53 protein-coding genes (1 of these 53 running past the window's edge) are annotated in these 55,181 nt (G+C 65.0%); 26 read left to right on the top strand and 27 right to left on the bottom strand.

What is annotated here, in order from left to right; all coding sequences use genetic code 11:
- Positions 1–200, bottom strand: the start of a protein-coding gene (gene era / locus ACN0SE_RS14200; protein WP_417525188.1) for a GTPase Era. 709 nt of this gene lie to the left of the window's left edge; only the first 200 of its 909 coding nucleotides appear in the window; it begins with the start codon at positions 198–200; its stop codon lies beyond the left edge, outside the window.
- A gap of 238 nt (positions 201–438) precedes the next feature.
- Here era and ACN0SE_RS14195 point away from each other — a divergent pair, with 238 nt between their 5' ends.
- On the top strand, positions 439–1,092 hold the full coding sequence (locus ACN0SE_RS14195) for a hypothetical protein (protein ID WP_417525187.1): 654 nt from the start codon (positions 439–441) through the stop codon (positions 1,090–1,092).
- A gap of 41 nt (positions 1,093–1,133) precedes the next feature.
- Here ACN0SE_RS14195 and rnc read toward each other — a convergent pair whose 3' ends face one another.
- Both rnc and lepB read right to left on the bottom strand, forming a co-directional pair.
- Positions 1,134–1,817, bottom strand: coding sequence for a ribonuclease III (gene rnc, locus ACN0SE_RS14190; RefSeq protein WP_417525186.1), 684 nt, complete (start codon positions 1,815–1,817; stop codon positions 1,134–1,136).
- Positions 1,814–2,647: a signal peptidase I gene (gene lepB, locus ACN0SE_RS14185; protein WP_417525240.1), complete on the bottom strand. Its 834-nt coding sequence runs from the start codon at positions 2,645–2,647 to the stop codon at positions 1,814–1,816. The genes rnc and lepB overlap by 4 nt, the downstream gene beginning before the upstream one ends.
- Before the next feature lie 128 nt (positions 2,648–2,775).
- Between lepB and betC the strand changes: the two genes are divergently transcribed.
- Positions 2,776–4,287, top strand: coding sequence for a choline-sulfatase (gene betC, locus ACN0SE_RS14180; RefSeq protein ID WP_417525185.1), 1,512 nt, complete (start codon positions 2,776–2,778; stop codon positions 4,285–4,287).
- Between the two features lie 296 nt (positions 4,288–4,583).
- Here betC and acpS read toward each other — a convergent pair whose 3' ends face one another.
- The 6 genes from acpS to folK form a co-directional block, all read right to left on the bottom strand.
- Positions 4,584–4,985 carry a holo-ACP synthase gene (acpS, locus tag ACN0SE_RS14175; RefSeq protein ID WP_417525184.1) on the bottom strand — a complete coding sequence of 134 codons (402 nt, stop codon included), beginning with the start codon at positions 4,983–4,985 and terminating at the stop codon, positions 4,584–4,586.
- Complete coding sequence (locus ACN0SE_RS14170; protein ID WP_417525183.1) at positions 4,982–5,728, bottom strand: pyridoxine 5'-phosphate synthase; 747 nt, start codon at positions 5,726–5,728, stop codon at positions 4,982–4,984. Before ACN0SE_RS14170 ends, acpS begins: the two co-directional genes overlap by 4 nt.
- Positions 5,729–5,789: 61 nt before the next feature.
- The gene (locus tag ACN0SE_RS14165; RefSeq protein ID WP_417525182.1) at positions 5,790–6,488 is read right to left on the bottom strand and encodes a DUF2062 domain-containing protein; all 699 of its coding nucleotides are present in this window, start codon (positions 6,486–6,488) and stop codon (positions 5,790–5,792) included.
- Between the two features lie 14 nt (positions 6,489–6,502).
- Complete coding sequence (locus ACN0SE_RS14160; protein WP_417525181.1) at positions 6,503–8,641, bottom strand: RelA/SpoT family protein; 2,139 nt, start codon at positions 8,639–8,641, stop codon at positions 6,503–6,505.
- Positions 8,642–8,669: 28 nt separating this feature from the next.
- Complete coding sequence (gene rpoZ, locus ACN0SE_RS14155) at positions 8,670–9,023, bottom strand: DNA-directed RNA polymerase subunit omega (RefSeq protein ID WP_417525180.1); 354 nt, start codon at positions 9,021–9,023, stop codon at positions 8,670–8,672.
- A gap of 105 nt (positions 9,024–9,128) precedes the next feature.
- Positions 9,129–9,710 (bottom strand): 2-amino-4-hydroxy-6-hydroxymethyldihydropteridine diphosphokinase, encoded by a 582-nt coding sequence (gene folK / locus ACN0SE_RS14150; protein WP_417525179.1) that lies wholly within the window; start codon positions 9,708–9,710, stop codon positions 9,129–9,131.
- 115 nt (positions 9,711–9,825) lie between these two features.
- Here folK and ACN0SE_RS14145 point away from each other — a divergent pair, with 115 nt between their 5' ends.
- A complete protein-coding gene (locus ACN0SE_RS14145) occupies positions 9,826–10,395 on the top strand; it encodes an NYN domain-containing protein (protein WP_048533233.1) in 570 nt (189 codons plus the stop codon).
- Positions 10,396–10,410: 15 nt separating this feature from the next.
- On the top strand, positions 10,411–10,842 hold the full coding sequence (locus ACN0SE_RS14140; protein WP_417525178.1) for a YqaA family protein: 432 nt from the start codon (positions 10,411–10,413) through the stop codon (positions 10,840–10,842).
- A gap of 3 nt (positions 10,843–10,845) precedes the next feature.
- Here ACN0SE_RS14140 and ACN0SE_RS14135 read toward each other — a convergent pair whose 3' ends face one another.
- Positions 10,846–11,319 carry a c-type cytochrome gene (locus ACN0SE_RS14135; RefSeq protein WP_417525177.1) on the bottom strand — a complete coding sequence of 158 codons (474 nt, stop codon included), beginning with the start codon at positions 11,317–11,319 and terminating at the stop codon, positions 10,846–10,848.
- 137 nt (positions 11,320–11,456) lie between these two features.
- Here ACN0SE_RS14135 and ispH point away from each other — a divergent pair, with 137 nt between their 5' ends.
- Both ispH and rnhA read left to right on the top strand, forming a co-directional pair.
- A complete protein-coding gene (gene ispH, locus ACN0SE_RS14130) occupies positions 11,457–12,410 on the top strand; it encodes a 4-hydroxy-3-methylbut-2-enyl diphosphate reductase (RefSeq protein ID WP_417525176.1) in 954 nt (317 codons plus the stop codon).
- Between the two features lie 148 nt (positions 12,411–12,558).
- Positions 12,559–13,011: a ribonuclease HI gene (gene rnhA, locus ACN0SE_RS14125; RefSeq protein WP_417525175.1), complete on the top strand. Its 453-nt coding sequence runs from the start codon at positions 12,559–12,561 to the stop codon at positions 13,009–13,011.
- 405 nt (positions 13,012–13,416) lie between these two features.
- Here rnhA and ACN0SE_RS14120 read toward each other — a convergent pair whose 3' ends face one another.
- Positions 13,417–15,483, bottom strand: a complete 2,067-nt coding sequence (locus ACN0SE_RS14120) for a peroxidase family protein (protein WP_417525174.1) — start codon at positions 15,481–15,483, stop codon at positions 13,417–13,419.
- 97 nt (positions 15,484–15,580) lie between these two features.
- Between ACN0SE_RS14120 and ACN0SE_RS14115 the strand changes: the two genes are divergently transcribed.
- Together ACN0SE_RS14115 and ACN0SE_RS14110 are read left to right on the top strand one after the other, a co-directional pair.
- Entirely contained in the window at positions 15,581–16,966 is a 1,386-nt protein-coding gene (locus tag ACN0SE_RS14115) for a hypothetical protein (RefSeq protein ID WP_417525173.1), read from the top strand.
- Complete coding sequence (locus ACN0SE_RS14110; protein ID WP_417525172.1) at positions 16,963–17,964, top strand: hypothetical protein; 1,002 nt, start codon at positions 16,963–16,965, stop codon at positions 17,962–17,964. Before ACN0SE_RS14115 ends, ACN0SE_RS14110 begins: the two co-directional genes overlap by 4 nt.
- 3 nt (positions 17,965–17,967) lie before the next feature.
- Here the strand turns inward: ACN0SE_RS14110 and mtgA are convergent, their stop codons facing one another.
- The 3 genes from mtgA to ACN0SE_RS14095 all read right to left on the bottom strand — a co-directional run bounded on the left by mtgA (position 17,968) and on the right by ACN0SE_RS14095 (position 24,964).
- A complete protein-coding gene (gene mtgA, locus ACN0SE_RS14105) occupies positions 17,968–18,687 on the bottom strand; it encodes a monofunctional biosynthetic peptidoglycan transglycosylase (protein WP_417525171.1) in 720 nt (239 codons plus the stop codon).
- Positions 18,688–18,887: 200 nt separating this feature from the next.
- On the bottom strand, positions 18,888–23,426 hold the full coding sequence (gene gltB, locus ACN0SE_RS14100; RefSeq protein WP_417525170.1) for a glutamate synthase large subunit: 4,539 nt from the start codon (positions 23,424–23,426) through the stop codon (positions 18,888–18,890).
- A gap of 95 nt (positions 23,427–23,521) precedes the next feature.
- Positions 23,522–24,964: an NAD(P)-dependent oxidoreductase gene (locus ACN0SE_RS14095; protein WP_417525169.1), complete on the bottom strand. Its 1,443-nt coding sequence runs from the start codon at positions 24,962–24,964 to the stop codon at positions 23,522–23,524.
- A 225-nt stretch (positions 24,965–25,189) separates the two neighbouring features.
- Here ACN0SE_RS14095 and ACN0SE_RS14090 point away from each other — a divergent pair, with 225 nt between their 5' ends.
- The 3 genes from ACN0SE_RS14090 (at position 25,190) to ACN0SE_RS14080 (ending at position 27,495) form a co-directional block, all read left to right on the top strand.
- Positions 25,190–25,996, top strand: coding sequence for an undecaprenyl-diphosphate phosphatase (locus ACN0SE_RS14090; RefSeq protein WP_417525168.1), 807 nt, complete (start codon positions 25,190–25,192; stop codon positions 25,994–25,996).
- Positions 25,997–26,137: 141 nt separating this feature from the next.
- Positions 26,138–26,665 carry a DUF992 domain-containing protein gene (locus tag ACN0SE_RS14085; RefSeq protein ID WP_417525167.1) on the top strand — a complete coding sequence of 176 codons (528 nt, stop codon included), beginning with the start codon at positions 26,138–26,140 and terminating at the stop codon, positions 26,663–26,665.
- 65 nt (positions 26,666–26,730) lie between these two features.
- Positions 26,731–27,495: a MipA/OmpV family protein gene (locus tag ACN0SE_RS14080; protein ID WP_417525166.1), complete on the top strand. Its 765-nt coding sequence runs from the start codon at positions 26,731–26,733 to the stop codon at positions 27,493–27,495.
- A gap of 129 nt (positions 27,496–27,624) precedes the next feature.
- Here the strand turns inward: ACN0SE_RS14080 and ACN0SE_RS14075 are convergent, their stop codons facing one another.
- Complete coding sequence (locus ACN0SE_RS14075) at positions 27,625–30,036, bottom strand: hypothetical protein (protein ID WP_417525165.1); 2,412 nt, start codon at positions 30,034–30,036, stop codon at positions 27,625–27,627.
- A gap of 270 nt (positions 30,037–30,306) precedes the next feature.
- A complete protein-coding gene (gene carB / locus ACN0SE_RS14070) occupies positions 30,307–33,639 on the bottom strand; it encodes a carbamoyl-phosphate synthase large subunit (RefSeq protein WP_417525164.1) in 3,333 nt (1,110 codons plus the stop codon).
- A 206-nt stretch (positions 33,640–33,845) separates the two neighbouring features.
- Between carB and ACN0SE_RS14065 the strand changes: the two genes are divergently transcribed.
- The 4 genes from ACN0SE_RS14065 (at position 33,846) to aspS (ending at position 36,880) form a co-directional block, all read left to right on the top strand.
- On the top strand, positions 33,846–34,172 hold the full coding sequence (locus tag ACN0SE_RS14065) for an ArsR/SmtB family transcription factor (protein ID WP_417525163.1): 327 nt from the start codon (positions 33,846–33,848) through the stop codon (positions 34,170–34,172).
- The gene (locus ACN0SE_RS14060) at positions 34,169–34,618 is read left to right on the top strand and encodes an SRPBCC family protein (protein WP_417525162.1); all 450 of its coding nucleotides are present in this window, start codon (positions 34,169–34,171) and stop codon (positions 34,616–34,618) included. Before ACN0SE_RS14065 ends, ACN0SE_RS14060 begins: the two co-directional genes overlap by 4 nt.
- A 31-nt stretch (positions 34,619–34,649) precedes the next feature.
- The gene (locus ACN0SE_RS14055; RefSeq protein ID WP_417525161.1) at positions 34,650–34,964 is read left to right on the top strand and encodes a hypothetical protein; all 315 of its coding nucleotides are present in this window, start codon (positions 34,650–34,652) and stop codon (positions 34,962–34,964) included.
- A 140-nt stretch (positions 34,965–35,104) separates the two neighbouring features.
- Positions 35,105–36,880, top strand: a complete 1,776-nt coding sequence (gene aspS, locus ACN0SE_RS14050; protein ID WP_417525160.1) for an aspartate--tRNA ligase — start codon at positions 35,105–35,107, stop codon at positions 36,878–36,880.
- A gap of 168 nt (positions 36,881–37,048) precedes the next feature.
- Here aspS and ACN0SE_RS14045 read toward each other — a convergent pair whose 3' ends face one another.
- Positions 37,049–37,525: a hemerythrin domain-containing protein gene (locus ACN0SE_RS14045; protein WP_417525159.1), complete on the bottom strand. Its 477-nt coding sequence runs from the start codon at positions 37,523–37,525 to the stop codon at positions 37,049–37,051.
- A 131-nt stretch (positions 37,526–37,656) separates the two neighbouring features.
- Between ACN0SE_RS14045 and ACN0SE_RS14040 the strand changes: the two genes are divergently transcribed.
- Positions 37,657–38,370 (top strand): GNAT family N-acetyltransferase, encoded by a 714-nt coding sequence (locus tag ACN0SE_RS14040; protein ID WP_417525158.1) that lies wholly within the window; start codon positions 37,657–37,659, stop codon positions 38,368–38,370.
- Between the two features lie 49 nt (positions 38,371–38,419).
- Here the strand turns inward: ACN0SE_RS14040 and ACN0SE_RS14035 are convergent, their stop codons facing one another.
- Positions 38,420–39,136: a response regulator gene (locus ACN0SE_RS14035; RefSeq protein WP_417525157.1), complete on the bottom strand. Its 717-nt coding sequence runs from the start codon at positions 39,134–39,136 to the stop codon at positions 38,420–38,422.
- 139 nt (positions 39,137–39,275) lie between these two features.
- Between ACN0SE_RS14035 and mce the strand changes: the two genes are divergently transcribed.
- The gene (gene mce / locus ACN0SE_RS14030; RefSeq protein WP_417525156.1) at positions 39,276–39,680 is read left to right on the top strand and encodes a methylmalonyl-CoA epimerase; all 405 of its coding nucleotides are present in this window, start codon (positions 39,276–39,278) and stop codon (positions 39,678–39,680) included.
- 33 nt (positions 39,681–39,713) lie between these two features.
- Positions 39,714–40,001: a DUF1467 family protein gene (locus ACN0SE_RS14025; RefSeq protein ID WP_417525155.1), complete on the top strand. Its 288-nt coding sequence runs from the start codon at positions 39,714–39,716 to the stop codon at positions 39,999–40,001.
- A 345-nt stretch (positions 40,002–40,346) separates the two neighbouring features.
- Here the strand turns inward: ACN0SE_RS14025 and ACN0SE_RS14020 are convergent, their stop codons facing one another.
- Entirely contained in the window at positions 40,347–40,604 is a 258-nt protein-coding gene (locus ACN0SE_RS14020; protein WP_417525154.1) for a DUF6455 family protein, read from the bottom strand.
- Positions 40,605–40,773: 169 nt separating this feature from the next.
- Between ACN0SE_RS14020 and ACN0SE_RS14015 the strand changes: the two genes are divergently transcribed.
- Positions 40,774–42,678, top strand: a complete 1,905-nt coding sequence (locus tag ACN0SE_RS14015) for an OmpA family protein (protein WP_417525153.1) — start codon at positions 40,774–40,776, stop codon at positions 42,676–42,678.
- Between the two features lie 85 nt (positions 42,679–42,763).
- Here ACN0SE_RS14015 and ACN0SE_RS14010 read toward each other — a convergent pair whose 3' ends face one another.
- Positions 42,764–43,492 carry a M48 family metallopeptidase gene (locus tag ACN0SE_RS14010; RefSeq protein ID WP_417525152.1) on the bottom strand — a complete coding sequence of 243 codons (729 nt, stop codon included), beginning with the start codon at positions 43,490–43,492 and terminating at the stop codon, positions 42,764–42,766.
- A gap of 123 nt (positions 43,493–43,615) precedes the next feature.
- Here ACN0SE_RS14010 and ACN0SE_RS14005 point away from each other — a divergent pair, with 123 nt between their 5' ends.
- On the top strand, positions 43,616–43,855 hold the full coding sequence (locus tag ACN0SE_RS14005; RefSeq protein ID WP_417525151.1) for a hypothetical protein: 240 nt from the start codon (positions 43,616–43,618) through the stop codon (positions 43,853–43,855).
- 5 nt (positions 43,856–43,860) lie between these two features.
- Here the strand turns inward: ACN0SE_RS14005 and ACN0SE_RS14000 are convergent, their stop codons facing one another.
- Both ACN0SE_RS14000 and ACN0SE_RS13995 read right to left on the bottom strand, forming a co-directional pair.
- Positions 43,861–44,088, bottom strand: a complete 228-nt coding sequence (locus ACN0SE_RS14000; protein WP_417525150.1) for a hypothetical protein — start codon at positions 44,086–44,088, stop codon at positions 43,861–43,863.
- A gap of 3 nt (positions 44,089–44,091) precedes the next feature.
- Complete coding sequence (locus tag ACN0SE_RS13995) at positions 44,092–45,135, bottom strand: hypothetical protein (RefSeq protein WP_417525149.1); 1,044 nt, start codon at positions 45,133–45,135, stop codon at positions 44,092–44,094.
- Positions 45,136–45,328: 193 nt separating this feature from the next.
- Here ACN0SE_RS13995 and ACN0SE_RS13990 point away from each other — a divergent pair, with 193 nt between their 5' ends.
- Both ACN0SE_RS13990 and ACN0SE_RS13985 read left to right on the top strand, forming a co-directional pair.
- Positions 45,329–45,907 carry a nitroreductase family protein gene (locus ACN0SE_RS13990; protein ID WP_417525148.1) on the top strand — a complete coding sequence of 193 codons (579 nt, stop codon included), beginning with the start codon at positions 45,329–45,331 and terminating at the stop codon, positions 45,905–45,907.
- A complete protein-coding gene (locus ACN0SE_RS13985) occupies positions 45,904–46,593 on the top strand; it encodes an EI24 domain-containing protein (RefSeq protein ID WP_417525147.1) in 690 nt (229 codons plus the stop codon). The genes ACN0SE_RS13990 and ACN0SE_RS13985 overlap by 4 nt, the downstream gene beginning before the upstream one ends.
- 12 nt (positions 46,594–46,605) lie before the next feature.
- On the opposite strand, the gene ACN0SE_RS13980 is transcribed toward ACN0SE_RS13985, so the two are convergent.
- The 4 genes from ACN0SE_RS13980 to ACN0SE_RS13965 all read right to left on the bottom strand — a co-directional run bounded on the left by ACN0SE_RS13980 (position 46,606) and on the right by ACN0SE_RS13965 (position 49,482).
- The gene (locus ACN0SE_RS13980; protein WP_417525146.1) at positions 46,606–47,037 is read right to left on the bottom strand and encodes a DUF1330 domain-containing protein; all 432 of its coding nucleotides are present in this window, start codon (positions 47,035–47,037) and stop codon (positions 46,606–46,608) included.
- 49 nt (positions 47,038–47,086) lie between these two features.
- Positions 47,087–47,635, bottom strand: a complete 549-nt coding sequence (locus tag ACN0SE_RS13975) for an NADPH-dependent FMN reductase (RefSeq protein WP_417525145.1) — start codon at positions 47,633–47,635, stop codon at positions 47,087–47,089.
- A 137-nt stretch (positions 47,636–47,772) separates the two neighbouring features.
- Complete coding sequence (locus ACN0SE_RS13970) at positions 47,773–48,429, bottom strand: OmpA family protein (protein WP_417525144.1); 657 nt, start codon at positions 48,427–48,429, stop codon at positions 47,773–47,775.
- 192 nt (positions 48,430–48,621) lie between these two features.
- The gene (locus ACN0SE_RS13965) at positions 48,622–49,482 is read right to left on the bottom strand and encodes a methylated-DNA--[protein]-cysteine S-methyltransferase (protein WP_417525143.1); all 861 of its coding nucleotides are present in this window, start codon (positions 49,480–49,482) and stop codon (positions 48,622–48,624) included.
- A 91-nt stretch (positions 49,483–49,573) separates the two neighbouring features.
- Between ACN0SE_RS13965 and nth the strand changes: the two genes are divergently transcribed.
- Together nth and ACN0SE_RS13955 are read left to right on the top strand one after the other, a co-directional pair.
- Entirely contained in the window at positions 49,574–50,218 is a 645-nt protein-coding gene (nth, locus tag ACN0SE_RS13960) for an endonuclease III (RefSeq protein WP_417525142.1), read from the top strand.
- Entirely contained in the window at positions 50,215–51,207 is a 993-nt protein-coding gene (locus ACN0SE_RS13955; protein WP_417525141.1) for an adenosine kinase, read from the top strand. The genes nth and ACN0SE_RS13955 overlap by 4 nt, the downstream gene beginning before the upstream one ends.
- A gap of 523 nt (positions 51,208–51,730) precedes the next feature.
- Here ACN0SE_RS13955 and ACN0SE_RS13950 read toward each other — a convergent pair.
- Positions 51,731–52,549, bottom strand: a complete 819-nt coding sequence (locus ACN0SE_RS13950) for a sulfotransferase family protein (protein ID WP_417525140.1) — start codon at positions 52,547–52,549, stop codon at positions 51,731–51,733.
- Positions 52,550–52,690: 141 nt separating this feature from the next.
- Here ACN0SE_RS13950 and ACN0SE_RS13945 point away from each other — a divergent pair, with 141 nt between their 5' ends.
- Positions 52,691–54,268, top strand: a complete 1,578-nt coding sequence (locus tag ACN0SE_RS13945) for a DUF5928 domain-containing protein (protein ID WP_417525139.1) — start codon at positions 52,691–52,693, stop codon at positions 54,266–54,268.
- Between the two features lie 9 nt (positions 54,269–54,277).
- Positions 54,278–54,655, top strand: a complete 378-nt coding sequence (locus tag ACN0SE_RS13940) for an HIT domain-containing protein (RefSeq protein ID WP_417525138.1) — start codon at positions 54,278–54,280, stop codon at positions 54,653–54,655.
- Positions 54,656–55,181 lie beyond the last annotated feature (526 nt).

Below are 55,181 nucleotides of genomic sequence, written 5' to 3'. Positions count from 1 at the left end.
CGCGGTGTGAAGAGGCCCGGCGTGTCGACAAAGACGATCTGGCTGTCGCCCTCGATCGCCACGCCGCGGATGCGGGCGCGGGTGGTCTGCACCTTGTGGGTCACGATCGACACCTTGGCCCCCACCATGCGGTTGGTGAGGGTCGATTTGCCCGCGTTGGGCTCTCCGATCAGGGCGACGAATCCGGCGCGTGTGGTCATGGGGTCAGGTTTCCTGTCAACAATCCACTGCGAGTAACGCAGATCCGCCCTTAAAACCAGAGGTGAAACCGCCCCCCGGCCAGACTGCCCCGGGGGTCGCGACACGGGCCTGCCGAAAAATCATTGTTCACGATCTGACGCGCACTATGGCGAAATTGCCCACAACTTTCGCAACAATCAGGCGCTCTTGCTATAATTGGCCCGAATTTGGGCCCGAATCGCTGCCTAGGTTCGCCGAATGATCACTCACATCGAAACAATCCCGAAGTCACAACAGGCGCTGGTCTCACGCACCGCGCGGCTGCGCCTGCCTGTCGGGGCGGACAAACGTCCCGACCTCACCGAAGCCCGGATGCGGATGGATATCGAAAGGTTCTGCCGTCCGGGCACGCCCCCCTCTGCGGTGACGCTCGAGGCCACCGGCCGGGGTAGAACGCGCAGTTTTGCGCTCACGGTCACGGCCGCCGACGCCGAGACGGCTGAGCTGGAACTGGCGCGGCTGACACAGGCGCTGGTGGCGCGCCATCCGGTGGCCGAGATCGCCTGGCTCGATGCCGGCACCGTGCTCGACCGGATCACCTTTCTCGATGCGCTGGCCCGTCCGCCGGCGCGGCCCGGCCAGCCCGGTTCGGCCACGCGCAGCGACCTCCAGCGCCGCGCCCGCAGGACCGGCACGGCGCGGCTGACCGGCGCCGATGCGCAATGGCGGCACGAGACACTGGTGCGGCGGCTGATGTGCGAACCGATCCCGCAGGAGGAGACCCGCAACCTGCGCCGCGAGCTCGGCCAGCTGGAACCGCGGCAGAAGATTGCCACCGCGGCGCTGGCCTTCAGCCTGACGCTGGCGGTCAATACCTCGGGGGCGATCGCCCACGTGCTGTCCTTTTTCTAGAGCGCACCCGGATCGTCGGGGCCTGCCAGCGCAGGCCCCGGTCAGCCCTCAGTCAGGCTGTCGAGCAGCGCCTTGGCGGCGGCATGTTCGGCCTGGCGCTTCGAGCCGGCCTCGGCGCGCGCGTTCTGGCCACTGTCGAGCCGCACCTCGATGACAAAGACCGGCGCATGGTCCGGCCCAGAGCGGCTGATCTGGTCGTAGACCGGCGGCTTCTGGCCACGGGCCTGGGCCCATTCCTGCAGGCTGGTCTTGGCGTCGCGGGCGTCATCCTCGACCTTGTCGATGCGCTTGCCCCAGAGCCGCAGCACCAGCGCCTTGGCCGCGTCGAAGCCGCCATCGAGGTAGACGGCAGCGATCACGGCCTCCATCGCATCCCCCAGCAGCGCCATCTTGCGCCGGCCGCCAGAGAGCATCTCCGACCGGCCGAGCTTCATCGCCGCGCCCAGATCGATCTGGCGGGCCACGTCGGCGCAGGTCTCCTTGCGCACCAGTGCATTGAAGCGCGGCGCCAGCTGACCCTCGGTGGCGCGGGTGTCTGCGGCCAGCAGCGCTTCGGCCATCACGAGGCCCAGCACCCGATCGCCGAGGAATTCGAGCCGCTGGTTGTCGCTGCGCGTCGGCGTCGACATCGAGGCATGGGTCACCGCGCGCACCAGATGACGCGGGTCGGAGAATTCATACCCCACCCGCGCCTGCAGCGCCTTCAGTTCCGCCGAGAGCTTCACTCGATCCTCTTGAAGAAGCGATCACCCCGCCAGGTCCAGAAGTACAGCATCGAGCTGCCACCGGAGGAGAACATCACCCGATCTGCCCGGCCGACGAGGTTTTCGAAGGGCACCATGCCGACGCCGCCGACCTGCTGCGGAAAGCGCGAGTCGGTGGAATTGTCGCGGTTGTCGCCCATCATGAAGTAATGCCCCTCGGGCACGGTAAAGACCGGCGTGTTGTCCGACGACTGCCGGCCGATATCGAGGATCGAATGGCGGGTGCCTTCGGGCAGGGTTTCGATGTACTTCTGCTTCTGGCACATCGCGCCTTCGCCCACCGGCGCGTTCGAGCAGCGCGGGCTGAGCCGCTGCGGCCCCTGCGGACCGGCGACCTCTTCGAACAGGCCATCCTCTTCCAGCTCGACCGGGGTGCCGTTGATGTGCAGCACGCCCGCCTTGACCTGGATCTTCTCACCCGGCAGGCCCACCACGCGCTTGATGAAGTCGCGGCCGGTCACCGGATGCCGGAACACCGCGACATCGCCGCGCTCGGGCTCTGAGCCAAACAGCCGGTCATTGTCGCCATCCGCCCAGCCGCAGAAATCCGTGGCATCCAGATCGATGCCGAAACGCGGCACGATGATCGACGGGCAGGAGGCATAGGAATAGCCGTAGGCCATCTTGTTCACGAAGAGGAAGTCGCCGATCAGCAGCGTGTCCTTCATCGAGCCCGAGGGGATCCAGAACGGCTGAAAGAACAGCGTGCGGAAGACACCCGCAATCAGCAATGCATAGACAATGGTCTTGACCGTCTCGACGATCGCATTGCCTTTCTTTTCCTCGGCCATGGACATGGGGCTCCCCGGGTTGTCTGTCGCAGGCTACATGCGGTCCCCTGCCGAAGGTGTCAAGCGATGGGGGCTTTACGCGGGGCCATGCGCCCTGCCAAGCTGCGGCCAAATCACGAGGAATTTCCATGTCGGACGCGCCAAACATCCTGATCTTCATGGTCGATCAACTCAACGGCACCTTCTTTCCCGATGGTCCTGCCGACTGGCTGCACACCCCGAACCTGCGGAAGCTGGCGCTGCGCTCGACCTGTTTTGCCAACGCCTATACTGCCTCGCCGCTCTGTGCGCCGGGGCGTGCGGGCTTCATGTCGGGGCAGCTGCCGTCGGGCACCGGGGTCTATGACAATGCCGCCGAGTTCGCCTCGTCGATCCCGACCTATGCCCATCACCTGCGCCGCGCCGGCTATCACACCTGCCTGTCAGGCAAGATGCATTTTGTCGGGCCTGACCAGCTGCACGGCTTCGAGGAGCGGCTGACCACCGACATCTACCCGGCCGATTTCGGCTGGACCCCGGACTACCGCAAGCCCGGCGAGCGCATCGACTGGTGGTATCACAACATGGGCAGCGTCACCGGGGCGGGCGTGGCCAAGATCACCAACCAGATGGAGTACGACGACGAGGTGGCCTATCACGCCACCCGCAAGGTCTATGACATGGCGCGCGGCCATGATGCGCGGCCCTGGTGCCTGACCGTGAGCTTCACCCACCCGCATGATCCGTATGTGGCGCGGCGCAAGTACTGGGATCTCTATGCCGATTGCGAACACCTGCTGCCCGAGATGCCGGCGCTGGACTATGCCGATCACGACCCGCATTCGCAGCGCATCTTCGACGCCAACGACTGGCGCGGTTTCGACATCAGCCGCGATGACATCCGCCGGGCGCGGCGGGCCTATTTCGCCAATATCTCCTATCTCGACGACAAGATCGGCGAGGTGATGGAAGCGCTCGAGGCGACGCGGCAGGAGGCGATCATCCTGTTTGTCTCGGACCACGGCGACATGCTGGGCGAGCGGGGACTGTGGTTCAAGATGTCCTTCCTCGAAGGTTCGGCCCGGGTGCCGCTGATGATCTCGGCGCCGCAGATGGCGCCCGGGCTCGTCGAGGCGCCGGTGAGCACCATCGAGGTCTGCCCGACGCTCTGTGACCTGGCCGGAGTCAGCATGGACGAGGTGCTGCCCTGGACCAGCGGCGAGAGCCTGGTGCCGCTGGGCAACGGCGCGGTGCGGCTGAGCCCGGTGGCGATGGAATATGCCGCCGAGGCCTCCTATTCGCCGCTGGTAGCGCTGCGGGCGGGGCGGTGGAAATACACCAATTGCGCGCTCGATCCCGAGCAGCTGTTCAACCTGGAGGACGACCCTCAGGAGATGACCAACCTGGCCGAGCGGTCCGATCACGCCGAGGTGCTGGAGCGGTTCCGGGTGGAGGCGGCGGCGCGCTGGGACCTCGAGCAGTTCGACGCCGAGGTCCGCAAGAGCCAGGCGCGGCGACATGTGGTCTACGAGGCCCTGCGCAACGGTGCCTATTATCCCTGGGATCACCAGCCGCTGCAGAAGGCCTCCGAGCGCTACATGCGCAACCACATGGACCTGAACGTGGTCGAGGAGAACCAGCGATTTCCGCGCGGGGAGTAGCGAGGTGCTTGCGCGCCGAGCCGCGCATCGTCGGGCCGCGGTGCGGCGATCTCCGCTTGGATCGGCAGCGCTTTATCCCTGCCAAATCCGGAAAAGATCAGAGCAACGCGCCCAGACCAACCAAATCGCCGCGCCGGTGGGCGGCCCGGCGATGCGCGGCGGCCTTCGGCCGCTGTTAACGCGCTCGGGGCTATGCTCGGAGGACGGCGCAGAGCTGCGTGTCGTCGGGCCGCGGCCCGGCGATGCGCGGCGGCTTGCAGCCGCTGTTAACGCGCTGGGCAAGGCTCCAACGCCCCCTACCCCAGCGGCCGCGCCTCGATCAGCACCGTTGCCTGCGCCCAGGGGTGGTCGTCGGTCAGGGTCACATGCAGGATCGCCTCATGCCCCGGAGGCGTCATCTCGTCGAGCCGACGTTTCGCCCAGCCGGTCACATGCATCACCGGCTGGCCGGTCCGCAGGTTGGTCACCGACATGTCGCGCCAGGCGATGCCCATGCGCAGGCCGGTGCCCAGCGCCTTGGAGCAGGCCTCCTTGGCCGCCCAGCGCTTGGCATAGGTCGCCGCCTCATGCGGGCGGCGGGCGGCGCGGGCCTGTTCACGCTCGGTATAGACCCGGTTGCGGAAACGGTCGCCAAAGCGGGCGAGGATGGCCTCGATCCGCTCGATGTTGCACAGGTCGGTGCCGATGCCGAGGATCATGCCGGCGCGCGGGCCGCGTCCATCCGGGCGCGCATCTCGGTGATCGCCGCTTCGAGCCCGACAAAGATCGCCTCGCCGATCAGGAAATGCCCGATGTTGAGCTCGACCACCTGCGGCAGCGCCGCCACCGGCGCGACGGTCTCGTAGGTCAGCCCGTGCCCGGCATGCACTTCGAGTCCCAACGACGCCGCATGGTCGGCCATGTCGCGGATTGCCGCCATCTCGCGGTCGCGATCGTCGAAACGGCCGTCGGCATGGGCGTCGCAATAGGCACCGGTGTGCAACTCGATCACCTGGGCGCCGATCCGGTGCGCCGCCTCGATCTGGCGGCGGTCGGCGGCGATGAAGATCGACACCCGGCAGCCCGCCTCGCGCAGGGGCGCGATGAAATGCGCCAGCCTGTTCTCCTCGCGCGCCACCTCGAGCCCGCCCTCGGTGGTGCGTTCCTCGCGCTTTTCCGGCACGATGCAGACCGCATGCGGCTTGTGACGCAGGGCGATGGCCTGCATCTCCTCGGTGGCCGCCATCTCGAAGTTGAGCGGCACCGTCAGCACCTCCATCAGCCCGTCGATATCGGCGTCCGAGATGTGCCGGCGGTCTTCGCGCAGATGCGCGGTGATGCCGTCGGCGCCGGCCTCCTGCGCCAGTTTCGCGGCGCGCAGAGGGTCGGGAAAGGCCCCGCCGCGGGCATTGCGGACGGTGGCCACGTGGTCGATGTTCACGCCAAGCCTGAGTTTGTGCATGGGGTCCCCCGGATGATTTGCGCACAGGCTAACTCCGCCGACGGGCGGGGGAAACCGCAAATCAGTCGGCTTTTTCCCGGACCTCTTCGCGGGCCGCCTCTCTGGCGGCCTCCCTGGCGGCGGCGGCCTTCTTGGCGGCGGCCTTGGCGCGGATCGCCTCGAGCCGCTTCTTCAGCGCGCCTTTGCGCCGGGCCTGGTAGGCGCGGATCAGCGGCTCGGCGACGATATAGGCCACCGTGGCGGCGATGATGCCGGGAATGATTCCGCCGATCATGTAGGGATAGAAGACGTCGTCCCAGAACACCTCGAGCCCGTGCCAGTCCTGCGGCTTGTCCTTGACCCAGGCCCAGAAGTTCCGCGTCAGATCCTCGCCGGCGTCGACGAACTTGCCCATCAGCGTGCGCTCGATATGCGGCGAGAAATCATGGCCGAGCAGGAAATACCCGGTCTGCAGCGAGATCACCGCAATCGGCACATAGGTCAGCGGGTTGCCGAAAAAGGTGCCGAGCAGCGCAGCAAAGATGTTGCCGCGCATGACAAAGGCCAGAAAGGCCGCGACGACAAAATGCATCGCGTAGAACGGCGTGAAGGTGGTGAAGACCCCGGCCCAGATGCCGCGTGCGATCTTTTCCGGCGGATCGGGCAGCCGGCGCAGCCGGTGTTTCACATAGCGCGCCGCCCGGCCCCAGCCGCCGCGTGGCCAGAAGAACTCCCACAAGGCGCGCAGGGTCGGCTTTCTGTCGCGGCGCTTGAAAACCACGGAGGGTGTTCCTTTCAGTTCGCCTCGGCGCGTGCGGCGATCGGGGTGACTTCGCGCATCCGGGCCACCGCGGCGACATCGCTCTCGGCTTCGAGCGCGGTGATCAGCGAATGCAGATGTTCGGCATCACGCAGGTCGACGTTGAGATGCAGCCGGTAGAAATCCGGCTTCCGGTCGATGAATTCGAGATCCGAGATATTGGCCTTGTGCCGCCCGATCAACGTGCAGACCCGTCCCAGCACGCCGGCGTCGTTGCTCATCGTGACCTCGAGCGTCACCGCATAGGCCGCCGGGTGCTTGCCCTCGGACCAATGCAGGTCGAGCCAGCGTTCGGGCTGATCCTCGTAATCGGCGAGCTTTTCACAATCGATGGTATGCACCACCACGCCCTGGCCGCGATAGGTGATGCCGATGATGCGTTCGCCGGGCAGCGGCTGGCAACAGGGCGCACGGCGGAAGCTCTGGCCCTTCTCGAGGCCGATGACCGCGCGTTTGCGGTCGATTTCCTCGCCCTCTTCGGTCACCAGGTCGGGATAGACCGCCTCGACCACCGCGCGGGTGGTCAGCTCGGCCGAGCCCAGCCGCGCCAGCAGGGTCTCGGCGCCGTCGAGCCGCAGGTTGCGGGCGGCGGTTTCCAGCACCTTGTCCTTGGCCTTGCGCCCGACATGCTCAAACGCCGCGCGGGCCAGCTCGCGGCCCAGCCGCACAAAGCGCTCGCGGTCCTGCTCGCGCAGGGCGCGGCGGATCGAGGTCTTGGCCTTGCCGGTGATCGCGATGTCGAGCCAGGTGGCCTGCGGCGTCTGGCCGTCGGCGGTGATGATGTCGACCGACTGGCCGTTCTTGAGCCGGGTCCAGAGCGGCACACGTAGCCCGTCGACCTTGGCACCGACGCAGGCATGGCCGATGCGGGTGTGGATCGCATAGGCGAAATCCAGCGGCGTGCCGCCGCGCGGCAGTTTGATGACATCACCCTTCGGCGTGAAGCAGAACACCTGGTCGGAATACATCTCGAGCTTGACCGCCTCGAGAAAATCCTCGTGATCCTCGTCGTCCTGGAACTGCTCGGTGAGCGAAGAAATCCATTTGGCCGGATCGACGGCAAAGGGGTTTTCCGAGCGAACACCATCGCGGTACGACCAATGCGCCGCCACGCCGGTCTCGGCCACGTCGTGCATCTGCCGGGTGCGGATCTGCACCTCGACGCGCTTGCCGTCGCGGCCCGACACCGTGGTGTGAATCGAACGATAGCCGTTCGACTTGGGCTGGCTGATGTAATCCTTGAACCGTCCCGGCACCGCGCGCCAGCGCTGGTGGATCACCCCCAGCACGCCGTAGCAATCGGCCTCGGTGTCGGTGATGATGCGGAAACCGTAGATGTCGGAGAGGCGGGAAAAGCCCATCTCCTTTTCCTGCATCTTGCGCCAGATCGAATAGGGTTTCTTGGCGCGGCCAAAGACCTCGGCCTCGATCCCGGCCTTGTCGAGTTCCAGCCGCATGTCGCCGGTGATCTTCTGGATCACGTCGCCGGTTTCGCGCTGCAGCGTGATGAAACGGCGGATGATCGAGGCGCGGCCATCGGGGTTGAGCACCCTAAACGCCAGGTCCTCGAGCTCGTCGCGCATCCATTGCATGCCCATGCGGCCGGCCAGCGGCGCATAGATGTCCATGGTCTCGCGCGCCTTCTGCACCTGCTTTTCCGCCCGCATCGCCTTGATCGTGCGCATGTTGTGCAAACGGTCGGCCAGCTTGACCAGGATCACCCGCAGGTCGCGGGACATCGCCATAAAGAGCTTGCGGAAGTTCTCGGCCTGCTTGGTCTCGGTCGAATTGAGCTGCAGGTTGGTCAGCTTGGTGACACCGTCGACCAGCACCGCGATCTCGTCGCCGAAACGCTCCGAGATCTGGCTGTAGGTGCTCTTGGTGTCCTCGATCGTGTCGTGCAGCAGCGCGGTGACGATCGTGGCGTCGTCAAGCCGTTGCTCGGTCAGGATGGCGGCAACGGCGACGGGATGGGTGAAATAGGGCTCGCCGGAGCGGCGGAACTGTCCTTCGTGCATCTCGCGGCCATAGTCATAGGCCGCGTGAATCAAGGCTTCGTTGGTCTTGGGGTTGTAGTTGCGAACAAGCGCGATGAGGTCGTCGGCAGAAATCATCGCAAACCCTTGTGACCGCGAGCCAGAGTTACCCCTGGCCCTGTGCCTCCATGAGCGCGCGGAGCAGCTTTTCCTCGGACATGTCATCGTCCTGCGGCTTGTCGGGCTCGGCCCCCATCAGAAGCGCCATGGCGTCTTCTTCCGGTTCGTCGACCTCGATCTGGGTCTGGTTGCTCTCGATCATCCGCTCGCGCAGCTCGTCGGCGCTCTGGGTTTCTTCGGCGATCTCGCGCAGCGAGACAACGGGGTTCTTGTCGTTGTCACGATCCACGGTGATCGCGGCACCAGCCGAGATCTCGCGCGCCCGATGGGCGGCCAGCATCACCAGCTCGAACCGGTTGGGGACTTTGTCAACGCAATCTTCGACCGTCACGCGGGCCATGGGGAATCTCCGTCTGGCGAGTTCTGTCAGAAAGGATAGGTCTTAGAGCGGATCAAAACTCTTGACAAGCAGGTTTTTTGGCGCATCGCCGCGTCACCGTCCCGCTCACAAGGCTTTGACCTCGGCCTTCTCTGCCGCGCCCAGCGCCGCGCACATCTGTGCCACGCTCAGCCCGGTCACCGGATGCACCCAATCCGCCGCGACATCCATCAGCGGCACCAGCACGAAGGCCCGATCCTCAAGCCGCGGATGCGGCAGGATCAGCCGGTCCGGCGCGGCGCGCATCTGTTCGTCGAGCGGCAGACCCCGCCAGGCGGCCCAGGTCTCGCGATCCGGCAGCACTGCCTCGTCCAGCGCGATCAGGTCGAGGTCCAGCGTCCGCATCCCCCAACGCACCTCTCTGGTGCGCGAAAACTCGGCCTCGACCTCGTGCAGCATTGCCAGCAGCGCCTCCGGCGCGCCGCCCCAGTCCGCGACCAGGGCCGCATTGACATAGTCGGGCCCCGCCCCTTGCGGAAAACAGGGAGTCTCATAAAATCTAGAGACGAAACGAATCACCAGACCACGTTGCTGCAAACGGAAAATCGCCGCCTGAAGCGTTTCGATGGGCGTTTTTTCGGGAAGCGGCAGGTTCGCACCCAACGCAATCAACGCATCTTTCCCGCTTTGGTTGTGCTTGATAGCCATTTTTCCTAGAAGTAAGCCTTGCGGGGCGGGACTTTTCCACTACCCTATTATCAGGCTCACCCGCAAATTTTCACTCACGGAGCGGACCTGAGCCGACTTATTGGAAGGGCAATTAATGTTTTACAAGGACGAACGGCTTGCGCTGTTCATCGATGGATCCAACCTGTATGCGGCGGCAAAGGCGCTGGGGTTTGACATCGACTACAAGCTTCTTCGACAGGAGTTCGTGAGACGCGGCAAACTTTTGCGCGCGTTCTATTACACGGCCCTGCTCGAGAACGAAGAATACTCACCGATCCGACCGCTTGTCGACTGGCTTCACTACAACGGCTTCACCATGGTGACCAAGCCGGCCAAGGAATATACCGACAGCCAGGGCCGCCGCAAAGTCAAAGGCAACATGGACATCGAGCTCACCGTTGATGCCATGGAGCTTGCGCCGCGGGTGGATCACATCGTCCTGTTTTCCGGAGATGGGGATTTCCGGCCGCTGGTGGAAAGCCTCCAGCGTCAGGGCGTGCGGGTCTCGGTGGTATCGACCATTCGCAGCCAGCCACCGATGATCGCCGATGAATTGCGCCGCCAGGCCGACAATTTCATCGAGCTTGACGGTCTGCGCGAGGTCATTGGCCGACCCCCTCGCGAACATCAGGAAGACCGCACGGCCTCGGCCGCCGCCGGCTGATCCGGGCGCTCTGTCTTGGGCGAACTCACGGCACTGATCACGCTGTTCGCGGCGTCCTTCGGGGCGGCAACACTCCTGCCGTTCCAATCCGAGGTCGTGTTCGTCGGCATGCAATTGCGCGGCTCGGCGCCGCTGCCGCTGCTCCTGTTCTGGGCCAGCGTCGGCAATGTGCTGGGCTCCTGCCTGAACTATGCCATCGGGCGCTTTGCGGCGGAATACGAAGACCGCCGCTGGTTCCCCGTGCCCAAGCACACGATGGAGCGCGCCGAGCGCTGGTATGCCAAGTGGGGCTACTGGACCCTGCTGTTCAGCTGGGCGCCTTTCGGCGATGGCGTCACCGTCATCGCCGGGGTGCTGCGCACGCGCTTCCTGCTGTTTCTGGCGCTGGTCACCGTGGCCAAGACCGGCCGCTATCTCGTGGTGGCCTGGGCCACGGCGCAGCTCTGAGCCTCAGTTCTGCTGTTCCTCGAAGCGGCGGTTCAGCTCGTTGTGCCGGGCAATGATCTCTTCCGGCCATTGCGCCTTGATATAGGCCAGCACGGCGAGGATCTCCTCGTCGCTCAAAAGCTCGCCAAAGCCCTGCATGTCCGACACCACCGCGCCGCCGGTCACCACCTCGGTGCCATGCTTGGTGATCGCGAAGAGCTGCGCATCGGCATGGTGCCAGGTGTGGCCGGTCTCGTCATGCGGCGGCGCGCGAAAGCCGCCGTCGTCGCGCCGCCCGCGCCAGTCCGCCTCGCCCTCGAGTGCCGCACCATGGCAGGCGGCGCAGTTCTCGGCGTAAAGCGCCGCACCCTGTTCCACGGCGGCGTCATCCCAATAGGGAAACAGCCCCGCCGCATCCTCGGGCCGGTCGCCTGCGGCGGCCAGCGGTCCGGCGCCCAGCGCCAAAGCCAGTGCAAGGGGAATGCCCTGTTTCATCATGCCTGTCTCTCCATTTGTTTTGCCCCGCCTCGGGGCTTCCTGCGCCGGAAGGTCAAATCACCGCCGCGTGATCGGCGCCCCCACTGGACGCAGCCGCCCGGAAGCATTACCTCGGCCACAGGAAACCGGAGAGTGCCATGACCGACCTGCCTCAGCTTACGCTCTATCTCGCCGCGCCGCGCGGCTTTTGCGCGGGTGTGGATCGGGCGATCAAGATCGTCGAGATGGCGCTGGCGAAATGGGGCGCGCCGGTCTACGTGCGCCACGAGATCGTTCACAACAAATTCGTGGTCGATGATCTCAAGGCCAAGGGCGCGATCTTCGTCGAAGAGCTGGCCGAATGCCCCGACGACCGCCCGGTGATCTTCTCGGCCCATGGCGTGCCGAAATCGGTGCCAGAGGCCGCCCAGGCCCGCGAGATGGTCTTTGTCGACGCCACCTGCCCGCTGGTCTCCAAGGTGCATATCGAGGCGCAGCGCCACGCCGAGAACGGCTTGCAGATGATCATGATCGGCCACGTCGGCCACCCCGAGACGGTGGGCACCATGGGCCAGCTGCCCGAGGGCGAGGTGCTGCTGGTCGAGACCGTCGCCGATGTGGCACATGTCGCGGTGCGCGATCCCGAACGCCTGGCCTTCGTCACCCAGACCACCCTCTCGGTCGATGACACGGCGGAAATCGTCGCCGCGCTTCAGGCGCGCTTCCCGGCCATCGTCGGCCCGCACAAGGAAGACATCTGCTACGCCACCACCAACCGCCAGGAAGCGGTCAAGGCAATGGCCGCGCAATGCGACGCCATGCTGGTGGTGGGCGCGCCCAATTCCTCGAACTCGCGCCGCCTGGTCGAGGTCGGCCGCCGCGCCGGCTGCGCCTATTCGCAGCTGGTCCAGCGCGCCACCGACATCGATTGGCGCGCCCTCGAAGGCATCGCCTCGGTCGGCGTCACCGCCGGCGCCTCCGCCCCCGAGGTTCTGGTCAACGAGGTGATCGACGCCTTCCGCGCCCGCTACGACGTCACCGTCGAACAGGTCGAAACCGCCCGCGAAAACGTCGAATTCAAGGTCCCCCGCGTCCTCCGCCAACCCGCCTGACGCCCGATCCCGCGGGCACCCCCTCCCCCCTTCCTCTTGCTGCAAATACCCTCGGGGAGCGCGAGGGGCTGGCCCCTCGCTCCGCCGCGCGCCACACGGCGCTCCCGCCAAAAATCCAGACGACAACAGCCCCCAAGGAGACCCCCCGATGCCCGAGCTCTACGCCTATACCGACGGCGCCTGTTCCGGCAATCCCGGCCCCGGCGGCTGGGGTGCGCTGATGCAGGCCAAGGAGGGCGACACCGTCGTCAAGGAACGCGAGCTCAAAGGCGGCGAGGCCCGGACCACCAACAACCGCATGGAGCTCCTGGCGGCGATCCACGCGCTCGAGGCTCTGGAACGGGCGTCCAGGATCACCGTGGTGACCGACAGCGCCTATGTGAAGAACGGCGTCACCGGCTGGATCCACGGCTGGAAGCGCAACGGTTGGAAGACCGCCGCCAAGAAACCGGTCAAGAACGTCGAACTCTGGCAAAGGCTCGACGAGGCCCAGGCGCGCCACGACGTGACCTGGGAATGGGTCAAGGGCCACGCCGGCCACCCCGAGAATGAACGCGCCGACGAACTGGCCCGCGCCGGCATGGCGCCGTTCAAGAGCTGATCCGCCGCGAAAGACCCACCCCGGCACAACCGGGCCTTCGCGGCATCATCAGGCAGCACTGTGTCGCGCACCGTGCTCCCTTCGAAGCGAAGGGCGTGACCCGTCCCAAGCACAAGCCGTGCATTGACGGGCCGCGGTGCGGCGAACCTCGAACAGGTCGGCAGCGCTTTATCTCTGCCAAATCCGAAGAAGACCGGAGCGACGCGCTCACGCCAGCCAAATCGCCGTGCCGAGGGGCGGCGTCATGCCAAAGGCATGCCTTCGGCATGACGATGCGCGGCGGCTTGCAGCCGCTGTTAACGCGCTTGGACTTCGATCAAATGACAGTGTCAGAACGCGTTTTCGCGGACTTTGGCCCAAAACAAGGGCTGCGCTGATCCGCGCAAGGTAAGGTTGCGTGGCCCTCTACTCCCCCTGCCAATCCGGCTGCGTCATCCCGACAAACCCCAGCCGCTCGGCGTCGGCCACGTTGCGCGCCACCACCTCCCGCAGGCTGGTGCATCCGGCAATCTGCTCCCAGCCAAAGCGCGAAAAGGCCGGGTGCTCCATGTGAGCATCCTCGTCGAACCCCTTGGGCGGCGAGAACACATGCTGCGACAACAGCGGATTGGGCAGCGCCTGGGAAAAGGCATCCAAAGCCACGAAGGACAGGATGGTCTGCGGCAGGGGCGAGGCGGTCACCCGGTCCTCGCAGAAGATGCCGACAAAGAAATCCACCTTGTCCACGTCGCCATAAAGATGCCGCAGCCGCCACTGCACGTCGCGGTCAGAGCTGATCTCCTCGAAGGTCTTCACCCGGTCGCGGCCCAGGTATTCCAGATAATCGTTGTAGCTCGCCAACTCGCAGATCCGCCCCTGACGGATCGAATCCCGCTCGACCTTCAGCAGCCCCCGCGTGGTGTTCGCCGGCCCCAGCAGCGCCGCATCCTGGGCCGAGATATCCTCGAACCCACGCTTCAGCCCGACCTTCAGGAGCGGCAGGTTGTTGAGAAAATAGCTGTTGTTCACCGGCAGGGACTGGTCGCCCCAGGTGATCCGGTCGGGGATCAGCGCGTGCCAGCGATAAAGCAGGCTGAACTCGGTGGTGATCCAGTTTGGCTTGTTCCAGGGCGCGTCCCAGCAGACCGCGGGATCGGCGATCAGCGACAGTTCCACCGGGGCGATATGATTGATGTAATCCTCGACGACGATCTTGATGAACTCGACGATCACCACGTTGCGCGCGGTCTCGAACACCTGGTCATCGTCCCACTCGGGATGCCTCTGGCCGATTTCACGTGCCAGCCGATTGTGCTCTCGCAGCCAGAGCGTGTTCATCATCGCCACCTGCGGCACCGAGTTCACCCGGTCGCCGCCCACCGCGAAGATCGCATCGCGCACCTGCCGCGCGCCGGCCGCGATCCGGGGGTCGTCACTCTGCTCCGCCTCCAGCACGTTCTCGAGCCCCAGCGGCGGGTCGAGATCGGCGAACTCCGGGTCGATCTCACCATCGCGGAACAGCCGCGGCGGGTATTCCTCGCCACCGTGTATCTCAGACCGCAAGAGCCCCCGCGCCTCAGGCCCCGGCGATTTGACCCGCAACGCCCTGGTCTGATCGGGGGTGCGGCCATAAAGCGGGCAGAGGTCGATCTCGTGGTTGGAATTGTTGCGCTTGCGGTTTTCGGGGTCGAGCACGCCGGTCACCGGGTCCTTCTCCGGCAGGGTGCGCAGGAAACCATCGGTCAGGTATTGCGCAAAGGCCGGGAACAGACAGGTCGACTTCGGGCACATCTTCTGCGCGCCCTCGGGCCGCTCGAAGAGCTTTTCCAGCGCCTTGGGCGGCGGCAGTTCGGATTGATCCAGCGACGAGACGCCCAGATGCCGCCCGGCCCATTGCCGGTCGGTCAGGCTCGACCACGACGGATAAGGCGCCATGGTCGAATAGGTGTGCGGCCGGAACCGCGCCTGTCCGACGATGCTATGGATCACCCGCTTGTTGACCCAGCGATGCAGCACTGGCACCGCCTCGATGACGCGCACGATACAGCCCACCCGCAACAGCGCCATCAGCTTGTCGCCGAGCCACCCCAGCACCCGCCCCTTCAGCCGGGCAAAATCCTCAGAGGGTTTCATCCGCGGATAGAACGGCAGGAAGACCGCGGAAAACACGATGTGCGGCAGCACGTGGTGCTGCCAGATGTCCTCGAGCACGAAGATGAACCAGAAGCCGACGAAGAAATTCAGCGCGGTGAAGATCCACCAGCCGATGCGCAGCCGGCGCCACATCAGCACGATACCGAAGACCCCGCCAAAGAACACCGGCACCAGGATCAGCCGGGCCGGGTTGCCGGGATAGCCGAACAGGTTGAGCAGCCCGCGATAGAACATCATCGTGCCGATCAGGATGCAGGTCAGCCGGAGCAGCGGGCGCCACCAGGCCTCCCAGTCCCAACCGGCCTCAAAGGGGGCAAATGCGCTGTGCTCGGTCGCCATGACAGATACCTTGGGGTCAAAATTTCTCGCTTAATAAGGTCGAGTGTGCCACACTCATACGTGTTTAGTCCAATTTTATTCCCGATTGAGTTGCATCATGAAGAACCTGATTTTCTTCCTCTTCTTTGCGCTTCTGGGGGCCGCGCTCTTTCTCGAGTTCAAGCGGCTCACCGTGAAACCCTGGCCCGCGGCGCATTTCGCGGACATCGAGGACCACTTCAAATACGGCTCCATCGGTGCCGAGGTGGACGGCTTTCCCTATGCCATCTGGCGCGAGCTGCCGGCGATCTTTGCCGAGGACATCCCCGAGGGATTTGCCACCTTCGGCTTCCTCACAGAGCCCGGCCACGAACTGCCCATCGGCGTCTCGGTGCGGCGCGTGGGGGTCGAGCGGGTGGGCTTCAACTGCGGCACCTGTCACGTCTCGACCTACCGGGTGGACGGCGAAGAGCACATGGTGCTGGGCGCGCCGGCGCACATGCTGGACCTGCAGGCCTATATCACCTTTCTCGCCAAGGCCACCGCCGATGACCGGCTGACCGCCGACGCGGTGATCGAGGCCGCCGAGGCCGATGGCCGCCGGCCCAGCTTTCTCGACAAGGTGGTGCTGCGCTTCGTGGTCTTTCCCCGGCTCGAGGCCCAGGTGGCGCAGCTGCGCAACAGCCTCGCCTGGATGGAGAACCGCCCCGCCCATGGCCCCGGGCGCACCGATGCGGGCAACTTCTGGCGCGAGCGTTGGGGCTTGCGGCCCGGCGACGACCTGCGCGTCGGCACGGTGGATTTCCCCGCGGTCTGGAACCAGCAGACCCGCCTCGACGGCAGCTTTCACTGGGACGGCAACAACCGCTCGCTGGACGAGCGCAACATCTCGGCGGCGCTGGCCGGCGGCGCGCCGGAATGGCTGCTCGAAACCCGGTCGATCAACCGGATCTCCGATTGGCTGATGGAGTTGCCGCCGCCCGCCTACCCCGCCGCCATAAATGCCGAGCTGGCCGCCGAGGGCCATGCGATCTACCTGCGCGAAGGTTGCGACAGCTGCCACGACGTCGGCGGCGCCGCGCTGGGCAAGGTCACCCACGCCGCGCTGCTCGGCACCGATCCCGAGCGCACCGACCTGTTTGACGAGGTGATGGTGGGCTATTTCGGCCAGGTCGGCGCGAAATATTCCTGGCAGTTCAGCAATTACCGAGTGACCGAGGGCTATGCCAACATGCCGCTCGACGGCATCTGGATGCGCGCGCCCTATCTGCACAACGGCTCGGTCCCGACTATGGCCGACCTGCTGGCCCCGGCCGAAGAGCGGCCCGTGACCTTCTTCACCGGCTGCCCGGAATTCGACACGGCGCGCATGGGCTTTGCCTGCGAGGCAGGCTTTGTCTTTGACACCGAGGACATCGGCAACGGCAACGGCGGGCACCTCTATGGCACCGCGCTGCCGGAGCCTGAGAAACTGGCGCTGATCGAATATCTCAAGACGCTATGAGGCTGGGAGAGGAACGCATCGAGCCGGGCGAGGCCGAGGCCATCGCCGCGCTGGTCAAGTCCAACCTGCCGACCGTCTGGACAGAGGGCGAGACCGGCAAGCGCGGGCAGCATGCCAAGCATCACGGACTGGTCGAAGGTGAGTTCCTTGTGCATGAGCACCTGCCGGAGGGCTTTGCCCAAGGCATCTTTCAGCCCGGCGCGCGGTATGCTTGCCTGGTGCGGTTTTCCAACGGCAGCCGGGGGGACGACCGCGAAGCGGATGCCCGCGGCATGGCGATCAAGCTGCTCGAGGTGCCGGGTGACAAGCTGATGCCCGGCGGCGGCGACGGGCGCGAACAGGACTTCATCCTGGTGGATTTCCCGACCTATTTCACCGCCACGCGGGACCAATACGCCGCCTTCAACCGCTACGCTCTGCCGGTGCTTGCCCTGCGCGGAAACGGGGTCAGCCCGGCGCGCCTGCTGCGCGCCGCTTGGGGCGCGGTGATGCTGCTGGCGCGCCACCGCGACCTTTCCCGCCGGGCGCGGCGCTTTGCCGGGCGTCATGCGGGATCGGTGCTCGGGCTGACCTTTCACAGCACCACGCCTTACCTTCTGGGCGACGGTCGCGCGGTGAAATACAAGGCCATCGGCCGCGGCCCCGATCGGCCGCCCGCCGACCATCCCGGTGCGCTGCGCGAGGCGCTCTGGGCCGAGCTTGGCAAGGAGCCTGTGCGGTTTGACTTCGGCGTGGTGGTGCAGACCGACCCCCTCGCCCATCCGGTCGAAGACCCAACCGTCGAATGGGAGGCCGCCGGCGCGGACTTTGTCGAACTGGCCGCGCTGGTGCTGCCACAGCAGGAAAATACCCCGGACAAGGACGCCCGCGCCGAGACCTTGAATTTCTTGCCCTGGAACAGCCTCGCCGAACATCGCCCGCTGGGCTTCATCAACCGCGCACGGCGCGAGGTCTATCGTGCCATGTCACGGCTGCGCCACCGCAAGACCCGGACCTGAGCGCTACTGGAAACAGGCCGCGCGACCGTCGCGTTCGATCGTCGCCGCACCGTCGAGGATCGCGCCCGAGCGTTTGCGCATGCTGGCCGTGGGCTTGCTGGCCGAGCGTTCCTTGGGGTTGGGCAACACCATCGCCAGCCGAGCCGCCTGGGTCGGTGTCAGCTCGCCTGGGCCAACGCCGAAGTAATGCCGCGCCGCCGCCTCGACGCCAAAGACGCCTTCGTCGAACTCCGCCACGTTGAGATAGACCTCGAGGATGCGCCGCTTGGACCAGACCGCTTCGACCAGCGGGGTGATCCCGGCTTCGAGCAGCTTGCGGCCCCAGTTGCGGCCATGCCAGAGGTAGACGTTCTTGACCACCTGCTGGCTGATCGTCGAGGCGCCGCGATTGCCGCCCTCGGCCATCGCCGCCTTGATCGCCTCGACGTCGAAACCCCAGTGATTGCAGAAATTCGCGTCCTCGGCCGCCACCGCCGAGCGCGCCATGACCGGCGCAATGTTCTCCATCCGCACCCAGACGTGGTCGATCTTGCCCAGCCGCGCGCGTTCCTGCCGCATGTAGAGCGTGTCAGGCGGGTTGAAGACGGAAAACAACAGGACCGCAAAGGCCGCCAGAAGAAAGGCGATCGAGATCGCCCGCAGCACCCAGCGTCTGATCCAGCGTCCGGGGTTCGGGCGTGCGCGCGGGGGGGCCGCCTTCTTGGATTTTGCCTTGCCTGCCATGCCGGCACATTAGCGGCTGTCGCGGGGCAATCCTAGGCCACCAGACAGGTTGCCTCATATTGTTTCGCCACCTGCCGCGCGGCTTTCTGGGCAAAGCTCAGCCCCGGGTCCCTTTTTTCGGGCGAACAGGACGGACGGCGCAACAAAAAAGCGCGCCGGGAGTTCCCGGCGCGCCTGTCTCTGTCTTGCGGGTGAGCCGCTTATTCGGCGGGCACCGCCGCCTCTTCCACGGTCAGCGGATGCGGCAGCTTGTCGAGCATCTCCAGCGGGCAGATCTGCAGGAAGTTGGCCTTTTCGGCCTCCCAGTGCTGCAGGATGTCGGCGGCCGCGCGGCTGCCGGTTTCGGCCAGATGGCGTTCGATCAGGCTGCGCAGCTGGGTCTCCCAGTGCTCGACCTGCACCGTGTTTACCGTCAGCGTCTCGAGGTTGATCAGCTTGTCGGCCGCGCCCTTGGGATCGTAGATATAGGCCATGCCGCCGGTCATCCCGGCGCCGAAGTTGGCGCCGATCGAGCCGAGGATCACTGCAATCCCGCCGGTCATGTATTCGCAACCATTCGAACCGCAGCCCTCGATCACCACCTTGGCGCCGGAGTTGCGCACCGCAAAACGCTCGCCCGCCCGGCCGGCGGCAAAGAGATAGCCGTCGGTCGCGCCATAGAGCACAGTGTTGCCGATGATCGTGTTGTCGCGCGCCACCAGCGGGCTGGCCATCGGCGGACGCACCACGATGGTGCCGCCCGAGAGACCCTTGCCGACATAGTCGTTGGCGTCGCCCGAGACTTCCAGCTTGAGCCCCGGTGCCGCAAAGGCGCCCAGCGACTGGCCGGCCGAACCCTGCAGCTTGACCGTCAGGTGATCGGGCTGCAGCACGTTGCGCATGCCGAAGTTCTTGACGATGTGCGACGAGGTGCGCGTGCCCACGGTGCGGTGAGTGTTCTGCACCGCGTATTGCAGCTGCATCTTCTCGCCATCCTCGAGGAAGCGCTGCGCATCGCGCACGATCTCGGCGTCCAGTGTGTCGGGCACCGGGTTGCGCGGCTTGTTGCGGTCGTACTTGATCGCATGCGCCCCGTCGACGGTGATGAGCAGCGGGTTGAGGTCGAGATCGTCGAGGTGGTCGGACCCGCGCGAGACCTGGGTCAGCAGGTCGGCCCGACCGATCACGTCGTCCAGCGAGGTCGCGCCGATCGAGGCCAGCACCTCGCGCACTTCCTGAGCGTAGAAGGTGATCAGGTTGACCACCTTGTCGGCATTGCCGGTGAACTTGGCGCGCAGGCTTTCGTCCTGGGTGCAGACGCCCACCGGGCAGGTGTTCGACTGGCACTGACGCACCATGATACAGCCCATGGCGATCAGCGCGGCGGTGCCGATGCCGTATTCCTCGGCGCCCATCATCGCCGCCATGACGATGTCCTTGCCGGTGCGCAGCCCGCCGTCGGTGCGCAGGGTGATGCGCGACCGCAGGTTGTTCATCGCCAGCACCTGATGCGCCTCGGTCAGGCCCATCTCCCACGGAAGACCGGCATATTTGATCGAGGTCGCGGGCGAGGCTCCGGTGCCGCCGTTGTGGCCCGAGATCAGGATCACGTCGGCCTTGGCCTTGGCCACGCCGGCGGCAATCGTGCCGACGCCGGAAGAGGCCACCAGCTTCACCGTCACCTTGCAGCGCGGGTTGATCTGCTTGAGGTCGTAGATCAGCTGCGCCAGGTCCTCGATCGAGTAGATGTCGTGGTGCGGCGGGGGCGAGATCAGCGTCACGCCCTTGGTCGAATGCCGCAGCCGCGCGATCAGGTCAGTGACCTTCATGCCGGGCAATTGGCCACCCTCGCCGGGCTTGGCGCCCTGGGCGACCTTGATCTCCAGCTCTTCGCACTGGTTCAGGTATTCGGCGGTCACGCCGAAGCGGCCCGAGGCCACCTGCTTGATCTTGGCCGAGGGGTTGTCGCCGTTGGGCTCGGGCACGAAATGTGCCGGATCCTCACCGCCCTCGCCCGAGTCGGATCGCGCGCCGATGCGGTTCATCGCCACGTTCAGCGTCTTGTGCGCCTCAGGGCTCAGCGCGCCGAGCGACATGCCGGGGGTGACGAAGCGCTTGCGGATCGCGGTGACGCTCTCCACCTCTTCCACCGGAATGGCCTCGCCCAGCGGCTTGATCGCCAGCAGATCGCGCAGGTGGATCGGCGGGTTGGCCTGCATCGCCTGGCTGTACTTCTTCCACAGTGCATAAGACGCGGTGTTACAGGCCATCTGCATCATGTGCATGGTCTGCGCGCCCCAGGCGTGGCTCTCGCCGGACTTGCGCGCCTTGTAGAAGCCGCCGATCGGCAGTACGTCACGGCCCTGCGTGTAGGCCAGCGCATGCACGCTCTCGAGCTTCTTCTGCAGGCCAGAGACGCCGATGCCGGAAATCCGGCTCAGCATGCCGGGGAAGTATTCGGCGCACATCGCGCGCGACAGGCCCACGGCCTCGAAGTTGAGACCGCCGCGATAGGACGACAGCACCGAGATGCCCATCTTGGCCATGATCTTGAGCAGGCCCTGGTCGACGGCGCTGCGATAGCGCGCGACGTTCTCGGTCAGGGTGCCATCGAGCAGGCCGCGGTTGATGCGGTCGGCGAGGCTGTCCTCGGCGAGGTAGGCGTTGACGATGGTGGCCCCGGCGCCGATCAGCACCGCGAAGTAATGCGGGTCGATACATTCGGCCGAACGCACGTTGAGCGAGCAGAAGGTCCGCAGGCCCTTGCGCGTCAGGTGGCTGTGCACCGCGCTGGTGGCAAGGATCATCGGCATGCCGATACGGTCGGGGCCAAGCCCCTCGTCGGTCAGCACCAGATGGCCAGCGCCCGAGCGCACCGCATCCTCGGCCTCGGCGCGAATGCGCTCGAGCCCCAGGCGCAGGGCACCGTCACCGCCGTTCACCGGGAAGGTGCAGTCGATGGTCACCATGTCGGCGTTGAAGTGGGTCTTGAGCTCTTCGAACTGGGCATTGCCGATGAACGGGCTGTCGACCACGAGGATCTCGGTCTGGGCCGAGCTCTCGTCGAGCACGTTCTTGAGGTTGCCGAAACGGGTCTTCAGGCTCATCACCCGGTATTCCCGCAGGCTGTCGATCGGCGGGTTGGTCACCTGTGAGAAGTTCTGCCGGAAGAAGTGGCTGAGCGGACGATACTTGGTCGAAAGCACGGCAGACGGAGTGTCATCGCCCATCGAGGCGATCATTTCCTTGCCGTCCTCGGCCATCGGCGCAAGTACCTGCTCGAGCTCTTCGATGCTGTAGCCGGCCGCGATCTGCCGCTGGCGCAGGTCCTCGCCCTCGTGCAGCGCCTTTTCGGTCACCTGCGACAGCTGCTCGTCGAGTTCGCTGATCTTGCCAACCCACTCGCCGAAGGGACGGGCATTGGCCATTTTGTCCTTGATCTCGGTGTCGTGGTAGAGCTTGCCCTCTTTCATGTCGACGGCGAGGATCTGACCCGGGCCAAGCGCGCCCTTTTCGACAACCATGGATTCGTCGACCGGCACCATGCCGGCCTCGGACCCCGCGATCACCAGGCCATCGCCGGTCACCACGTAGCGCATCGGGCGCAGACCGTTGCGGTCGAGACCGGCGCAGACCCAGCGGCCATCGGTCATCGCCAGGGCGGCGGGACCGTCCCAGGGCTCCATCACCGAGTTGCAGTAGGAATACATGTCGCGCCAGGCCTGCGGCAGTTCCACCGCCTGCTTGGACCAGGATTCCGGCACCAGCATGGTCTTGGCCATCGGCGCATCGCGGCCGGCGCGCACCAGCACCTCGAACACCGCGTCAAGCGCCGCCGAGTCCGACGAGCCCTGCGGCACGATCGGCTTGATGTCATCGGCAAAGTCACCAAAGGTCGCCGACGCCATGCGGATCTCGTGGCTGCGCATCCAGTTCAGGTTGCCCTTCAGCGTGTTGATCTCGCCGTTGTGGGCGAGCATGCGGAACGGCTGGGCCAGCCACCACTGCGGGAAGGTGTTGGTGGAATAACGCTGGTGATAGATCGCGAAGGCTGAGGTAAAGCGCTCGTCCTTGAGGTCGGGATAGAACTCGGCGACCTGCTCGGCCAGCATCATGCCCTTGTAGATGATCGAACGGCAGGACAGCGAGGCGAGGTAGAGCTGCTGCACACCGGCGGCGGCCGCGGCCTTCTCGATGCGGCGACGGATGACGTAGAGCTCGCGCTCGAACTGCTCTTCATCGACGCCCTTGGCGTTCGAGATCAGGATCTGCTCGATCTCGGGGCGGGTGGCGTTGGCCTTTTCGCCCAGCACCGAGATGTCGACCGGCACGTGGCGCCAGCCGTAGATGTAATAGCCCATGCGCAGGACTTCGGTCTCGACGATGGTCCGGCAGATTTCCTGGCCGCCGAAATCGGTGCGCGGCAGAAAGACCTGGCCCACGGCCAGCAGCTGGTTCTCGCGCGGCTCGTGGCCGGTGCGGCGGACCTGATCGTAGAAGAAGTTCACCGGGATCTGCACGTGGATGCCGGCGCCGTCGCCGGTCATGCCGTCGGCGTCAACCGCGCCGCGATGCCAGATCGCCTTGAGCGCGTTGATGCCGTTCTCGACGACCTTGCGCGACGGTTTGCCGTCCTGCGCCACCACGAGGCCCACGCCGCAGGAGGAATGCTCATGCTCCTCGCGGAACAGGCCGTTTTCTTCCATCCACTTGCGCTTGGCTTCTTCGGCCCGCACCCAATCGGCATCATATTTGGTCATAGGAGGGTCTCCCTCTGAATGACCGGGCGGCGCCAAGCCACCCCGGTCTCATTGATATGCTGGTTGCGGCCCCTCTGGCGCGGGGGCCGCGAAAATCATTCGGCGGCGATCGGCGAGGTCACCTTGGCGTCGAAGCGCTTGAGGATCGCGGTGGCGCAGTCGCGCCCGTCACGGATTGCCCAGACCACGAGGCTGGCACCGCGCACGATGTCACCCACCGCATAGACGCCTTCCAGATCGGTCGCGCCGCTTTCGAACTCGGCCTTGATGGTGCCCCAGCGGGTCACCGACAGCTCGGGCGCACCCCAGAGGGTCGGCAGGTCCTCGGGCTCGAAACCCAGCGCCTTGATCACCAGATCGGTGTCCTCGACATAGTCGGAGCCTTCGATCACCTCGGGCGCCTGGCGGCCGGTGGCATCGGGATGGCCCAGGCGCATGCGCTGCACCATGACGCCAGTGACGTCATCGCCGGCAAAGCCCTGCGGCGCGGTCAGCCATTCGAACTGCACGCCTTCTTCCTCGGCATTGGCCACCTCGCGCTGCGAGCCGGGCATGTTGGCGCGGTCGCGGCGATAGAGGCATTTCACGCTTTCGGCGCCCTGACGGATCGCGGTGCGGACACAGTCCATCGCGGTGTCGCCACCGCCGATCACCACGACCTTCTTGCCCTTGGCGTTCAGCTCGCCGCTTTCGAATTCCGGCACGCTGTCACCAAAGTTGGCGGCGCGGTTCGAGGCGGTGAGATAGTCGATCGCCTTGACGATGCCCTTGGCACCGGAACCCGGCCCCTTGAGATCGCGCGACTTGTAGACGCCGGTGGCAATGATCACCGCGTCATGGGCGGCGCGGATCTCTTCGAACGAGATGTCCTCGCCGACGTTGCAGTTCAGCTTGAAGGTCACGCCGCCAGCTTCGAGTTGCTTGTTGCGGCGCATGACCACGTCCTTCTCCAGCTTGAAGCCGGGGATGCCATAGGTCAGCAGGCCGCCGGCGCGGTCATAGCGGTCATAGACGGTGACCTGGATGCCGGCGCGGCGCAGCATGTCGGCGGCCGCAAGACCGCCGGGGCCGGCGCCGATGATGCCGACGCTCTCGGTGCGTTCCTGCGCCGGGTTGGCAGGCAACACCCAGCCGTTTTCCCAGGCGGTGTCGGTGATGTATTTCTCGACCGAGCCGATGGTGACGGTGCCGTGGCCGGACTGCTCGATCACGCAGTTGCCTTCGCAAAGCCGGTCCTGCGGGCAAATGCGGCCGCAGATCTCGGGGAAGGTGTTGGTGGCCTGGCTGACCTCATAGGCCTCTTTCAGGCGTCCGGTGGCGGTCAGGCGCAGCCAGTCGGGGATGTTGTTGTGCAGCGGGCAATGGCTCTGGCAATAGGGCACGCCGCATTGGCTGCAGCGGCTGGATTGCTCTTCGGCCTTGGCGCGGGCAAACTCGGCATAGATCTCGTCAAAGTCGGTGTTGCGCACGTCGGCGGCGCGCTTTTCCGGCATGTCGCGTTCGATCTGCACGAATTTCAACATGGGCTGCTTGGCCATATCGCTGGAGCTCCGGGTTGTTTGGCTGTTACCGCGCCTTTTACAACACGGCATTCGGCATGAAAAGTCAGTAGTGCTGACCTAATATCGGTTATTTTGCACTTTGCGGCAGGAAATTTTGCCGCACGGCAGAATATAAAGGTCCGACACGGACCTATATTCCGATTTCCCTATGTTTTGCAATAGGTTTATAGAGATGGAAAATTTGCCATAAGGTCATGCCGGATGACGCTTTTTCACCTTTTGCTTGTTGCCGTGATCCAGGGGATCACCGAGTTCCTGCCCGTTTCCAGTTCCGGCCACCTGATCCTGCTGCCGAATCTCACCGGCATGGCCGACCAGGGCCAGGCCATCGACGTCGCGGTGCACGTCGGCACGCTGGGCGCTGTCATCCTGTATTTCTGGTCCGATGTGCGCGTGGCCCTGGGCGGCCTGCCCCGCCTGCTGCGCGGCAAGACCGACACGCCGGGGGCGAAACTGGCCTTTCTGCTACTGATCGCCACCATCCCGGTGATCATTGCCGGGCTGCTGCTCAAGATCACCGGGCTCGATGACGCCATGCGGTCAATCACCGTGATCGGCTGGGCGATGCTGGTGTTCGGCCTCGTGCTCTGGTGGGCCGACCAAAAGGGCGCCTCGGACCTCGAGGCCAGCGACTGGTCGACCCGGCATGCCTGGATCCTCGGGCTGTGGCAGGCGGTGGCGCTGATCCCCGGCACCTCGCGCTCGGGCATCGTGATCACCGGCGCGCGGCACCTGGGTTATGAGCGCTCGGACGCGGCGCGGCTGTCGATGCTGATGTCGATCCCGACGATCCTCGCCTCCGGCGCCCTGCTGGGCACCGAGGTGGTGGGGGAGGCCGACTGGGAGATGCTGCGGCTGGCCGGCATCGGGGCTGCCTTTGCCTTCCTCTCGGCGCTGGTGGCGCTGGTGCTGATGATGCGCCTGCTGCGCTCGGTCAGTTTCACGCCGTACGTCGTATATCGCGTGGTGCTGGGCGTGGTGCTGATCTGGCTGGGCCATACCGCCTGACCTGCGGCAACGCTTACACAAGCATTGCTCACCTCAACCGTGATTATTTCGAATTATCCTCGTGGATGCTCTTAAGGTAGTTTCGCACCAGGTTTCGGGTGTGACCTCCTTTCGGAAACGCACCTCCGACAAACCATGGAGATGACCATGAAGACTTCGAAGTTCGCCCTCGCAGCCATCGTCGCCGCCACCTTTGCCACCAGCGGCCTGGCCCAGGGCACCGTTGAAGACAAGATGAAGACCATCAAGCCGGCCTCCGAGGTCGGCGGCCAGCAGATCGGCATGCTCGACTGCACCATCGACGGCGGCTGGGGCATGTTCCTCGGCTCTTCCAAGGCGGTCAACTGCCAGTTCAAACACCGCAACGGCGAGGTCGAGCGCTACACCGGCTCGATGGACAAGCTGGGCCTCGACATCGGCATGACCGAGAAAAGCTACATGACCTGGGTCGTCTTCACCACCGCCGCCAACAAACCCGGCGACAACGCCCTGGCGGGCACCTATGTCGGCGTCTCGGCCGGCGCATCACTGGGCATCGGCCTTGGCGCCAACGCGCTGGTTGGCGGCTCGGGCAAGCAGATCGGCCTGCAGCCGGTCAGTGTCGAAAGTGTCTCGGGTGTCAACGTTGCACTGGCGCTGGCCTCGCTGACATTGACACCGGCGCAATAAATCGCGCAGATCGATGTGAACGGGGTCCGGGCAACCGGGCCCCCAATTGTTGAAAGGACCTAGGAATGACAGGACGGGACATGCGCCGGCCTCTGCTGGCCGCGCTCGCAGCTGCATCGATCACCTCTGCTCCGGCGGCCCTGCTGGCCGAGGGCAATCACATCGCGTTCGAACTGGGCGGGGGACTGTCCTACGGCCCGACCTACGAAGGATCCGACGACTACACCTCCTCCCCCAGTTTCCAAGGCAGCCTGCATTCCTTCGGCGCCGGCTCGATGTCGGTGGGCGGCGGTGATGCGACCGGCTTCGGCTTTGCGCCCTCCTTCGGCTTCATCGGCAAGCGGGATTCCTCGGAGCATACGGCGCTCAAGGGCATGGACGACGTCGACTGGACGCTCGAGGTCGGGGTAAAGGCGAAATACACCTGGGAATTCGCCGAGGTCTCGGCCGCGGTGCGCAAGGGCTTCAACGGCCACGAAGGCGTTGTCGCCGATCTGGCCGCCGATGCCATCCTGCGGCCCGACGCCTATACCACGCTGCGCCTCGGCCCGCGGGTGAGCCTGGCCAATGAAGAATATGCCGAGACCTATTTCTCGGTCCCCGCCTCGGCCCGCAACCTGAGCGCCTATTCCGCCGAGGGTGGTGTGAAATCCGTCGGGGCCGAGTTCAGCGCCCGCCGCGAGCTGAGCGATACCTGGTCGATGGAAGGCAAGCTGGCCTATGACCGGCTGATGAACGATTTCGCGGACAGCCCGGTCACCCGCTCGGGCAGCGAGCACCAGGTGACGGTCGGTGTGTCGCTGATCCGCCAGTTCGACCTGCGGTTCTGAAGACAGACCGACTGAGCAAGAAAAAAGGGTGGGCCATGTGCTGACGCATTCCGGATTTTGGGACATAGAGAGGCCCCGGTGAAGTTTTTCGCCGGGGCCTCTTGATCTGAGGACGCCCGTTTTGCTCTGTCATCTTCCCTCGAACTTCTTCCAAAGTGGCGTCCCGTGGAACAGCCACGGACGGTAAAGAATCCTCCGCGGGTCGGGGGCTTGCTGCGAACTTGCCTTGTCACGCACGCGGCTCAAACCCAGCCGCATCGCGGGTGTTCGGAGGATGGGAGCTTGCTCTCGACGCTTCGGCACCGTGATGATTTGGTCTGATCCAGGCACACGAATAGCAGAAGTTCCGGCCGGTACGGCACTTGCGCCATGTTCGGCTGAATTGCCTCCGGTGTATTGCCGCGCTTCGAACCAGTTGTAGTAGACGCGGTAGATGTTCAGCAGGGCAATCAGCACCGCTGGATTGAACAGGGCGCCATTGATGTAGCTCGGTCCATTTCGCGCTGAACGCCCTCCCGCACGATCTGTTGGACTCAGCCGCGTACGGAGTGAGTTCATGAAGGCCGAGACTGGCTGTAAAGTCGAGGTCAGGGCACGGCGTGCAAGGGCTGAACGCAATGCGTGATCGTGCGGAAGCTGGTCGAACGCGAGGCCTTTCAATTGGCGGCGATACGCACTCCGGATCAGCGGAAATCCCACCACCTTTTGCGTCTCCCCGAAGGCCTGAACGGGAGACCTGACCCATAGCTGAGGGAACTGCGCTGAGCGGAAATTGAAAAAGGAGAATGGGTGGGTTTGTCCGTTGTGATCGACATTCATCGCCGGGGTCAGTCCGTCAGCACAGAACTGCGTGAGCCAGTCAAAGTTCGAGTTGTCAGAGGCTGTGATCGAAGATGCGCGCGCCTTGAACGCCTCGAAGTCTTTCTGGAAGTCGCGGATCCTGCGGTTTGTCTTGGGTGTCGACGCTGACTTGTCGAAAGAGATGACGAACCACTCGAAGAGATCGGCCTTGATCAAGTCACGAAAGACGTGTGGCACCACTCGAACCATGGTGTTCTCCTGCTCGCCTACCAGCGTGATTTTACCCTCGGGCAGCATGTCGCGTAGGCATGCGAGGTGAGCAGCTTTGGTATAGGTAGGCTTCACAAGGCTCCCTTTGAAGCTGCCGCGGAAGTCTCGGTCAGCTTCCGAAAAATCAAAATACCGATGCCGGATCTCGTCCAGCAACCTGCGCCGACAATCAGCATGTTTGAGTTGGGCGCGAACTTCTGCCGGTAGGATGATCAGGCCGGCCGGGTCGCTCTCGAATGCCCGAACCAACCGTTCCGAGAATACCCGCCAACTGCCCTCGGCACTGGCAAACAGAGCAGCTTCGTCGAACCGACCGCTGGGGCGTTGAAAGTGCAGTAGCGGCGCGGTGAATACTTTGCCGGACTTCTGGGTATACTCGCGGCGCAATCCCTTCGGACCGCCGCCCTCGTGAATGTAGTGCTCTTCACATAGCCGGACCGGGTCGACCCGCGGGTCGAAATTCGCGTCAACCCGAAAGACATAGCCAGAGCGGATGTCCGCGCTTACTGAACAGTGAACCGGGGTCAGGCGTCGATCAGACTTGCTCTCCCAATTGACCGAAATCACAACGTCATCATGAGCCACACGGGTGTGGTTGAACTCTTCCGAACCATCGGACTTCCTTTTCCATTCGCGGAGCTTGGCCCGCTCAAAGGACAGTAGCGTCTTTTCCAGCCAGAAAATGCGATTGTAAATACGGCTGACACCGCACTTCTTGCCTGTATCCGGATCAGCAAGGAGGCGCCGCAAATCGTTGATACTCGCGCCATTTACCAACGCACGCAATATTCTGACATTATCGTGCTGCTTCTCCTGGCTCTGATGATCCAGCGAAACCGAGAACCGAGAGCCCCTCAAACCCTTGCACGGTTTGTGAATGAGGCGAAAAGCCGTGGGTTTCGCTGGGCGACCACCTCGCACCTTGGTGGACTTCCCGTGAGCACCGTTGAAGATGAACTCATCCGGGTGATCCAGGTACCGCGCGCCGCAACTTCCGCATGCCGGTCCTTCGAGGGAGCCGTTCTGGGTCTCGAGCCGTTCAACCTCGTCGAGAAGGTGTTCATTGGACAGCAGGCTGAATGACACTCCGCACTCGTGGTTCGCTTTTTGGTGGCGGCATACCACGACGCGCCCGTCGTCCCAGACGTGAGGGTCGTCTGCATATTCGAAAGCTGCCGAGGTCCTCTGGCGCTTGTCCTCGCCGGACAAGGTGTAGACCCCACGGCCAGTCGCCAACGCTGGAAGATTTGTCGATGCCAATAACTTGCGCTGTGCGGCATTCCTGCCCTTGAACACCGGCAAGGCGAAGTCTGGCGCCACACCGTAATTCCCGCAGTCGGGGTCCCCGCATGTGTTGAGATTGATTTTCGGGTCGGCAGGAGGATACACTACCTCCAATGACAGTTGTGGAATGGACTTGACCACGACAGAGCCTTTCGTTCTCTTTCGTCTCGACAAGTCGGGCTCCATTCCGAATACTGATATTGGCCAAGATTGGGATATCCAAAGTCCCGACCTCGCTTTTTCGGCAACTGTTGCCGCGGTACTTTTCTCCCGCACAACGGACAGACTGCTACCTCAAAAACCTCATAAATTACAAACGCCTACCAAGCGTAAACTTGGTAGGCGTTGCTTTCGTGTCCCAGAAGCCGGAATGCGTCAGCCATGTGCCCACCCTTTTTTTGTTCGATCCGTTGAGTTGCGGGGCAGAGCAGTCGGCCCTGCCCCGGACCCGGAACGTCAGCCCTGCAGCGATTTTACCACCAACTCGCCTTCCGAGCGGGCCTGCATGGCGCGGGCGGCGGCATGGGCGGCGGCGGCGGTGGTGAAATAGGGGATCTTGTCGTAAAGCGCGACCGAGCGGATTTCGCGCGAATCCTCGACTGCCGCGGCGCCTTCGGTGGTGTTCATCACCAGCGAAATCTCACCGTTCTTCAGCATGTCGACGATGTTCGGCCGGCCTTCGTAGACCTTCTTGACCACATCCGCCTTGAGCCCGTGTTCGGCCAGGAACTTGGCCGTTCCGGCGGTGGCCACGATGGTGAAGCCCAGACCATCAAGGATCTGCGCGGTTTCCACCAGCTCGGGCGTCTTGTCGGCGTCCTTGATCGAAAAGAAGACGCGGCCGTCGTCGGGCAGAACCATGCCGGCGCCCATCTGAGCCTTGAGGAAGGCGCGGGCAAAGCTGCGATCCCAGCCCATGACCTCACCGGTCGAGCGCATTTCCGGCCCGAGGATGGTGTCGACGCCGGGGAAGCGGGCGAAGGGCAGCACGGCCTCCTTGACCGAGAACCAGGGCATGTCGGGATCGGCGAGGGTCAGCGGATCGGCCAGCGGCAGCACGGTGTCGTAATCGGCGTTTTCCGGATACGGCGGGCGCATCGGGAAGGCCGAGAGCTTTTCGCCGGCCATGACGCGGGCGGCGATCGAGGCGATGGCGCTGTCGGTGGCCTTGGCGACGAAGGGCACGGTGCGCGAGGCGCGCGGGTTGACCTCGATCAGGTAGATCTCGCCGTCCTTGATCGCGAACTGGATGTTCATCAAGCCGACGACGTTGAGCGCACGCGCCAGAGCCTCGGTCTGCACCTTGATCTCGTCCAGCACCTCTTTCGGCAGCGAATAGGGCGGCAGCGAGCAGGCGCTATCGCCCGAGTGCACGCCGGCCTCTTCGATGTGCTGCATGATGCCGGCGACATGGACCTGTTCGCCGTCGCAGAGCGCGTCGACGTCAAGCTCAACCGCGCCCGACAGGTAGCTGTCGAGCAGCACCGGGCTGTCGCCCGAGACGACCACGGCCTCGTTGATGTAGCGTTCGAGATGCGCCATGTCGCGGACGATCTCCATCGCGCGGCCGCCCAGCACGTAGGAGGGGCGGATCACCAGCGGGAAGCCGATGTCCTCGGCGATTGCCATGGCTTGGGCGTCGGTCGAGGCGATGCCGTTCTTGGGCTGCTTCAGGCCCAGCTCGTTGACCAGCGCCTGGAACCGCTCGCGGTCTTCGGCCAGGTCGATGGCGTCGGGGGTGGTGCCAAGGATCGGGATGCCTTCGGATTCCAGCGCATTGGCCAGTTTCAGGGGCGTCTGCCCGCCGAACTGGACGATGACGCCGTGCAGCGTGCCGCGCTCCTGCTCGACGCGCAGGATCTCCATCACGTGTTCGAAGGTCAGCGGCTCGAAATAGAGGCGATCCGAGGTGTCATAGTCGGTCGACACGGTCTCGGGGTTGCAGTTGACCATGATGGTCTCATAGCCCGCGTCGGTCAGCGCGAAACAGGCGTGACAGCAGCAATAGTCGAACTCGATCCCCTGCCCGATCCGGTTGGGGCCACCGCCGAGGATGACGACCTTCTTCTTGTCGCTGGGCCGCGCCTCGCATTCCACTTCGCCCATCATCGGGGCCTCGTAGGTGGAATACATGTAGGGCGTCTGCGCCTCGAACTCGGCGGCGCAGGTGTCGATGCGCTTGAAGACGGCGACGACGTTCTTGGCAATCCGGCGGTTGCGCACGTCCTTTTCGGAGAAGCCGGTCAGCTTGGCCAGACGCGCATCGGTGAAGCCCATCATCTTGAGATGGCGCAGCCCGGCCTCATCGCTCGGAAACCCTTCGGCCTTCACTTGCTCTTCGGCCTCGACGATCTCGCGGATGCGGGCGAGGAACCAGGGGTCGAACATGGTGACGCCGTGGATTTCCTCGTCGCTCAGACCGTGGCGCATCGCCTGCGCGATGGTGCGCATACGGTCGGGCGTCTGCTGGCTGATCGCCTTGATGACGGCGGATTTCTCGGGCGCGCCCTCGATCTTGACCTCGTCAAAGCCGGTAAGGCCCGATTCCATCGACGCCAACGCCTTTTGCAGCGACTCGTGGATGGTGCGGCCGATGGCCATCGCCTCGCCCACGGATTTCATCGCGGTGGTCAGATAGGGCTTGGAGCCGGGGAACTTCTCGAAGGCAAACTTCGGGATCTTGGTGACGACATAGTCGATGGTCGGCTCGAAGCTGGCGGGCGTGACCTTGGTGATGTCGTTGTCGAGCTCGTCCAGCGTGTAGCCCACCGCCAGCTTGGCGGCGATCTTGGCGATGGGGAAGCCGGTCGCCTTGGAGGCCAGTGCGGACGAGCGCGACACCCGCGGGTTCATTTCGATCACCACCATGCGGCCGTCGGCGGGGTTCACCGCCCATTGCACGTTCGATCCGCCGGTCTCGACCCCGATCTCGCGCAGGACGGCGATACTGCCGTTGCGCATGATCTGGTATTCCTTGTCGGTCAGCGTCAGCGCCGGGGCCACGGTGATCGAATCGCCGGTGTGCACGCCCATCGGATCGACGTTCTCGATGGCGCAGACGATGATCGCATTGTCCGCCTTGTCGCGGACGACCTCCATCTCGTATTCCTTCCAGCCCAGCAGCGACTCGTCGACGAGGATCTGGCCCACCGGCGAGGCATCCATGCCGGTGCGGCAATAGTGGATGTAGTCCTCGCGGTTGTAGGCCACGCCGCCGCCGGTGCCGCCGAGGGTGAAGGCGGGGCGGATGATCGCCGGCAGGCCGATCTCTTCCAGCTCTTCCAGTGCCTTCTGCACCCCGGCTTCGAGGTCGACCTTGCCGTTGGCCTTTTTCGGCGCGGTGACGATGGTTGCCTTGGGGTTTTCCAGCCCGATGCGGTCCATCGCCTCGCGGAACAGCTTGCGGTCTTCGGCCATTTCGATGGCGTCGCGCTTGGCGCCGATCATCTCGACATTGTACTTGTCGAGCACGCCCATTTCTTCCAGCGCCAGCGAGGTGTTGAGGCCGGTCTGCCCGCCCATGGTCGGCAGCAGCGCGTCGGGGCGCTCTTTCTCGATGATCTTGGCGACGACCTCTGGGGTGATCGGCTCGATGTAAGTGGCATCGGCGAGGCCCGGGTCGGTCATGATGGTGGCGGGGTTGGAGTTCACCAGGATCACCCGGTAGCCTTCTTCGCGCAGGGCCTTGCAAGCCTGTGCACCGGAGTAGTCGAACTCGCAGGCCTGTCCGATGACAATCGGCCCCGCGCCAATGATCATGATCGACTGGATATCGGTTCTTTTCGGCATATCGGACCTCGGGGTTCAGCGCGGGGGGAATGGGCGCAGGGCGCAAATTGTCGTGGGTTATAGACATGCGCGGGCCGGGTTCAAGGGCCAAAGCCGGTCGATCTGCCCGGAAAACGTGCGGGATCTGCCTTCATTTAAGGCTTTACTTAAATAAGGGGTGTGCCAATACTCTTTGCAACGACTCATCAAACCAACACAGGATAGCCATGAGCGCCCTGCCGCAGACCTTTGCCGCCCTGTCAGACCCGGTGCGCTTTGCCATGGTCGAGCGGCTGCTGGCCGAAGGCGAACTGCCGGCCGGGCGGCTGGGCGAAGGCTTCGGCATCTCGGCGCCGGCGATCTCTCAGCACCTGGGCGTTCTGCGCGATGCCGGGCTGGTGAACCGCCGGGCGCGGGCGCAGCAGCGGCTCTATTCGATCCGCCCCGAGGGGCTGATGGCGGTGGCCGGCTGGGCCGACGAGGCGCGGCGCTTCTGGGAGGCCAGCCTCGACCGGCTGGAGCACCTGCTCAACAAGGAGACAGACAGGACATGACCGAGGTCGCAGAGAGAACCGAGCTGACGCTGGAGCGCCGCTTCAACGCGCCGCTCGCGCGGGTGTGGGAGATGGTCACCCGGCCCGAAAACGTGGTGCTCTGGTTCGGCCATGACGGCTGGACGATGATGAGCCACGCGCTCGACTTCACCCGCCCCGGCCCCTGGCACGCCCATATGCGCAGCGCCGAGGGCAACCGCTTCGACGTCAGCGGCACGGTGACCGAGGTCACGCCGCCCCGCCACCTGGCCTTTACCTGGGCCTGGCAGGATGCCGAGGGCAACCGCGGCCACGAGAGCCGGGTGACCTTTGCCCTCGTGCCTTCGGGCGATGTCACGCTGTTCACCGTGCACCATGCAGGCCTGCCGGATGGCGAGACCACCACGTCGCACGAAGGCGGCTGGTCGGCTGTGCTGGCGCGGCTCGAACGGCAATTTCCCGACTGAATTCAACCCGATCCACACAGAGGAGATCATTATGACAAAATACATGTTTGCGTATCACGGCGGCAAGATGCCCGAGAGCGAGGAAGAGGGCAAAAAGGAGATGGAAGCCTGGGGCGCCTGGATGCAGGGCCTTGGTGACAAGCTGGTCGAAGGCGGCAACCCGGTGGGCATGTCCTCGACCCTGACCTCTGACGGGCTGAAGGACGGTGGCGGCGCCAACCCGCTGTCAGGCTATTCCATCGTCGAGGCCGACAGCGTCGAGGCGGCGGCGGAAATGGGCAAGGGCTGCCCGATCCTCAAGGGCGGTCACGGCTCGATCGAGATCGCCCCGCTGATCGACATGTGACTGCGGGCCGCTCCTCCGGCCCTGTGGCCCGTCCTTGCGACGTGGCGCGCCGGGCTGCGGGAGCGGCCCCTCTTTGCTTGACTTTCAGCCACAGGCAAGGTGTATCGGCCCGAACCTCGAATGACCCCCGGAGCCGCCAGATGCACCCCTATCGCAGCCATACCTGCGCCGAACTGAACAAATCCAACGTCGGTCAGACCGTCCGCCTGTCGGGCTGGGTCCATCGCGTGCGCGATCACGGCGGGGTGCTCTTCATCGACCTGCGCGACACCTACGGCATCACCCAGGTGCTCTGCGACAGCGACAGCCCGGTGTTCCACGACGTCGAGAAAGTCCGCTCGGAATGGTGCATCCGCATCGACGGCGAGGTGAAAGCCCGCGACGAGAGCCTGGTGAACCCCAAGCTGCCCACCGGCGAGGTCGAGGTCTACATCCGCGACATGGAGGTGCTGGGCGCCGCCGACGAGCTGCCGCTCATCGTCTTCGGCGACCAGGAATACCCCGAGGAAACCCGCCTGCGCTATCGCTACCTCGACCTGCGCCGCGAGGTGATGCAGCGCAACATGAAGCTGCGCTCGGACGTCGTGGCCTCGATGCGCCGGCGGATGTGGGACGCATCGTTCCGCGAATTCCAGACGCCGATCATCACCGCGTCCAGCCCCGAAGGCGCACGCGACTTCCTGGTGCCGTCCCGCCTGCACCCCGGCAAGTTCTACGCCCTGCCGCAGGCGCCGCAGCAGTTCAAGCAGTTGATCATGGTCTCGGGCTTCGACAAGTATTTCCAGATCGCGCCCTGTTTCCGCGACGAGGACCCGCGCGCCGACCGCTCGCCCACCGACTTCTACCAGCTCGACATGGAGATGAGCTTTGTCACCCAGCAGGACGTCTTCGACACCATCCAGCCGGTGCTGACGGGCATCTTCGAAGAGTTCGGCGGCGGTCGCAAAGTGGATCAGGAATGGCCGCAGATCTCCTACAAGGACGCGGCGCTGTGGTACGGCACCGACAAGCCCGACCTGCGCAACCCGATCAAGATGCAGGTGGTCTCCGAGCATTTCGCAGGCTCCGGCTTTGCCATCTTTGCCAAGCTGCTGGAGCAGGACGGCACCGAAATTCGCGCCATTCCCGCCCCCGGTGGCGGCAGCCGCAAGTTCTGTGACCGGATGAACAAGTTCGCCCAGGAACAGGGTCTGCCGGGCATGGGCTATATCTTCTGGCGCGATCAGGGCAACGGCATGGAAGCCGCAGGCCCCCTCGCCAAGAACATCGGCCCCGAGCGCACCGAAGCGATCCGCCAGCAGCTGGGTCTGAACGTCGGCGACGCGGCCTTCTTCCTCGGCGGCAAGCCCAAGGCGTTCGAGGCGGTGGCCGGCCGCGCCCGCACCGTCATCGGCGACGAGCTGGGGCTGACCGACAAGAACCGTTTCGCCTTTGCCTGGATCGTCGATTTCCCGATCTACGAAAAGGACGAGGAAACCGGCAAGATCGACTTCGAGCACAACCCGTTCTCCATGCCTCAGGGCGGGATGGAAGCGCTCCAGGGCGATCCGCTCGAGGTGCTGGGCTATCAGTACGACCTGGCCTGCAACGGCTACGAGCTGGTGTCGGGCGCGATCCGGAACCACAAGCCCGAGATCATGTTCAAGGCCTTCGAGATCGCCGGCTACGGCGAGGACGAGGTGCGCAAGCGCTTCGGCGGGCTGGTCAATGCCTTCCAGTACGGCGCCCCGCCGCACGGTGGCTGCGCCGCCGGTATCGACCGGATCGTCATGCTTCTGGCCGAGCAGGAGAACATCCGCGAGGTCATCATGTTCCCGATGAACCAGCGCGCCGAAGATCTGATGATGCAGGCGCCGTCGGAACCGATGTCGGACCAGCTGATGGAACTGGGGCTGCGGGTCATTCCGCAGGACTGAGGCGGAAACCAAACGGCCGCTTGTCGCGTTACCTCTGCAAGGAGGACCAGACATGCGACGTTTGCTGAAGTACCTGGCGCTCTGGAAGCTGTTCCGCCGCTTCTTCCGCCGCTGACAGAAAGGCCGGGCACTTGCCCGGCCTTTTCCTTTGCCACGAAGGGCCTGCGGTCAATCCTCGAGCGAATCCTCGCGCTTTTCCTCGATGATGCCCAGCTCCTTGTCCTTGCGGTCGCGGAAGCGCTGGCCGTAGCCTTCGATCTCGTCGTCCGGGATCACCTCTTTCGCGCGGGTGAAGACCTCGTCTTCCTCCTCGTCGATGTGGTGTTCATAATCGTGGCGCAGCTGCTTGAACTTCTGCAGCCAGGCGCCCTGACTCATGTCCATCTCGCGCAGCTCTTCGAGCAGGTCGTCGATCTGCTGGTGTTCATGCACCGAGTGGCGGGCGCTGTCCTGGCCCCAGGTCTTGGAGATCAGCTTGGAATAAAAGGTCTCTTCCTCGGCCGCGCCATGGGCTTTGACATCGCGGTAGAATTCCTCCCAGGCCTCCTGTCGCGTCTCGGAGGCGCCTTCGGTATTGCCGATGGTCTCGAGCAGCTCGCGGTGGCGGTCATGGTCGGATTTCAGGGCGGAATAGATGTCGCTCATGGGGGTTCTCCTGTCTGGTTGCAGGGCCAACGTATGAGGCACGCGGCGGGTTCCCCTGCGGCAGCGATCTTGCATCTTCCCTTTTCCCGCCCAGCGCCTATCCTTGCCGGAATGCGACAAGGGCCTGAGATATGAACGACTTGCTCCCCGTCGGAGAGACCGTGGCCAACTGGTCTCCGCCTCCCCGACCGACGGGCGAGGTCCTGCAGGGCCGCTTTGTACGGCTCGAACCGCTCGACGCCGAGCGTCATGCCGCCCTGCTGTTTCGCGCCTTCGAGGGCCATGACGACCGCTGGACCTACATGCCCTATGGCCCGTTCCATTCCTCGGCGCAGTTCCACCGCTGGGTGCGCGAAACGGTCGGCAGGCCCGAGCACGTCTTTTACGCCATCCAGGACCTGACCTCCGGCGCCTTTGGCGGTGTCGCCAGTTTCCTGCGGATCGCGCCAGAGGCCGGGTCGATCGAGGTCGGCAACATCCACTTTGCCCCGAGCCTCGCCGGCAGCCGCGCCGCCACCGAGGCGATGTACCTGATGATGCGGTGGGCCTTTGACGCCGGCTATCGCCGCTACGAGTGGAAATGCAACGCGCTGAACAAGAACTCGCGCCGCGCGGCGCAGCGACTGGGGTTCAGCTACGAAGGGGTCTTTCGCCAGGCCACGGTGGTCAAGGGACGCAACCGCGACACTGCCTGGTTTGCCTGTATCGACAAGGAGTGGCCGGCGCTGCAAGAGGCCTTTGCCGCCTGGCTGGCGCCGTCGAACTTCGACACCGAGGGGCGGCAGAAGGAGAGCCTGAGCGATCTCACCCGCCTGGTCCGCGCCGGCAGCGACCCGACACTCTGAGAGCCCCGGGTCGCCGCCCCGGCGTGAACCTGTTTCTTTGTGTCCCCGCCTACATCGCCGCCCGCTGGGTCAGCCGTTCCTGCACCAGCCCGGCGATGCGCGCGGCCTGCGATCCCGTGGGCTGGCCCTTGCGGCGCAGGGCGATCAGCCGGTCGGCGGCATCGCTCAGCGCCTTGTCATGGGCGATGCGCGCCACGCCGCTGAGGAACTGCCCGACGTAGTCCATCGTCCGCCCGTCGGTGTCATCGCACAGAATACCGGCGATATGGGCCATGTCGTCCTGATAGGCGATCTGGTCCGGCATCACCTCGATCTCGGTCATCGGGCGCGGCCCGAGCGGCTGGCGATCCGGCGGCAGGAGCGACAGGATCAGCTCCTGAAAGGTGACCAGCGAGGTGATCGGCTTTTTCAGGAACCCGTCGGACCCCGCCGCCACAGCCAGATCCTCTGAGAAATCGTCGCCGCTGGTGCCCAGGATCACCGGGATCCGCGGGCTGGCCGTGGTCAGCTCGCTGATCAGGTCGGCGCCGGAGCCATCCGGCAGGCCGAGGTCGACCACCACCACCGAGGGCCTGTAGACCCGCAGGTGCCGCCGCGCCGAGCGCAGGCAATCGGCCCGCCTGATGCGCGCGCCTGATCGCAAGCACAAAAGCCTCATCGCCTCGCAGGCGAAACGGCTGTCCTCGACCACGAGAATGGTCAACCCGAGCAACGGCCGATCGGCCGAGGGCGCAGGCGCCGATTGAAGGTCTTCCAGGTCTTCCATAGCGATCCCTCCACGCTGACTTTGCCACTTTCGCCAATGGAGGTTACCAAGTGTTTAATGCGCGCTCCTGTCCGATTGCGCCGCCCGTCGCGGCGCGCGATAACACCGGCAACATCGCAAAGTGACAGGAGCCCACCCCATGATCGGACGTCTCAATCACGTGGCCATCGCCGTGCCCGACCTCGAGGCCGCGGCGGCGCAATATCGCAACGCGCTTGGTGCCACCGTCGGCGCGCCGCAGGACGAGCCCGACCACGGCGTCACGGTGATCTTCATCGAATTGCCCAACACCAAGATCGAACTGCTCTATCCCCTGGGAGAAAATTCTCCGATCCAGGGCTTTCTCGACAAGAACCCCTCTGGCGGCATCCATCATGTCTGCTACGAGGTCGACGACATCCTCGCTGCCCGCGATCACCTGAAATCCACCGGCGCGCGGGTTCTGGGCACTGGCGAGCCCAAGATCGGCGCCCATGGCAAGCCCGTGCTGTTCCTGCATCCCAAGGATTTCAACGGCTGCCTTGTCGAGCTGGAACAGGTATAGGCGGGCGGCAGTGCCCTCAGACAGGACAAGACCATGGCCATAACCTCAGGCATCGTGCTTTTCGCGGTGATCTGGTTTCTCACCTTTCTGGTGGTGATTCCCTTCCGCATCCAGACCCAGGGCGACCTTGGCGACGTGGTCGAAGGCACCCATGCCGGCGCGCCGCAGGTCCACAACCTGCGTCGCAAGGCCTGGCTGACCACGCTGATATCCGCCGCGATCTGGGTGGTGCTCTTCGTGATCATCCAGTTCGAATTCATCACCGTGCGCGACATCGACGGCTGGATGTTCGAACGCATGACGCCCAGGGAAGCCGGCTGATCTTTCGATGGAATCGCAGGGGGGTGGAAGTGGCGTCCGTCCCCCTCGAACGGGCGCCACGCCCTCGGGGCCACGCATCGCGCCGATGGCACGAAGGTGCGCGGCGCACCCGAGGCGACCCTGATACCGGCAGATTGCCAATGCAACCTGCACGATCCTCTACCGACTGCACACAAGCGCTTACAGCCAGCATCGGGTCACCAAACTGACGTCCTGTCCGACGTCAGCATTGCCATGCAAACCTCAGAGGACTGGCCTCTTCATAGCATGTAAAAACCCCAGTGTCAGGGATTTCTGCGAAATCCCGGCCTGACGTCGGGGTCCCCAGAACACGTGCCGCCGCCCTCAGGCTTTGGCCAGGGCGTCGAACATCCGGGCATTGCGGCAATAGCCCGGGCTTGCCTCGGCCGGCTCCGCCTGCCGGTCGAGCCAATGGCCGCAGGCCTCCGGACAGCTGCAGGCGGTACAGCTCAGCACTGCATCCGCCACCTCCGCGCTGCTGATCCGGCCGCGCAGCACCTGCTCCTCCATGTCGAGACCGCGCGCCGTGGCCATTCGGTCCGTCAGAATGGCGTGGCGTTTGATCGTCCGTGGTGACTGCATGGCGCGTCCTCCTGTTGCGGCCTGTGCCCACTGTCGCAGACCGCAAAGCCGCGCACCTTGATCTGAGTCAAACCGGCCCGTCGCGCGAAAGTGACCCCGGCCCGATGTGGCGCGTGGAACATCCGCGGGTTCGCAGAGTTGAGCGGCCAAGAGTAGAAGAGGAATTATCATGACCAGACCACTCCTGATGAAAAGCACGGCCATGGCGCTGTGCCTTGCGCTGACGGTCCCTGCGGTCGCTCCGGCTCAAACCTACGACCTGTCCGGTCTTGAAACCGGCCAGATGCCCTCTGTCGAACAGATCGACGAGATGGAGCGCGAGCTGCTTGTAAAGCTTGGCGTTCTGATGGGCCTTGACCGTGACGCGGTCCTGGAAATGGACGACGACGAGCTGCGGATCGCGGTCAAGACAGAGCTCGGTCTCGAGGTCTCGGACGCTGAAGAGGCGCTGAGCGAACAGGCCGAAGAGGCGGCAGAGGCCGTGACCGAAGGTGCAGCCGAGGTGGTCGCCGAGACCAACGAGGCGTTGGAGGCTGAGGCCGAGGTCGAGACGGAAGCCGAGGCTGCCGCCGAAACCAACGAAGCGTTGGAGGCCGAGGTCGAAGCGGAAGCCGAGGCTGCCGCTGAAACCAACGAGGCGCTGCAGGCCGAGGTCGAGGCTGAGGTCGAGGCCGCCACCGAGGACGCCGCCGAACAGACCGAGGACCTGCGCGAAGCGCTGGAGGAGGCTCAGGTCGTGATCGACCCGGCTGACAGCCCCGTGGTCGAAGAAGTCGCGCCCGCCGATCCCGGCGCCGCCGGCCTCGTGAGCGCCAGCGACATCGATGCCATGGGCCGCGACCAGCTTCTGGCGCTGGCCACTGATCTCTCGCTCGACATCGGTGCCACCGAAGACCTGACCGAAGACCAGCTGCGCACCGAAGTGAAGCTGGCGCTGGGCATGGAGGTCGAAGCCTCGGCCGCCGAGGTCGAAGTGACCGAGTCGGCCCCGGTCGAGGCGGAAAACCCGCCGATGGCCGCCGATGACGATGCCGCCACCGCCGAAGGCGAAGTGGTTGTCGAGACCCTGACCGAAGACAACGTGCGTTCGAGCAACGAGGCCTTCGACACCGAGGTCATCGTCGAACAGCCTGCCGAGCAAGGCGTCGACAAGGACGATGACAAGAAGGACAAGAAGCGCGGCTTCACCGATGCGGAAACCGCCGCGGCCCTTGGTCTTGGCGTGCTGGCGCTGAGCCAGATCCTCGGCAATGCCGACGAGGTCGTGTCGAACTCCGGCGACCGGGTTGTCGTGCGCCGCGGCACCGAACTGCAAGTGATCAAGGATGACGACGTCCTGCTGCGCCGCCCCGGTGCCCAGGTCGAAACCCGCAACTTCGAGGACGGCTCCTCGCGCGTGGTTGTCACGCGTCCCGACGGCAGCCAGGTGATCACCGTGCGCTCCGCTGACGGTACCGTTGTGCGCCGGGTCCAGGTCCGCGCCGATGGCACCCGCATCGTGCTGTTTGACGACACCGAGCGCGAGGTCGAACCGGTCGACGTGACCACCCTGCCCGAGGCGCGCCCCGCCCCGGTGGTGACCACCAATGACCGCAGCGCGCTGGAAGCGGCACTGAACGCGCAGCTCTCGGCCAATGTGGACCGTCGTTTCACGCTCAACCAGGTCCGCACGATCCGTGAAGTGCGTCACCTGATGCCCGAAGTCACCCTCGACGCGGTGAACTTCCAGACCGGGTCCGCCGTGATCCAGCCGGGCGAAGCCGAGGAACTGGCTGATCTGGGCTCGCAACTGGCCGATTTCATCGCTGCCAACCCCGACGAGCTGTTCCTCGTCGAAGGCCATACCGACACCGTGGGCGACGCCGCCTACAACCTCGCCCTGTCGGACCGTCGGGCGGAATCGGTGGCTCTGGCGCTGGTGGAATACTTCAACGTGCCGCCGGAGAACCTGGTGATCCAGGGCTACGGCGAGAGCGACCTGCTGGTGCCGCGTGAAGGCCCCGAGCGTGCCAACCGCCGCGCCACCGTGCGCCGGATCACGCCGCTCCTGCAACGCAGCGCCCGGCTCGACTGAGCCGCGGCACCGCGTAAACCATGAAACGACAAAACCCCGCGTCAGGGATGACGCGGGGTTTTCTGTCTTTCGACCTGGGTCTTTGCTATCTCAACCCGGCGGCCACGCGGCGCACGGTGTCGATCCGTGCGGCATTGGGCGGATGGGTGCCGAGGAACCGGTTGCCCGGATCGGGAATGCGGGCAAAGAACTCGGCGCCGCGCACCGGGTCGAAGCCCGCCTTGTGCGCGATCACTGTGCCGATGGCATCGGCCTCGAGCTCGAAATCCTTGGTAAAGCTGCGCCGCCCGATCACGGCCCCCAGCTCGACCCCGGCCTGAATGGCACCGGTGTCGCCACCCGAGATCGTCGAGGCCGCGCGACCGAAGAGCTCTGACCCCAGCGTCGCATTGCGCTGTGCCCGCTCGATATGGCCGCCGATGTGATGCGCCGCCTCGTGCCCCATGACAAAGGCCAGCTCGTCGGCATTGTCGACGTTGAGGATCAGCGCGAGGTTGAAGGCAATGATCGGCCGGCCCTGCCGGTCGAGCGTGTGAAAGGCGTTGGGCGCCTGTCCGGGCCGGTCATCCACCACGATCTGGAAATCGCAGGGCCCGACGCGCCGCACCCGGCGGCACTCGGCCTCGGCCACCGGTTCGACCGCCTCGACGACGGCCACGAACTGCCGCGCCGCGGCATCGGCGCGGCGCTGGATCTGCGCATCACTCTGCGTGCCGGCATCGCGGTCCGGCCCGGGCGGCACCGGCCGCACAGTGGGGATCGCGGCACAGGCCGAGAGGAAGAAGGTCAGGAAGAGAAGCGAAAAACGAGTCATATCAGGGTGAACCTAGGGCGTGACACCGGCGGGGACCAGATACGAAAAGTCACAAGGCAAGGAATTGCTTATCGCCCTCTCGCGGCCCATTGCAAAAGCCTCGGCAGACTTTAGGCTGACCCCATGTTTACGATTGAACACGAATTCGACGCCACGGTTGTCACGCTGGTGGACGAGGGCGACACCCCGCTGCAGGAGGATGTCGTCGTCAACGGCTTTGCCGAATGCATCACCGTCGAGCAATATGATCCGCGCGAGGATCGGGTGAACCGGATCACCCTGTCGATCGCCCAGATGCGCGACCTGGCCACCGCGATCGATCTGCCCGAAGGCGTCTATCGCCGCGCCACCGAAGAGGGCTGAGACGCTCAGGGTGTCTCGCCGTCCTGCGCCGGCTCTGGCGGCGGGGCGGGTGGGGCAGGTTTCTCCCGGCGCAGCAGCCGCATCGCCAGGGTCACCAGTCCCGAGAGCAGCACCACCGCCATCACCCCGAGCAGGATGCAGGCCGCCCAGGCCGGACCGCCCTGTACATCGGCAAACAGCGCCAGCGCGATGCCCATCACGACACCAAGGGTCAGAACATAGGTCCGCGACATGGCTCAGTTCCCTCCGGGATAGAAGACCGTGACCAGCTTGCCGGCCTGGCCAAGACCGGAGAGCGCCTGATCGGAATAATTCTCGATATAGACCTTGAGCCGCAGCCGCGTGCCCACGTCCTGCCAGCCGTCGACCCAGTGGTCGGTGTTCTCCAGGATGCCCTTGCGCCAGAGCCGGAAGAAGGCCCGCGCCTGCGACTCGGTCCTGACCTGCGACAGGTCCATGCGAAACAGCGGCACGCCGGGGTTGCCCTTGTCGGTCGAGGGGTTCCAGGCCAGCAGGAACGGCCCGTCAAGCACCGACAGCTCCTGCAACAGGGCGGGCGAGCCGCGCTCGGCCTCCTTGATTGCCTGGCGGCCGCTGGGCAGGTGGTAATGGTCGATGGCGGCGGCGCAGCGCTCGGCCGGGGTGTCGGCCAGCCCGATCATCTCGAGCCCGGGTTCGGCCACAGGCCAGACGGTCACCAGCTGCTTGTCGGTCGAGGGCACGCTCGGGGCGTCGGAAGCTTCCAGAACCTCGAGATAGGCGGCACAGATCACCTCGTAGCGGCTGCGGTCCGAGCCGCGCGGCGAATGCCGGGTGGCAAGGATGGCATAGGCGGCGAAATCCTGCGGCGGGATCATGTCGGGCCCGGCAAACAGCCGCGTCGCCTCGTATTCCCACCAGTCGGCCCCGGCAGCGGCGACCGGCTCATCGCGGGGGACACCGCCACCGATCACCGGGGCGGAATAATCCTCGGTGCCGCCGCCGTTGCCGGCCGTCGGCTGGTCATCGTTGCTTCCATGGCTGTCGGGAAAGCCGTCGGAATAGTCGCGGTAGCTGTCGTGACCATCCGCCATTTCGGCGGGCGTCTCATAAGCATGGAAGCATGTCGTGTGCCCGTCGACCCCGACGAAACAATCATACAAGCCCCCCTGCATGGAAGACGAGCCGGCGATCCCGGGCGTCCGGCAGCCGATGCCGCCGTCACAGGGACCGGCCGCAAAGCCCGGTGCGGCAAGGGTCAGGCCGGCAATGACGCCGGCAAGAAAAATGAAGTGGCGCATATCGAAACCCGCCGGAAAGCATGAAAAAATCGCCCCCAGCATAGGCCCGGGCCTGACGTAAAGTCAACCTTGAGGTGTGCAGATCTCTGACCAACAGCCCTGACGTGTCGCCCGCTGCCGCGCCCCGCATCGCCTGCCCTTGAAAACCCCGGCGCGACGGGTGACATAAGCGGCAACCCGACAGGAGAGCCGCATGCCCGATCCCAATCCCGCCGCCCTGGAGTTTCTGCTCAACCGCCGGTCGCGCCCGGCCAAGACCTTGCAGGCCCCCGCGCCCGACCGCGCGGCGCTGGCACCGATCCTGACCGCCGCCCTGCGCAGCCCTGATCACGGCAAGCTCGAGCCGTGGCGGCTGATCGTGCTGGAACGCGCGGCGCTTGACCGGCTGGCGGCGCTGGCGCTGACCCGTGGCACCGCCCTGGGCCTTGACCCCGACCAGATCGAGAAGACCCGCGCTACCTATGCCGACAGCCCGCTGGCGGTGGCAGTGATCGCGGCGCCGGTGGCCTCTGAGAAGGTGCCTGAGGTCGAACAGCTCTATTCCGCCGGCGCCGTCTGCCTGTCGCTGCTCAATGCGGCCCTCGCGGCGGGCTGGGGGGCGAACTGGCTCTCGGGCTGGGCCAGCCATGACCGCGGCTTTGTCGAAGAGGGCCTCGGCCTTGCGCCGGGCGAAAGCGTCGCCGGGCTGATCCACATCGGCACCGAACGCGCCGCGCCGCCGGAACGGCCGCGCCCCAACCTCGCCAGCACCGTCACCTGGATGGACAGATGATCTTTTCCTCCTTTCTCAAGTCGCTGAGCCAGCTCAGCGATCCGCGTTTTCGCAAGGTGCTCTGGATGGGCATCGGCCTGACCGTGGCGCTGCTATTCGGCGCCTATGCCGGGCTGTTGTGGCTGATCGAATGGCTGACCGGCGAAAGCACCACCCTGCCGCTGGTGGGCGAGGTCACCTGGGTCGGCGACCTGCTGAGCGTGGGGTCGCTGATCTTCATGATTGTGCTCTCGGCCTTTCTGATGATCCCGGTCGCCTCGGCCATCACCTCGCTCTTTCTCGACGAGGTGGCGCAGGCGGTCGAGGACCGGCATTACCCCGCCCTGCCCCCGGCGACGCCGGTACCCTTTGCCGATGCGGCGCGTGACACGGTGAGCTTTCTCGGCCTGCTGATCGGCGCCAACCTGTTGGCCTTTGTGCTTTATGTCTTCTTCCCGCCGGCCACGCCCTTCATCTTCTGGGGAATGAACGGGTTTCTGCTGGGGCGGGAATATTTCACCCTGGCCGCCATGCGCCGGATTGGCCGCGAAGGTGCCAAGGCGATGCGGCGCAAGCATTCCGCCACGATCTGGATAGCCGGAATCCTGATGGCGATGCCGCTCAGCGTGCCGCTGGTGAACCTGCTGGTGCCAATCCTCGGCGCCGCCACCTTCACCCATATCTACCACACCCTCGCGCGCCGCTGAGCGCGCGACGGGCTAGCCCTCGGCCAGTTCGCCGAAATGCGCCCCGGGCCGGCCGGGCTCCATGCGGATGAGCCGCGAGGTGGCCACTGCCGCCTGCCGGTGCCGCACCGCGAGGCGATAATCGGGGTCGCGGATCATCGCCACGAAAGCATCGACCGACGGATATTCGGCGATGAAGGCGATGTCCCAGCGTTCGTCCGACGGGCCGATCAGCATCAATTCCGGCCGCCCGACCCAGACCTGACGCCCGCCCAGCCGTTCGAACACCGGGCCGCTTTCGCGGGCATAGGCGCGGTAGGCCTCGGCGCCGGTGGCCTCGGTGCCGTCTTGATAGCGCGCGCGATCGTGCAGGCGCACGAGGTTGAGCATATGCACCGGCCCGGGGCGCTGCATTTCGCGGAACTGGGCAAAGCTTTCGCGGGTGGGATCGACGTGGGCGGGCATGGGCGCTCCTGCTGGCTGGGGCCGACAGGGTGAGCAATCGCCGCGCCGGTCACAACCCCTGACGCCGCACTTCCTCCTGCAGGGCCGCCATCAGCGCGGTCAGGGTCTTCTCGGTGCGCTCGTTGGTCAGCCGGCCGGCCTCGTCGAACTGTTCGCGCCCCTGGGCCAGCATCACCTCGGGGCCCTGCAGCAGTCGCGGCCGAAAGGCCACGAGGCAGGCGCGCAGCATCATCTGGGTGCGTTCGCCGCCGGCCCGGCCCGACGCGGCCGACATGATCGCCACCGGCTTGCCGTTCCAGGGAAAGACATCCGTCCGGCTGACCCAGTCGAGCGCATTCTTCAGGACGCCGGAAATACCCTTGTTGTACTCGGGCCCCGAGATCACCAGCGCATCGGCGGCGGCAATCTGGTCGGCGAGGGTCTGAACCTCCGGCGGGATGCCCTCGGCCTCTTCGAGATCGCCGTCATAGAGCGGCAGGCGCAGGTTGGCCTCGGCGGTCTCGGCCTCGCCGAAAAGCCGCAGCGCTTCGCGCATCAGCTTGGTGTTGGACGAGTCGGCGCGGAGGGAGCCGGAAATCCCCAGGAGTTTCACTGCCATGGTCTGCCTCTTCTGACGTGTGACCCAAGGACATACGTCAAAGCGGCCACAAGGCAAGGCGCGGCAGGCGCGCAGGAAAAAGCCCCGGCCCGCAACTGCTGCGGACCGAGGCTGGTCAGGTCAGACCTGATAGCGGATCAGGCGTTGGGCAGGATCACGATTTCGACCCGGCGGTTCTGCGCCTTGCCCTGCGGTGTCAGGTTGTCTGCCACCGGCTGGTCTTCGCCACGACCGATGGTCTGCAGGCGGCTGCCCGAGACACCGGAGGCCACGAGGATATTGGCCACGGAGTCCGCCCGGCGCTTGGACAGGCCGAGGTTATAGGCGGCGTCGCCGTCGCTGTCGGTATGGCCGACGATCTGCACGGTCGAGTTCGGATAGGCCTGCAGGTTGCTGGCCAGCGCCCGCAGGTCGCGCTGCAGATCGGGGCGCACGGTGGCGTCATCTACGGCGAACAGGATGTCGTTCGGCAGGGTGACGATCAGGCGGTCGCCGGTGTTGGTGATCTTGACGTTGCCGCTCTGCATGCTGGCGCGGAGGTCTTCCTCCTGGCGGTCGAGCATGTTGCCGATGCCGGCCCCGACGCTGGCGCCGACCAGCGCGCCGCCGATGATGCGGTTGCGTTTCTCGACCTCGTTGCCGCCGGCAATCGCACCCGCCGCCGCGCCGGCAATGCCGCCGAAGATCGCGCCCTGGCGGGCCTTCTGGTTCTGGTTGGGGCCGTTGGTCGTACAGGCCGCAAGCGAAAGCGCTGTGGCCGTGGCCAGCAGGATGGGTTTGCTCAGGAAAGTCATGGTATTCGTTCGCCTCATTGTTTGCGCTGTCGCACGCCGCGCGTGCTTTACACTGCCAGCGATCCTGCTGCTGCTCACAATCGCGTGCAAGGGGGAATCGGCGGAACTTCGCCGCCGGAAGCGCCGGTTCCCGCCAAGGCGGGAAGGGGGGCTCTGCCCCCGTCGCCAAAGGCGACTCCCCCGAGGGTATTTTCAAACAGAAGAAGCAGGGGGGAGGGCGTCCGACCTGGCGGATTCATAGGCCAGCAGGGCGCGTTTGACCGGCAGTCCCCAGTGGTAGCCGCCCAGCGCGCCGGATTTGCGCAGGGCCCGGTGGCAGGGGATCAGCCAGGAGACCGGGTTGCGGCCCACGGCCGTGCCGACGGCGCGCACCGCCCTGGGGCGGCCGATGGACTGGGCGATTTCGGAATAGGTGGTGACATGGCCCGAAGGGATGGCCAGCAGCGCCTCCCAGACCTTGATCTGGAAGGGGGCGCCGATCAGGTAGAGCGGGGTTTCGCCGCCAGACTGCTCGCCGAAAGCGGCCTCGACCCAAGGGGCCAGCTGCTCCGGCGCCTCGGTGTAGTGCGCGGCGGGCCAGCGGCTGCGCAGGTCGGCCATGCAGGCCGCTTCGCCCGTCTCGGCGGCAAAGCCCAACCCGCAGATGCCGCGCTCGGTCCCCATGACCAGGGCGCGGCCGAAGGGGCTGTCGAACCAGCCCCAGGAGATGGTGAGCCCGGCGCCGCCCTCGGCGTAATCGCCGGGGCTCATTGCCTCCCACCTGAGAAAGAGGTCGTGCAGCCGGCCCGAGCCCGACAGCCCGGCGCCATCGGCGGCGGCCAGGGTGGTGAAGCGTTCGCGCAGGAGCGCCTTGGCGTGGCCCAGCGCCAGGTATTGCTGGTAACGTTTGGGCGAGACGCCGACCCATTTCGAGAACAGCCGCTGGAAATGCGCCGGGCTCATGTTCATCTCGCCGGCCAGCGCCTCGAGCGTCAGCGGCGCCTGGCTGGCGTCGATCAGCTCGATGGCGCGGCGCATGACCTGGTAGTGATATCCGTGTTCCTGCATGGTCATAAGGCAACTCCTTTGCCTCAATCTAGGGCGCCAGCCGCCGCCCCGCGACCCGAATGTTGCGCTTCTGCAGGCGCTGGGCCATAGAGCCTACATGGCCAGACAGCTCGATTATCACACGATCCGCGAGATCTTTACCCGTTTTCAGGCGGCCGAACCCGAGCCCAAGGGCGAGCTCGATCACGTCAACGCCTATACGCTGGTGGTGGCGGTGGCGCTGTCGGCGCAGGCGACCGATGCCGGGGTGAACCGGGCGACGAAAGAGCTTTTCAGGATCGCCGACACGCCGGAGAAGATGCTGGCGCTGGGTGAAGAGGGTGTCATCGAGCACATCAAGACCATCGGGCTGTTCCGCAACAAGGCCAGGAACGTCATCAAGCTGAGCCGCATCCTCGTCGAGGAATATGGCGGCGAGGTGCCCAATTCCCGCGCCGCGCTGGTGTCGCTGCCCGGCGTCGGGCGCAAGACTGCCAATGTGGTGCTCAACATGTGGTGGCGCTACCCGGCGCAGGCGGTGGACACCCATATCTTTCGCGTCGGCAATCGCTCGGGCATCTGCCCGGGCAAGGATGTCGACGCCGTCGAACGCGCCATCGAGGACAATATCCCGGTGGATTTCCAGCAGCACGCCCATCACTGGCTGATCCTGCACGGGCGTTACATCTGCAAGGCGCGCAAACCGATGTGCGCCACCTGCATCATTCGCGATCTCTGCATGTACGAGGACAAGACCTTATGAAAACCTACCAGGTTGTCGGCATCGGCAACGCCGTCGTCGACGTGATCACCCAGGCCGACGACAGCTTCCTCGATCACATGGGCATCGAGAAGGGCATCATGCAGCTGATCGAGCGCGAGCGTGCCGAGGTGCTTTATGGCGCCATGGGCGAGCGCAAGCAGGCGGCCGGCGGCTCGGTCGCCAACACCATTGCCGGGGTCGGCAACCTCGGGCTGAAGACCGCCTTTGTCGGCCGGGTGCACGACGATGCGCTGGGCCGCTTCTATGCCAAGGCGATGACCGATGTCGGCACCGCCTTTGTCAATCCGCCGGTGCCGGGGGGCGAGCTGCCGACCTCGCGCTCGATGATCTTTGTCTCGCCGGATGGCGAGCGGTCGATGAACACCTACCTCGGGATCTCCGCCGAGCTGGGGCCGGATGATGTGGACGAAGAGGTGGCGCGCAATGCCGAGATCGTCTTTCTCGAGGGCTATCTCTTCGACAAGGACAAGGGCAAGGAGGCCTTCACCCGGATGGCCCGCGCCTGCAGCGCGGCGGGCGGCAAGGCGGGGATCGCGATTTCCGATCCGTTCTGCGTCGAGCGGCACCGGGCGGATTTCCTGAACCTGATCGAGAACGAGCTGGACTACGTGATCGGCAACGAGGCCGAGATCCGCTCGCTTTACGAGACCGAGGATACCGAAGAGGCGCTGGCGAAGGTGGCGGCGATCTGTCCGCTGGTGGCCTGTACGCGGTCGGGCGACGGGGTGACGATCGTCGCTGACGGGGTGCGCACGGATGTGGGCGTGCAGCGGATCGTGCCGGTGGATGCTACCGGCGCAGGCGACGGCTTTGCCGCCGGATTCCTTTACGGACTGGCGCAGGGGTTGGACATGCAGACCTGCGGGCGGATGGGCTGTGCGGTGGCGGGCGAGGTCATTCGCCACGTCGGGCCGCGGGCCGAGACCGACCTGATGCAGGTGTTCGAGGCGGCAGGGCTGGCGGGGTAAGGGGCGGTCGGCAGCACCGAGCCGCGCCATCGCCGGATTGCGGTGAGGTCACCCATCCGTTCCAACACTGTCCCGGACCTGATCCGGGACCTCCCGCAACATCAGCCCGGGCCGCGCCATCGCCGACCCGCGGGGTGGCGATCCAACCTTGGTTCATCGGCGCTTTATCTCGGCCAAGTCAGGAAGGCCTTCGAGCGACGCGCCTACTGCAGACATATCGCCCCCCCGGGGGGCGGGTCGGCGATGGCGCGGCGGCCTTCGGCCTTGATTCCGCGCTGGGGTGAGGGGAAAGCGGGGGCGCTTGGGTTCGAGAGCCGCGTGCGGGAATTTGGCGGGACAAGGTTGGTGATGTTCCGGCGATGAAATCCCGTCGTGTCGACTGATGCGCCTTGCTTCCACAATTCAGCGCAACACTCGCCCCGCGGACCTCCCGCCCCGGACTTGATCCGGGGCCTCACAGCCAGCCCGAGTGCGAAACAAGAGGTCCCGGATCAAGTCCGGGACGGCGTCACGCAAAACCGGATCACTCGCCCAGCTTGGCGTGTACCTCGTCGAGGTCGATCTCGCCGATCGGCATCTTGTTCGACGGATCGGCGGCGTCATACTTGAAGACGTCGAAGTCGCGTTTGTACATTTCGTAGACCAGATGCATCGACAGGTCGTCGAAATAGTCCTCGACCGGATGCGCCCGCTTGGGCCCATGGCCCTCGCTCTCGTTGAACCGCGGGATTTCGTCGATCTTGACCTCGTGGCGGGTGTCGATCGCGTCGATCACCTCGGCCATGCCTTCGTTGAACTTCTCGGTCCAGATGATCTTGTCGTAGCGCCCGCCGTTGCAGATGAAGGTCGAGACATGCCCCGAGGTGGCGGACCAGTGAATGTCCGGGTCCATCGGCTTGCGGAACTTGATGGTGTCGCGGGCAAACAGCAGGAAGCGGCGGAAGCTGGCGATCTGGTCGAACTCGCCCTTGCCATCCTCGCCACCCACCTCGATGCCGTATTTCTGGATCAGCATCGGCACAAGGTTGCCGCGGTAGCGGTTGCCGTTGCGCTGGATGCCGCAGATCTTGTCGAAGAAGGACGACAGGATGCGGGTGTAGGGGTTGCGCACGCAGGTGAAGGCATAAGCCTGGTGCGTCTTGACGTTGGCGTTGATCAGGTTCTGACTGTCTTCCCGTGACCACTTGTGCAGGCCGGTGGTGGCGTCATGAATGTCGCCATCGAAGAATTCGCCGTGGTCGGAATAATAGAGGATCTGTCCAATGGTCGAGCAGGCGCACTTGGGCACCACGCGATAGACCACACTTTCACTCTCCGTCATCCATGTGCCGGGAAAGCCCATGGTCACCTGCCTCCAATCTGCTCTTGTCGCTGCATGGCTTATAAGCTCATACAATTTTGTTAATAAACCCTGTTTATTCAACACGTCATCGGCTTTAACTGAGAGCCAGTGCGCATCGTGCGGGGTATGATCTAGATCACAATGGCGAAGATAGCCTTCATATTGCTGTGCCACAAGGACCCCGAGGCCATTATCAAACAGGCCCAGCGGCTTACGGCGAAGGACGACTACATGTCGATCCACTTTGACGCCCGCGCGCCGCGCGCGGCCTATGAGCGGATTCATGCGGCGCTGAAGGACAACGAGAGGGTCACCTTCGCCAAACGGCGGATCAAATGCGGCTGGGGCGAGTGGTCGCTGGTCGAGGCGACGCTGCTGGCGACCGAGGCCGCGGTCGAGGCTTTCCCCAAGGCCACGCATTTCTACATGCTGTCGGGCGACTGCATGGCGATCAAATCGGCCGAGTACACCCACGAGTTCCTCGACGAGAATGACGCCGACTTCATCGAGAGCTTCGACTTCTTCGAGAGCGACTGGATCAAGACCGGCATTCAGGCCGAGCGTCTGATCTATCGTCACTACTTCAACGAACGCGAAAACAAGCGGCTGTTCTATGCCTCGATGAACCTGCAGAAGCGCTTCGGGCTGGAACGCGCGATCCCCGCTGACCTGCAGATCATGATCGGCAGCCAGTGGTGGTGCCTGCGCCGCCGCACCATCGAGTGGATCCTCGACTTCACTCGCAGCCGCCGCGACGTGATGCGTTTTTTCCGCACCACCTGGATTCCCGACGAGACCTTCTTTCAGACCCTGGTGCGCCACCTGGTGCCGGAAGAGGAGATCCGCGGTCGCACCCTGACCTTCCTGCTGTTTTCCGACTACGGCATGCCGGTCAACTTCTACAATGACCACTACGACCTGTTGATGAGTCAGGACTACCTCTTCGCCCGCAAGATCAGCCCCGAGGCGCATGAGCTCAAGCGCCGGCTCGGTGTGCTTTATTCCTCTGACGGAGCCGAGTTCCAGATCTCCAATGAGGGCCGCAGTCTCTATACCTTCCTGACCGGGCGCGGCCGCGAGGGCCGGCGGTTCGCACCGCGCTTCTGGGAAAACGAGGGTTCGCTCGGCCGCGACCGCGAGATGTTGATCGTGGTCTGCAAGAAATGGCATGTCGCCAAGCGGCTGGTCTGGCGCATCCAGCAGCTGACCAATATCCCGGCGGTCGAATATCTGTTCAACGAGGCCGATTGCGCCCTGCCCGATCTGGGCGGCATCCAGTCGACCATGGGCAAGCGGCACCGCCACCGCCGGGCGCTGATGCGGATGCTGTTCGACTATTACGACACCGACCGCCTGCTGATCTGCCTCGATCCCGCCAACCTCGACCTGTTGCAGGATTTCTACGGCGACCGCTCGGTCACCCGGATGCTCGAGGTGCAGTGCAACTTCACCGATGCCTACCTTGTGGGCCATGCCAAGCGCGCGGGCTTGGCCGGCGATCACACCAAGCCCGACGCCCTGCGCCGCCTGCTGCCCACCATCCGCAACGACGTCCTGTTCGAGAGCGAGGCAATCCGCGAGGCCGCGTTCTCCAACTACGGGCAGATCCGCGAATGGGAAACACCCGAGAAAAACGCTTGTGTCATCGCCGATTTCCTGCAGATCCCGCCGGAGACCTCGCTGGATCTCGCCCGCACCGATCACCTGTTTGCCGATTGAGGAAACCGCATGTCCTACGACTATGACGACCAGAATATCTTTGCAAAAATCCTGCGGGGCGAGATCCCCAACACCACGGTGCTCGAAACCGAGCATTCGCTGGCCTTTCAGGACATCACCCCGCAGGCCCCGACCCATGTGCTGGTGATCCCTAAAGGGGCCTATGTCAGCTTCGACCATTTCGCGCTCGAGGCCAGCGAGGCCGAGATCGTCGACTACGTGCGCGCCATCGGCTCGGTGGCGAAGATCTGCGGTGTGGACCTCGGCGAAGGCGGCGGCTTCCGGCTGATCTCCAACGCCGGGCAGGACGGGGTGCAGGAGGTGCCGCATCTGCATGTCCACGTGCTGGGCGGTCGCAACCTCGGGCGGATGCTGGCCAAGGCGTGACCTTGGGGGCGCGGATTTGAACCGGAGCAACGTCTGACGGACGGTCGCGACGGCCTGGCCTCCCGCGTCCCGGACTTGATCCGGGACCTCTTTAACAAGGCTTGAGGTGAGGCCCCGAATCAGGTCCGGGGCGGGTGTCGCTGCTGGTCACCGCTAAAGCGAAAGCCGCGCCATCGCCGACCCGCGGTGTGGCGATCCTGCTGTCGTTCGGCAGCGCTTTATCCCTGCCACCTCCGAACGAACTCCGAGCAGCGCACCCCAGATCAGCCAAATCGCCGCCCCGGGGGGCGGGTCATGCCGGAGGCATGCCTTTGGCATGACGATGGCGCGGCGGCCTGACGGCCTTGAATCCGCGCCGGGGCGTTTGCCTCGAAGCGGTCTTTTGAGATGGCTCGGTAATCCCCCCGTTTTTGCGGGGGCTTGGTCGTAGAATTTATGCGGCCATCTTCAGTTTCTGTGCAGGTGTCATCCCGCCGTTGCCCATGTTCGGGCGTTCATGGTTGTAGGACCAGAGCCACTCGGTGGC

It is taken from the genome of Marinovum sp., assembly GCF_048263515.1.
Classification (GTDB): Bacteria; Pseudomonadota; Alphaproteobacteria; order Rhodobacterales; family Rhodobacteraceae; genus Marinovum.
This window is presented reverse-complemented; position numbering and strand designations above follow the sequence as displayed.

Excerpts from the sequence above, each read along its gene's own strand:
- carB (WP_417525164.1), bottom strand. The coding sequence starts at position 33,639 with ATGCCGAAAAGAACCGATATCCAGTCGATCATGATCATTGGCGCGGGG.
- ACN0SE_RS14045 (WP_417525159.1), bottom strand. The coding sequence starts at position 37,525 with ATGAGCGACATCTATTCCGCCCTGAAATCCGACCATGACCGCCACCGC.
- rnhA (WP_417525175.1), top strand. The coding sequence starts at position 12,559 with ATGCCCGAGCTCTACGCCTATACCGACGGCGCCTGTTCCGGCAATCCC.
- ACN0SE_RS14020 (WP_417525154.1), bottom strand. The coding sequence starts at position 40,604 with ATGCAGTCACCACGGACGATCAAACGCCACGCCATTCTGACGGACCGA.
- ACN0SE_RS13995 (WP_417525149.1), bottom strand. The coding sequence starts at position 45,135 with ATGCGCCACTTCATTTTTCTTGCCGGCGTCATTGCCGGCCTGACCCTT.
- ACN0SE_RS14145 (WP_048533233.1), top strand. The coding sequence starts at position 9,826 with ATGTTTTACAAGGACGAACGGCTTGCGCTGTTCATCGATGGATCCAAC.
- ACN0SE_RS14120 (WP_417525174.1), bottom strand. The coding sequence starts at position 15,483 with ATGGCGACCGAGCACAGCGCATTTGCCCCCTTTGAGGCCGGTTGGGAC.
- ACN0SE_RS14035 (WP_417525157.1), bottom strand. The coding sequence starts at position 39,136 with ATGGAAGACCTGGAAGACCTTCAATCGGCGCCTGCGCCCTCGGCCGAT.
- ACN0SE_RS14095 (WP_417525169.1), bottom strand. The coding sequence starts at position 24,964 with ATGGCCAAGCAGCCCATGTTGAAATTCGTGCAGATCGAACGCGACATG.
- ACN0SE_RS13975 (WP_417525145.1), bottom strand. The coding sequence starts at position 47,635 with ATGGCAGTGAAACTCCTGGGGATTTCCGGCTCCCTCCGCGCCGACTCG.
- ACN0SE_RS14160 (WP_417525181.1), bottom strand. The coding sequence starts at position 8,641 with ATGATTTCTGCCGACGACCTCATCGCGCTTGTTCGCAACTACAACCCC.
- ACN0SE_RS14085 (WP_417525167.1), top strand. The coding sequence starts at position 26,138 with ATGACCATGAAGACTTCGAAGTTCGCCCTCGCAGCCATCGTCGCCGCC.
- ACN0SE_RS14055 (WP_417525161.1), top strand. The coding sequence starts at position 34,650 with ATGACAAAATACATGTTTGCGTATCACGGCGGCAAGATGCCCGAGAGC.
- ACN0SE_RS14025 (WP_417525155.1), top strand. The coding sequence starts at position 39,714 with ATGGCCATAACCTCAGGCATCGTGCTTTTCGCGGTGATCTGGTTTCTC.
- ACN0SE_RS14010 (WP_417525152.1), bottom strand. The coding sequence starts at position 43,492 with ATGACTCGTTTTTCGCTTCTCTTCCTGACCTTCTTCCTCTCGGCCTGT.
- ACN0SE_RS13945 (WP_417525139.1), top strand. The coding sequence starts at position 52,691 with ATGGCGAAGATAGCCTTCATATTGCTGTGCCACAAGGACCCCGAGGCC.
- ACN0SE_RS13980 (WP_417525146.1), bottom strand. The coding sequence starts at position 47,037 with ATGCCCGCCCACGTCGATCCCACCCGCGAAAGCTTTGCCCAGTTCCGC.
- ispH (WP_417525176.1), top strand. The coding sequence starts at position 11,457 with ATGACCGACCTGCCTCAGCTTACGCTCTATCTCGCCGCGCCGCGCGGC.
- ACN0SE_RS14110 (WP_417525172.1), top strand. The coding sequence starts at position 16,963 with ATGAGGCTGGGAGAGGAACGCATCGAGCCGGGCGAGGCCGAGGCCATC.
- rpoZ (WP_417525180.1), bottom strand. The coding sequence starts at position 9,023 with ATGGCCCGCGTGACGGTCGAAGATTGCGTTGACAAAGTCCCCAACCGG.
- ACN0SE_RS14000 (WP_417525150.1), bottom strand. The coding sequence starts at position 44,088 with ATGTCGCGGACCTATGTTCTGACCCTTGGTGTCGTGATGGGCATCGCG.
- ACN0SE_RS14080 (WP_417525166.1), top strand. The coding sequence starts at position 26,731 with ATGACAGGACGGGACATGCGCCGGCCTCTGCTGGCCGCGCTCGCAGCT.
- ACN0SE_RS14090 (WP_417525168.1), top strand. The coding sequence starts at position 25,190 with ATGACGCTTTTTCACCTTTTGCTTGTTGCCGTGATCCAGGGGATCACC.
- ACN0SE_RS13965 (WP_417525143.1), bottom strand. The coding sequence starts at position 49,482 with ATGACCATGCAGGAACACGGATATCACTACCAGGTCATGCGCCGCGCC.
- aspS (WP_417525160.1), top strand. The coding sequence starts at position 35,105 with ATGCACCCCTATCGCAGCCATACCTGCGCCGAACTGAACAAATCCAAC.
- ACN0SE_RS14040 (WP_417525158.1), top strand. The coding sequence starts at position 37,657 with ATGAACGACTTGCTCCCCGTCGGAGAGACCGTGGCCAACTGGTCTCCG.
- ACN0SE_RS14075 (WP_417525165.1), bottom strand. The coding sequence starts at position 30,036 with ATGGAGCCCGACTTGTCGAGACGAAAGAGAACGAAAGGCTCTGTCGTG.
- acpS (WP_417525184.1), bottom strand. The coding sequence starts at position 4,985 with ATGATCCTCGGCATCGGCACCGACCTGTGCAACATCGAGCGGATCGAG.
- ACN0SE_RS14060 (WP_417525162.1), top strand. The coding sequence starts at position 34,169 with ATGACCGAGGTCGCAGAGAGAACCGAGCTGACGCTGGAGCGCCGCTTC.
- gltB (WP_417525170.1), bottom strand. The coding sequence starts at position 23,426 with ATGACCAAATATGATGCCGATTGGGTGCGGGCCGAAGAAGCCAAGCGC.
- folK (WP_417525179.1), bottom strand. The coding sequence starts at position 9,710 with ATGGCTATCAAGCACAACCAAAGCGGGAAAGATGCGTTGATTGCGTTG.
- ACN0SE_RS13990 (WP_417525148.1), top strand. The coding sequence starts at position 45,329 with ATGCCCGATCCCAATCCCGCCGCCCTGGAGTTTCTGCTCAACCGCCGG.
- ACN0SE_RS14115 (WP_417525173.1), top strand. The coding sequence starts at position 15,581 with ATGAAGAACCTGATTTTCTTCCTCTTCTTTGCGCTTCTGGGGGCCGCG.
- lepB (WP_417525240.1), bottom strand. The coding sequence starts at position 2,647 with ATGGCCGAGGAAAAGAAAGGCAATGCGATCGTCGAGACGGTCAAGACC.
- mtgA (WP_417525171.1), bottom strand. The coding sequence starts at position 18,687 with ATGGCAGGCAAGGCAAAATCCAAGAAGGCGGCCCCCCCGCGCGCACGC.
- ACN0SE_RS13950 (WP_417525140.1), bottom strand. The coding sequence starts at position 52,549 with ATGGGCTTTCCCGGCACATGGATGACGGAGAGTGAAAGTGTGGTCTAT.
- mce (WP_417525156.1), top strand. The coding sequence starts at position 39,276 with ATGATCGGACGTCTCAATCACGTGGCCATCGCCGTGCCCGACCTCGAG.
- ACN0SE_RS14135 (WP_417525177.1), bottom strand. The coding sequence starts at position 11,319 with ATGATGAAACAGGGCATTCCCCTTGCACTGGCTTTGGCGCTGGGCGCC.
- ACN0SE_RS14015 (WP_417525153.1), top strand. The coding sequence starts at position 40,774 with ATGACCAGACCACTCCTGATGAAAAGCACGGCCATGGCGCTGTGCCTT.
- ACN0SE_RS13940 (WP_417525138.1), top strand. The coding sequence starts at position 54,278 with ATGTCCTACGACTATGACGACCAGAATATCTTTGCAAAAATCCTGCGG.
- ACN0SE_RS13970 (WP_417525144.1), bottom strand. The coding sequence starts at position 48,429 with ATGACTTTCCTGAGCAAACCCATCCTGCTGGCCACGGCCACAGCGCTT.
- betC (WP_417525185.1), top strand. The coding sequence starts at position 2,776 with ATGTCGGACGCGCCAAACATCCTGATCTTCATGGTCGATCAACTCAAC.
- ACN0SE_RS13985 (WP_417525147.1), top strand. The coding sequence starts at position 45,904 with ATGATCTTTTCCTCCTTTCTCAAGTCGCTGAGCCAGCTCAGCGATCCG.
- ACN0SE_RS13955 (WP_417525141.1), top strand. The coding sequence starts at position 50,215 with ATGAAAACCTACCAGGTTGTCGGCATCGGCAACGCCGTCGTCGACGTG.
- ACN0SE_RS14170 (WP_417525183.1), bottom strand. The coding sequence starts at position 5,728 with ATGCACAAACTCAGGCTTGGCGTGAACATCGACCACGTGGCCACCGTC.
- nth (WP_417525142.1), top strand. The coding sequence starts at position 49,574 with ATGGCCAGACAGCTCGATTATCACACGATCCGCGAGATCTTTACCCGT.
- ACN0SE_RS14065 (WP_417525163.1), top strand. The coding sequence starts at position 33,846 with ATGAGCGCCCTGCCGCAGACCTTTGCCGCCCTGTCAGACCCGGTGCGC.
- ACN0SE_RS14195 (WP_417525187.1), top strand. The coding sequence starts at position 439 with ATGATCACTCACATCGAAACAATCCCGAAGTCACAACAGGCGCTGGTC.
- ACN0SE_RS14005 (WP_417525151.1), top strand. The coding sequence starts at position 43,616 with ATGTTTACGATTGAACACGAATTCGACGCCACGGTTGTCACGCTGGTG.